Genomic DNA, 57,671 nt, shown 5'->3' with positions numbered 1-57,671 from the left:
TCGAAGACACAACGGATCTGATTGCAGAGTTAGTCCGGAAAGGCTATAGCCGAACGGAAGAAATTCGCTATGTGGAGATTGCAGGAGGCAAACACGATCAGGAAACCTGGAGCCAGATTTTGCCGGATTTCCTGATATGGGCGTTTGGTCAATAGTTGATGACTTTGACTGACTCCGGTAAGGGTACTTGATTAGAAAAAATCACTGATAGCGCTTTTAATGGTATTGGTCGATACAATAAATGGTTTTCGGGTAATTGTAATGGCGATCGGCGTTTGCGAGTCCGATACGGGATCTAAAACCTGATAGGTACCCTCAATGGCACCGATACCCGTCTGGATATGGAAGTTTCCATTAGTTGAATCACCTGTAAATTGACCACCTTTTTCGGAGATGGCCGAGCTGGCTTTCGCGGTAAATTGGTTGGCTGTTCCGGGGAAATCAATCGTGAATGTGCTCATTGTCGCTTTATTTAAACGGGTTCGTGTCCATTATATAGTGTAAGACGAATCGCTTTTGGAAAGTTTTCAAAAAAACGCTAATAAAATTTGCCCCCATTCCACGCAATATCTAGAACGCTGTAAAGTAAACCCTTATCTGATGAAACGTTTGATAATGATAAAAACGCTGGCACTATTGGCTATAGTTGCCTGCAAAAGCCCTGAGTTGACCTCACCTCCAACGGCCCGTAAAATGGTCTGGTCTGATGAGTTCGATAAGGCGGGTTTACCCGATTCGACCAAGTGGTCTTACGAAGTGGGGGGCAATGGTTGGGGCAATAACGAATTGCAATTCTACACAGCCAAACGGCTTGAAAATGCTCGTGTCGAAAACGGAAAACTTATTATCGAAGCCAGAAAAGAAGCGTATCAGGGTAAAAATTATACCTCGGCGCGGTTGATGACACAGGGTAAAACAACCTGGACCTATGGTCGAATTGAAGCCAGGGCCAAACTACCCGCCGGCCGTGGAACCTGGCCCGCCGTCTGGATGCTCGGTAAGAATATACAAACAGCAGGCTGGCCAAAATCCGGTGAAATTGACATCATGGAACACGTCGGTTTCGACGAGGGCGTCATTCATGGCACAGTTCACACAGAAGCGTATAACCACGCGAAGAAAACCGAAAAAGGAAAGGCCATCCCCATTAAGGGCGTAGCGACGGATTTCCACCTATACGCAATCGAATGGACTGCCGACAAAATCGATTTTTTCGTCGACGATCAGAACTATTATACCGTTCAGAAATCGACATTGGGCAGCGCGGAGGCCGAGTGGCCATTCGATAAGCCGTTTTATCTGCTTCTAAACGTTGCCGTAGGCGGAAATTGGGGCGGGCAGAAAGGTGTTGATGAAAGCATCTGGCCGCAACGGATGGAAGTCGATTACGTACGGGTTTATCAATAAACAGTAAGAACCTGTAGAAATAAAGCAGTAGCCTACTTGACTGAAAATGGGTATCTAATCGACAAGGCTAGGTACTTTTTTTGTATTCTGGCCTAAACTGATTGTCGGCCATTTGCTACGAGGAATGGATAAATCGTCAGATAGGCCGTTTTCGCAGTTGAATAAGGGGAGTTTTTTGCGGGCGAGAGATTAAAATGGATCCTCTCCATACATACGCCGAATCTTATCGCGGGTGCGCTTCAGTCGCATTTTGACCGCGCTGTTTTTCAAATTCAGCTGTTCAGCTATTTCCTTAATATCAAGATTATCTTCATACTTCATGCGCAACATGAGCAATTCATCTCCCGAAATGGCTCCCATTGCCTTATCCAACTGCTGCAACTGAAATTCTTTGTTATCCTGATCAGTTGAATCAGTCCAGATATAATCCTGATCCTCTTCTAAAGCGACTGTTGAATTTCGATTGGACTGGCGGATCTGGTCCATGCAATAGTTGTACGAAATGGAGTACAACCAGGTTGAAAAAGCCGACTTTTCCTGAAATTTAGTAAGGTTTCCATGTACGCGCAGAAAAATATCATGCGTATAATCTTCTGCCTTAGCTGTATCTTTTGTGAGTGATAAACAACGCCGATAAACTTTGGTTACATAGCGTTTATATAATGTTTCAAAGTAGTCATTTTGATGAGTGTTCAGATGCATTTGTATTAACTCCTCATCTTTTAATAAATGCTTCATGGGTTAGGAGAGTAGTAGGGCAGTTGAGTAAGCCTTTACGGCTGGCTTTTTGTGCTTGTTGTACTTGAGAGAACAATAAACAGATTGGCAAGCACAAGAATTGGAATACTAAAGTGTACTTGGTACGCTTTAAGTAAGAAAATTAGCTCCTTTGCATATAACTTTAATTACGTATATAGGTAATTTTTTTAGATAATATATTAAACGGTATTGAAAAGATCTATTTTTTATATTTATTATATTAGATAGTATACTTAATCTGTTGGATAAAAAAACGAATTGGCTTGCCCTGAAATGATCGACTGATCCTAATAAGGTATTTAGTCCCTATAATATGTGGAGTACTCCTGTTTGCTCCAATGTTCCAAACAAGAGCACGTTCTCCGGTGAGTGGTTTGACAGAGATTAATGGTCTACTTTTTTTCGACTTTGCCCGTCTTTGCGGATACCTAAATAATAACCAACAGTGTTGGGATAAAGCTTGCCCATATCGGTTGCAATCGCCGTATTTACGGTCAAGCCATTAAGCACCGGGAGCATTGTTGAAATAGAGAGAATACCGGAAAACTGCCGAACTGCCTGTGGAAAGGGGACTTCATAGGTCCCAAGATTTTCACTGAAAGAGGCTTTGGCCTGAAAATGGAAAAAACCATGAACATGTCCCGAAAGACCAATGTGCATGACAGCTACGCGGTTGTTGTTGGAGAATCCATAGCGTGGCAGATCGTTGCGGCTGTTATCGGAAGGTGTAATAAAAGGCGTTCCGAGTGTCATTCCGTAGCGCGACCAGCCATCCTGATACTGGGAGTGATTGAAGTAATTGTCGCGGCCACGTTGTTGCTCGCTGTTGTCTATAAAAAGTGATCCGCCCTGATTCTCCGTATAGAGGTACTCGAAAAGAACCGATTCGATCTGTAGCCCACGAGGCTTTAATGGTCTCAGATTACGAATGCGGACCCCATTTAAGCCATCGCGCAGGTTCGTGAGGTGAAACAGGGAACCATCTTCATAAATGCTCTGACGATAAGCAAAGATCGAATAGGAGTGGGCAACATACTCAAAGCCCAGATCGACCGTGCCAAGGTGATTGCCTATCCGATTCTCCCGGTCGAACTGGCTAATCCGATTGGTATCGACGTTAGAACGATTGCCGAGTGAACTGGCCGAAACCACGTCAAGATAGTCGCGGAAGGTGGAAGGCAAGAGGTTATTTTTAATGCGCGTATTGGGTAGTTGTGTGGTCGTGCCCCCCCACATGACCTGGTGATTGATACCGCCGTATAGTTTCAATCGCCAATGAGGTTTGCCCAACCGCATGTAAATTGCCTTTTGATGCAGACGTGTATTTTTAACGAACCTGTCTATTTCAAACCAGCCATGGGCATAAAATCCCTTTATGGCAAACAGCCCTTTTCGGGGCGTGTACTCCGGAATCGATATCTGAAACTTAAGCATGGGAAGCGCATTGCCAGACATGCTATAGGATCCTGACGTAAGTGTCGTGTCAACCAGACCAATCACTTCACGTCGACGCCCCGCCCAGATTTCTACGGACCCCAGCCGTACCTTCGCGTAGGCTTCCGGAATAAGTAATCGTACACTATAGCCAGCATTCAGAACAGCTTCTGCCCGCCATCCCCAGTCCACCCGACGGTTAAGAGCCTGTAAACTATCCCGTTTACTTTTTGGCGCATCGTGATAATCAACATGCATCGCGTGTCGTAAAGTCAGCGTGGAATGATCCATTGGAACGATGCCGTATTGATTTGTCCTGAGCCAGAACGGATTCTGACCCGATGACGATAAATAACTACCTACCTCCGTTTGATAGCGTAAAGGTTTCAGGGTTTGACTAAAGCAACTGGACACCAGGAACAGACAGGGTAAAAGTAAACGCATAGGCTACCGAAATTCATTTTGCCGGAACTACCAATTAGATCATAAAACCTGGTATTCCGTCACTGTCTACACCAGAATACTTAATGTAAGCAGATACATAAAATATGCCATTCTTTCCAAAAAAGGTTTTGTAAGTATATTTATTATTTTTAATAATACACTTAATTGGTCGTTTATATAATGCCTATAGGAATAAAAAGAGGGGCAGAATAGAATTCTTATTCAGCAGAAAAGGCCACTGAAAATCAGAATATAACAGCTTCCAGCCTGGCCAATACACTAATGGCATATAAATTGATCGGTATGTTTTTTTCGAAACGCCGTCAATATTGACGTACCTTTGTAAAAGATTTAGAAATCCGGTTCGATAGAACCGAAACTGTTGTTAAAACAACAGTTTTGTTCTTCATCAACTTTTTATAGATATGTTTCTGTTATTGAGATGATTACCGATATTCTGAACAAATACCCGTCAGGGGAGTATTAAAAAAATAGCCAATATCACTTACTATTAAGTTGTCAGCCTATATTATTACCGAATGGTTGTTGATCCCGTCCAGCAACCACCTAAAGCTATAAGTCGGCAGCTTTACTTTTTGCTTGAATAACCTATGGTTCCCAACGACGAACTCATTCGAATCATTGACCTCCTCAATACAACGTATGAAAGCGAGGAAGCCTGGCACGGCCCTTCGGTAGTTGAAGCCCTTCGGGGCGTAACCCCTGAAATGTCGGGTCGACGAATCACGCCCAATACGCATTCCATTGCCGAACTGGTCTTTCACATGACGAGCTGGCGGATCTTTTGCGTCAAAAAGATGCAGGGCGATGCCACCTTCGATATTACTACCCCTGAAAAAAACTTTGGGGCTCTGCCCGATAAAATTGATGATTTCGAATGGGAAGCCCTCGAAATGGAATTGAGTTTAAGCCAGGAAGAACTGATCAACGAGCTGGATAAGCGTGACGACGATGAATTCCTTGAGGATATCGTGCCGGGTCGCGATTATACCTATTATGACATGCTGCACGGAATCGTTAACCACGATTTGTATCATACCGGTCAGATCATGATCCTCAAGAAAGCACTGACGTTCAAAGGGGCAGGTTCACAATTTGCCGATGATGATGAGGATGAATATGGATCGCCTTATGGTAGTAGTCAGGAGCATGATGATTATTATTGAATGCCGTATACATCCTGCGTTTTTATTTCATGGCTCTCCGGAGCCATTTTAATAGGCTCATTGACCAACCCGCTGCTTGAATTACTGGCTTGTTAAATCCGAACCCGACACATACGGGTGGCATCATTTCACGAAACAGGGCCGTGCCGTATGGGACGGTGTTCGTAACTATCAGGCGCGTAATAACCTGAGGCTGATGCAACTGGGCGATCAGGTACTATTCTACCATAGTATACTGAATCCGGGTGTAGTGGGTCTGGCTACGGTCGTGCGGGAAAGCTACCCCGACCCAACCTTCCCCGATGCGTCGGCTCCGGCGCGCTGGTTCGTGGTCGAACTCGAACCAGTCATGGCATTGGCGAAACCGGTTACGCTGGCTCAGATAAAAGCCGAACCGATGCTCGCAGCGATTGGCCTCATTAAACAGTCGCGTTTATCAGTCATGCCAATCAGGCCTGATGAGTTTGAACTGATCCTGAAAATGGGAATGACGGGTGAAGCCGGAAGCGTGTAAACTCTTTTCCTCCATCCTCCTTCACGAAATTAATATGCCCGACATTCATCTCATTACCCCCGCTCCCTGGCCTGACTATGAACTAATCGACTCGGGCGATTTTCAGAAACTCGAACGCTTCGGTGATTTTGTACTGGCTCGCCCTGAACCACAGGCTATCTGGGATAAATCATTGTCTGATCGTAATTGGGACGAGCAGGCCCATGCGATATTTCGACGCGACAGGCAGTCGCCCGAGCGGGGAGACTGGCAAACAACCCCCGACATGCGCGATCCCTGGTTTGTTTCCTTCCGACAGGGGGGGCTGAATCTGAAATTCAAGCTTGCCTTAACGACTTTTAAACACGTTGGTCTGTTTCCGGAGCAATCCGATAACTGGGCCTATATCCACGATACGATTAAAAAACTGTCGTCGGGCGTATCCCGCCCTAAGGTACTCAACCTGTTTGCCTATACCGGGGGCGCTTCGCTGGCAGCCCGGCAGGCAGGAGCCGACGTAACCCATGTAGACGCCGTGAAACCCGTAATCAGCTGGGCTCGCGAAAACATGGATCATAGTGAGCTTGACAACATTCGATGGGTGGTTGAGGATGCGGTAAAGTTTGTTCGTCGGGAGGTCCGTCGGGGTAATCACTATAATGGCATCATTCTGGACCCACCCGCCTACGGTCGTGGCCCTGATGGTGAAAAATGGGTGCTCGAGGAGCACCTCAATGAGTTGCTTAAATCCTGTGCTGATCTGCTCGACCGCGACGACTTCTTTTTCATTATCAACCTTTACTCGTTGGGTTTCTCGTCGATTCTGCTGGATAACCTCATGCGGCAGGTATTCGGAATGGTACCCAATTCCGAATGGGGTGAGTTAGTTGTCGAGGATAATTATCATAAACGTCTGCCGCTGGGTGTTTTCTATCGGTTCGCATCCGTTTGAATTGCCTAACTTTGTTGAAAATGATTGATAGATCGACTAGTGTACGGATTGATTCCTGATCATACGAACGGGACATACATCCGCCACAGCCAAATCCATCAACTCCAGTCATGCGTCTGAATTTGCTCCTAGTTCCCCTTATTGCTACACTCCTGGCCTGTGGCAACGATGATCGGCAAACGGCCAGGATACCGGATTTTCCGAAACCCGGCGACAGTAGCCGTACGGAGGGGGCTCTGCGAGCCCTGACGCGAGCCATTAATCAATCCTCTCCCGCGTCGGCCTATGCCAAACGGGCTGTTATTCTGCTGGCTATGGGTCGAATCAATCTGGCTTTGAGTGATATAGATGAAGCCATCAGCCGAAACGACAACGCCGGATCGTATTACCTGACACGTGCCCAGATTTTGCGGGCGCTGCAGCAACCCGAAAAAGCGCTCGTTAATGCGCAACGTGCTGAAATTCTGGGCATTGATACACCTGAACTATATACGTTGATGGGCGATCTCTTTCAGCAACAAAATCAGTTTCCCCGGGCACAGCTTTACGTAACGAAAGCCCTGCAAATGGCTCCCTACGATGGTGAAGCTTATTATTTTAAAGGGCTGATGACAGCCCGGCTGGGTGATACGACCCAGGCATTGGCCTTATATCACCAATCACTTCGTTTAAAGCCACGCTATCTGGATACTTACAACCAGCTGGCGTCGGTATATCGGTCGCAGGGCGATCGTAATTCTGCGTTGGCTTATAATAGCCAGGCATTGCGTTATTTTCCCAACAACCCCAAATTATATTACGGACGGGGCCTGATCTACCACATGGCGGGTGAACTTGATAGCGCCATGACCTGTTATCAACAGACACTGAAGGTGCAGCCGAACTACTATCAGGCGTATTTTCAAATCGGATTGATTAACCAGAAATACCGGAATTATTACGTTGCATTGGCCAATTACGAGCGAGTTCAGCAGCTTCGCCCGCAGTTCCCACGCATCGATACATACCTGGGTTATTGTCATGAGCAGATGGGTCAGTATGATTTGGCGATTGCTGCCTATACGAAAGCTACCCGGCTAAATGCAGCCGATCAGCAGGCAGCCGCTGGCTTATGGCGATCACAACGGCGACAATATTCGCAAAACTCATATAACTCGTTATTTTTGCCGAATACACCGGATGAAGCACTGACACCGACGCAGAATCGCGCCACACTCGACACAACCCGTGTCCGTGTATCGACCATTCAGCCCAAGTCGCAGGTACCGGCTGGTTCCGGTGATTCGCTCCGGCGAACCATCAAGCCGATTGGCCAGAATTAATGTTTACCAATTCATGCATTAAAAGTAAGTAGCTTACAGTTGTAGGTAGGCTGCGGGTACCCACAAATAAATTAGTACACAAATGATTGCGCAGGACGAACAAATCCGCGTAACGCTACCCGACGGGAGCGTTCGGCAGTATCCAAAAGGAAGTACCGGGCTGGATATTGCCACCCAAATCAGTGAAGGATTGGCCCGCAATGTGCTGGCTGCCAAAGTCAATGGGGTTGTTCAGGACGCTACGCGGCCCATTGAAGAAGATGCGACCATCCAACTCCTGACCTGGAACGACCCTGAAGGGAAAGCAACCTTCTGGCATTCGTCGGCTCACTTGCTGGCCGAAGCGCTTGAAGCCTTGTATCCGGGCGTCAAGTTCGGTATTGGACCCGCTGTTGAAACAGGATTCTACTACGATGTTGATCTGAATGGTCAGCCTTTTTCGCAGGAGGATTTTAAAAAGGTTGAGGATAAAATGCTCGAACTGGCCCGCCAGAAACAGCAGTATATCCGCAAGCCGATGAGCAAAGCCGATGCGATTGCCTATTTTACAGAAAAGGGTGATCCGTATAAGCTGGACCTGCTCGACGGACTCGAAGATGGCACCATTACGTTCTATAGTCAGGGTGATTTTACAGACCTTTGCCGGGGGCCGCATATTCCGAATACGGGCTTTATCAAAGCCGCCAAACTCATGAACGTAGCCGGAGCTTACTGGCGCGGGAATGAGAAAAATAAGCAGCTGACCCGGATTTACGCCGTTACGTACCCCAAGCAAAAAGAACTCGACGATTACCTGTATCTGCTCGAAGAGGCCAAAAAACGGGATCACCGTAAACTGGGTAAAGAGCTGGAATTATTTGCCTTTTCTGAAAAAGTAGGGCAGGGGTTACCACTCTGGCTGCCGAAAGGAACCATGCTGCGCGAACGGCTGGAGAACTTCCTGCGGAAAGCCCAGATACGGGCGGGTTACTCGCCGGTTGTGACCCCTCACATTGGCAGCAAGCAACTCTATGTAACGTCGGGACACTGGGAAAAATATGGCGAAGACTCGTTCCAGCCAATCAGAACTCCTGATCCGAACGAGGAGTTTCTGCTGAAACCGATGAACTGCCCGCACCATTGCGAGATCTATAAAACCAAACCGCGTTCCTACCGCGATCTGCCCCTTCGACTGGCTGAATTTGGTACTGTTTATCGGTATGAGCAATCGGGAGAGCTGCACGGACTGACCCGCGTACGGGGTTTTACCCAGGATGACGCGCATATCTTCTGCCGCCCCGACCAGGTGAAGGAAGAGTTCATGAAAGTGATCGATCTGGTCATGTACGTCTTTAAATCGCTTGGATTTGACGACTATAGTGCTCAGATTTCACTCCGTGACCCGGAAAATAAAACGAAATACATCGGTTCTGACGATCTTTGGGAAAAAGCAGAAGCGGCTATTATCGAGTCGGCAGCCGAAAAGGGTTTATCGACGGTTACGGAATTGGGTGAAGCGGCCTTCTACGGTCCCAAGCTTGATTTCATGGTCCGCGACGCGCTCGGTCGGAAATGGCAACTCGGTACGATTCAGGTCGATTATAACCTGCCCAATCGTTTCGAACTGGAATATATTGGGGCTGATAACCAGAAACACCGGCCCGTCATGATTCACCGGGCGCCATTTGGTTCGCTGGAGCGGTTTATTGCGATCCTGATCGAAAATTCAGGTGGAAATTTCCCGCTCTGGCTATCGCCGGATCAGATTGCGATTCTACCGATTTCTGAAAAATATGAAGACTACGCGAACGATTTGTTTTTCAACTTGCAGGAACACGACATTCGTGGCTTTGTCGACCTGCGTGATGAGAAAATCGGGCGTAAAATTCGGGATGCGGAAGTAAATAAAGTGCCGTTCATGCTTATCGTTGGCGAAAAAGAAGCCGCCGATGGTAAAGTATCGGTCCGCCGTAAAGGGCAGGGCGATCTGGGCAGTATGGGTATCGACGAGTTTGTCAAGGCATTCCAGTCAGAGGTTAAACTATGAGTGGGCAGTCTTCAGTGGGCAGTTTGTAAGGTCTATAGTTGGTTACTTACTGCAAACTGAAGACTGCATGTTGTTTAAATCTTGCGTAGAATCAGTATTTTCGATAGTTTCCCGAACTTTTTGGAACAACGAACGTTATCCAAGCGATTTTAAAAATTAGTTACACTAAACACAATCTATGGCATTACCCCAGCGCAGACCACCTCGTCGTGTGGTTGAAGAACCGTACAAAGTTAATGAGCGCATTTTGGCCCGCGAGGTGCGGGTGGTCGGTGAAAATGTAGAGCAGGGAATCTACGACATAAATAAGGCGCAGGCTATGGCCAAAGCGCAGAACCTCGATCTAGTCGAGGTGTCGCCCAACGCTGTGCCGCCCGTCTGCCGTATAGTTGACTACTCCAAGTTCAAATACGAGCAGAAGAAAAAGCAGAAAGAAATCAAAGCCAACGCTACCAAGGTCGTAATCAAGGAGATCCGATTCGGTCCCAATACCGACGATCACGATTTCGAGTTTAAGCTCAAACATGCCATCAACTTCCTGAAAGAAGGCGCAAAAGTGAAAGCCTACGTTCAATTCGTTGGGCGGGCCATTGTTTTTAAAGACCGTGGTTTCCAGCTATTGGAGCGTTTTTCTAAGGGACTTGAAGATTATGGCAAGGTAGAGGCAGAGCCCAAACTCGAAGGAAAACGGATGAGTATGTTCCTGGCCCCCAAAGTAGTTGTTCCTAAAAAATGATCGCGGATGGACTAATGAGGGCTTAGGCCGATTGACGCAAACACAGGTTCGAGCGACTCAGTAACTATCCTCCTTCTTTTCCGCTGGTCACATAATCATTCTGTTGCAAAAAACTAGTCAGGTTGACTTTAAGAGTAAAGTCAACCTGACTAGTTTTTTGCATTCATTCAGAATTAACGGCTGGTGCTGCACTTAGCGAAGGCAGTATTCATTTTTTTTGTATCTTTGCGGCCTGTTTACTTAATTTCCCATACAAAGCGGTTTACTGCAATGCCTAAAGTAAAAACCAATTCGGCCGCCAAGAAGCGTTTCAAGCTGACTGGCACCGGAAAAATCAAGCGGAAGCACGCCTTCCACAGTCATATTCTGACGAAAAAGACGACCAAGCAGAAGCGTAATCTGGTACACGACACGCTGGTATTCCCAGCCGATGAGCGTCGTATCAAAGCGCTGTTAAACGTCTAAGTTAAAGAAAAGACGCAGTTGCGTCTTGGTTTCACGTTTCACCCGATGCCAGGCCTTAAAGAGTAGGCTGCATGCAGTACGCAACAGGCATTCTGAAAACTGCCCGCTGACACCTGCTGACTAGCTTTCCGCCCGTCGTCAAAAAACACAATTTATTATGCCACGTTCCGTCAATCACGTTGCCTCACGGGCGCGTCGGAAAAAAGTAATGAAGCTGGCCAAAGGTTATTTCGGTCGGCGTAAAAATGTTTGGACGGTTGCTAAAAACGCCGTTGAAAAAGGTTTAGGTTACGCTTATCGCGACCGTAAAGCCAAAAAACGGGATTTCCGCGGCCTCTGGATTCAGCGGATCAATGCCGGTGCCCGGATCAATGGTCTGTCATATTCGGCTCTGATGGGTGCACTGAACAAATCAGGCATCGAACTCAACCGTAAAGTATTGGCCGATCTGGCCATGAACCACCCGGAAGCATTTGCCGCCGTTGTGGAACAAGTGAAGTAAACAGAACATAAAAGGAGCGGGGAGTGAGTAATAGGATTGACACATGCGTCAGTACTCCTACTACTTACTCCCCGTTCCTTTTACTGTAATTACGTCTGCACCAGTTTCGTTTTGATGCCAGCTCGTTCGCCATCCGCCTGTCGACCAAGGAGAAAAACATCAATTTCGGTTTCTCCTGCGTGAAAAACCTGCCGCCCGGTCAACTCAGTTTCCAGTAGTTGTTTCAATTGCCGGAATATTTCAGTCCGCGCTTTTTCTTCGTCTCCGTACCAGTCCTGTTCGGTAATGACCGGTTCCCAAAAGTCATTTTCGGGCACTTCTTCCACATACACTTCGGGTGGCAGCATCTGCCAGTCTTTAATCTGACTAACAGTTAGGGGTTCCTGCTGGTTAAGATAACACTGGACGAACTCAATGGGCTCGTCTGATTCGCTGGGATAGAGCAAATCGGGTAGCATCCCATTAATTCTATCGCTTAATTCTATTTTTTCGGATGCCTGACCGCTACTTTTTGGGTCTTCGTTCGTCATAGGGTGTATACTAGTTCACGGCAAAATAACGGATTCAATTCCAAGTGTCTGTCGGAATCTATCTAATTTTAGCGCGGGGTGTAATCGAACCTATTCCCGTTAATCCTAAAACAGTAAAAATCATGTTAGAAACATTAATGAATCTGGTTCAGCAGCATTCGGGTCAGGCTGTTATCAATAATCCGGCTATCCCGAACAGCCAGAACGACAGCGTTATGCAAACAGTCGCCAGTAGCATTTTGAGCGGACTGGGGCAGCAGGCGCAGGGTGGTGGACTGGGTAGCCTGCTCGGCATGGTTGTTAACGGCGGAAACGTTCAGCAAAGCCCCGTAACACAGGGAGTTCAGGATCACGTTGAGCAGAATCTGATGGAAAAGCTGGGTATTTCGCCCCAGGTAGCCATGTCGGTAGCGGCTGCTGTTGTGCCTATGGTATTGAGCAAACTGATGCACAAAGCATCTGATCCGAACGATTCGAGTGTGGATGGTAATACCATTCTGGGAGCCGCAACGGGTCAGCAGGGCGTTGATTGGATGGGTATGGCCGGTTCGGCAATGGCGGATGGCAAACTCGATATGAACGATCTGTTACGGGTAGCTGGTCAACAGGGTGGCGGTGGGCTTGGTGGAATGCTGGGCGGCCTTTTTGGTAAGTAATTAATTTTTAGCGTATAGAGTCCCGTAGTCAAAATCCAGTTTACAATGGCTATGACTACGGGATTTTTTACGATCGTTGAGAGAAAGATACCGTGTTGTCAGAACTGGAGAATCCGACTTACCAGAAGCAAATGAGTACTGGTCCGCCAACATCGACATATCTCTGCCGGTCTGCCACATTTTTTTGGTGTGGGTAACTTTTGCGCGACATTCTGGCCCAGTTAACTACTTTATTCTGCCAATCTGACAGCAAATCAAACATTTTTCCCGGCTGGCATTTGTATTGATAGATAGGATATGTCTGTCAGATTATACACAGCCAACTAAAGAAACTAAACCAGTTATGGGAAAGATTATTGGTATTGACTTAGGCACCACAAACTCGTGTGTGGCCGTGATGGAAGGCAACGAGCCGGTCGTGATCCCGAATTCAGAAGGAGCACGCACGACACCGTCAGTCGTCGCGTTTATGGACAACGGCAACGGCGAGCGGAAAGTCGGCGCACCGGCCAAACGCCAGGCCATCACCAACCCGAAGAATACGATTTCCTCGATCAAGCGTTTCATGGGTAAACGTTATGCTGAGGTAACCAACGAAATTAAAAACGTCGCCTACGACGTTGAAAACGGCCCCAACGCAACACCACGTGTCCGTATTGGCGACCGCCTATATACACCACAGGAAATTTCGGCACTGATCCTTCAGAAAATGAAGCAGACCGCCGAAGATTACCTTGGCCAAACAGTGACCGAAGCCGTTATCACGGTACCGGCTTACTTTAACGATGCTGAGCGTCAGGCCACTAAAGAAGCTGGACAGATCGCCGGTCTCGATGTAAAACGGATCATCAATGAACCGACTGCAGCTGCACTAGCCTACGGTCTGGATAAAACGAATCACGATCAGAAAATTGCCGTATTTGACCTGGGTGGTGGTACGTTCGATATCTCGATCCTCGAACTTGGCGATGGTGTATTTGAAGTGAAATCGACCGATGGTGATACCCACCTCGGTGGTGATGACTTCGACCAGGTTATCATCGACTGGCTCGCTGATGAGTTCAAGAAAGATGAAGCGATCGATCTGCGTCAGGACCCAATGGCTCTGCAACGCCTGAAAGAAGCTGCCGAAAAAGCAAAGGTTGAACTGTCGAGTTCGAATTCGACCGAAATCAACTTGCCATACATCATGCCGGTGAACGGTATTCCGAAACACCTGGTGCGGACATTGAGCCGGGCTAAATTTGAGCAATTGTCTGATTCATTGATTCAGCGGAGCCTGGAACCTTGCCGTCGCGCCCTGAAAAATGCGTCGTTATCGGCTAGTCAGATTGACGAAGTCATTCTGGTGGGTGGTTCGACCCGGATTCCGAAAGTACAGGAAGAAGTAGAAAAATTGTTCGGACGCAAGCCATCGAAAGCCGTTAACCCCGACGAAGCCGTAGCCATTGGTGCTGCTATTCAGGGCGGTGTATTGACCGGTGAAGTGAAAGACGTGTTGCTGCTCGACGTTATCCCGCTCTCGCTGGGTATCGAAACAATGGGCGGTGTATTTACCAAAATGGTCGATGCCAACACGACCATTCCGAGCAAGAAAGTAGAAGTTTACTCGACGGCTTCGGATAACCAGCCGAGCGTAGAGATCAACGTGTTGCAGGGTGAGCGGCCAATGGCGGCTCAGAACCGTCAGTTAGGTCGGTTTATCCTGTCCGATATTCCACCGGCACCACGGGGCGTCCCTCAGATTGAAGTAACCTTCGATGTCGATGCGAACGGTATTCTACATGTGACGGCTAAAGACAAAGGTACTGGCAAAGAACAGAAAATCCGGATTGAAGCCTCGAGCGGTCTGACCGATGCTGAAATCAACCGGATGCGTGAAGAAGCCAAAGCCAATGAAGCCGCCGATAAACTGGAGCGTGAAACGATCGAGAAAGTCAATCAGGCCGATTCGATGGTGTTCCAGACCGAGAAACAGCTGAAAGAGTATGGCGATAAGCTGACTCCACCGAATAAAACGGCCATTGAAGAAGCGTTGGCCCAACTCCGGACGGCCCACGGTTCCCGCGACTTATCGGCTATCGATGCGGCTCTGGAGAAGCTGAACGCAGCCTGGTCTACCGCTTCGACCGATCTCTACAACGCCACCAACGGCGCCGGAGGTCCAACAGATGGTGCTGGTTTCGACGGCGGAAATGCCAATCCTGGTAATCAGGGACAGCCAACCGGCGACAACGTTTCGGATGTTCCATACGAAGAAGTGAAGTAAGAAAGCATAAAGTAGCTAGCCCCGCCAAGTTTCCTCGGCGGGGCTTTTTTTTTACAATCCAGACTCAAGATATAGACGGGGTTATCGCTATTCAATGCATTCCTGATGGGTGGTGAAATTCATTGAATAGACAGGTATTTGCTTAACGATAAGACGGTAGTTGCCAACAAAAAACGGTCAGCTTCGAATGAACTGACCGTTTTTTGTCGTACTTAACTGATCCGGTTATTTGAAGGGCACGTTGAACTTGCCTTCGGTAAGGGTACGTTTTACGCCTTTGTCACTGTAGGCTGTGAAGGAGAATGTACCTTCGACATCAGTCGTGGTCATTTTGGTGATCGTAACGGTGCCGTCACCGGGTTGTACGCGAGTCGAGAAAGAATCCGAGCCATTGCCCAGAGAAAGCGCACCGAAATTTACGTAGCTTAATTTATGGGTGCCGACCAGAGCTGAATAGGGCAGGGCAATCATAACCACATCGCTGGTTTTGCTGTCGAGGCCATAAATCGCATAATAACCATCGTTGCCGGGGGCAACTACTTTGGCATAAACTAAATCAGGAATAAAATCCTTGCCGTCGACTTTCGTAGAAAAACCAGATGTAGTCTGAGTAGTCGACTGGCCCGGTGTCGTGGTGGTTGAGGGAGGGGTCGAAGTTGTCGGGGTGGTTTGCGTTGGAGCAGGCACTACATCGTCACCTTTTTTGCTGCATGACGTTAAACCGAAGATACCAGAAATAGCCAGGATTGCTACTACGCGTAAAGTTTTCATGATTGATTGCTAAATTATTGGGTCAGTGAACAAGTGAAAAGTTGGATTCTGTTTTACGATGTTTGAGTCGTCCGAGTCAGTGAGCGAGGAAGATTTTCGGTGTCTATTTCCCGTTGACGAATCAAAACTAATGCACCTGAAATGCGACTATCAGAGCGACTATACGGAAGGTGGTCCTGGCTTTACATGCGGTGGAAATAATCCGAAAACTGGCGGCTTTGCCCGGCAACCGAACCAGGTCTCAGATATGGGTGAATTGGACCCGTAAAATATGTCTGATAAGGTGTCTGGGGTGAACTAAACTCTTAATTTCGCCCAATGTCTTCTAAACCCTTCCTGCTCGTCGGGATAACCGACGATAGCCCTCAAAGCCAGAACATTCATACGCTTTCGGCACTATTTGACAAAGGCCTTGACTTGTTATACTGGCGAACGTCCCCGTATGCAGAAGCCATGAATTATTTGTTTCCAGCGGATTGGCAGTCTATGGTATTGCTCGCGGGCGATAATGCTATGGCTGTTCCTGCGCCGTTTAGATGGCATCTGAAAGAATCGAATCGACAGTTATTGCCGCCAGACGAATATAGCACATATGCACGGCGGCCACAGTCCTTTTCGACCAGTATTCACGACCTGCGTGATTGGCTCTTGCTGGCCGGACAGGTAGAACTGGTATTTTATAGCCCCATCTTTCCCAGCATCAGCAAGCCCGGTTATGGACCATCAGCCAGGCTGGACACGGTAGCTCAACAGCTAAAAACAATCCGGGAGAAATACGATAAACTGCCGCTGTTAATCGGTCTGGGCGGGATTGACGAAAATAACGTAGCCATGGTAAAGCAGGCCGGCTTCGACGGAGCCGCCTTGATGGGAGCCCTGTGGCAACAAACCGATCCAATCGCTGGATTCGAACGCATCCGGGCAGCTTTGCTTTCCTAACGCGGCTCTTTTCGCGTTAGGAAAGCAAAGCTGGGGGAAACTTGCTGTTAGTCAATGGTTTACTTTACTGGCTTTCGGTCGGGCGACTCAGGATTAGCTGGCTAAACGAATTTAGTCCACCCGTCAGGTTGTACACATTCTGAAAACCCTTTTGCTGGAGAAACGCAACGGCTTTTCGGCTCCTTCCGCCCGATTGGCAATGAATGACAACAGGCCGGTCAGTGGGCACGCATTCAGGATGTTGTAGCAACGTCGATAAAGGGAATAATATCCCTCCCAGATTTTTTCGTTCGTATTCATGCGGTTCCCGAACATCCAGCAAAAGTGGCTTATCCACTCGTTCAAGCCAGTCCATTAGTGCTGCTACTGATAGTTCGGGGATGGAATCGGCACAGAACGGAGCCGACTCTGGCAGGGTGCGAATGGCTTTGTTGAGCGGATTAGCCGTAAATGAGAACGTCTCGAACGAGAGGTTCAGCGCATTGACTATCAATAATTTGCCGCTAAGCATATCGCCAATGCCCGTAATGAGTTTAATTACTTCATTTGCCATCAGGCAACCCATTATGCCCGGCAGAACACCCAGTACACCAACATCGGTGCAGGCTTCCAGCTCGCTGGGTTCTGGGTACAGACAGCGATAAGTCGGTCCTCCTTGGTGATTGAAGACGCTAACCTGCCCCTCAAATTTGTAAATAGAACCGAAAATCAGGGGCTTATTGAGCAGCACGCAGGCGTCATTGACCAGATAGCGGGTTGCAAAGTTATCCGAGCCATCGACAATAATATCATAGGCTTCCAAAATCGATAAGGCATTGGCTGCATCCAGAAAAACCGGATGAGCCATCACCTGAATGTATGGATTCTGACGGGCCAGAAGTGCGGCTGCGACCTCGGCTTTGGGCTGGCCGATGTGTTCCGGCGAAAAAAGCACTTGCCGTTGCAGGTTGCTTTCTTCGACAATGTCGCCATCGATTAGGCCCAGCGTCCCAACTCCGGCCGCCGTAAGATACTGACCTACCGGGCAGCCGAGTCCACCGGCGCCAATAACGGCAACGCGGGCCTGCCTGAGGTTATTCTGGCCAGCCAGCCCGATTTCAGGTAATCGAATATGACGGTTATAACGGTTTAACTCCTGATCAGTCATCGGCTTGTCAATAGTTTATCCCAATCTTTCCAAACGGGTTCATACCCCTGTCGTCGAATCACATCGACCATGTCGGCCGGGCTACGCTCATCGGAAATCGTAAACTGTTCCAGCGATTCCGGCTCGACGGCATACCCGCCCGGATTTGTCTTTGATCCTGCGCTTAGGCTTGTGATACCCAGTTTTAGCACATGATCGCGGAAGCGGGGCGTTTCGCGGGTCGACAGCGACAGCTCCACCTCTTCGTTAACGAGTCGGTACGCACAGATCAGTTGAACCAGATCGCGGTCGGTCATGCACCGCTCGAATGATCTGGACGTAATGGTGTCGTTTTGCAGCAGGTCGATGGGGCGAAGACGCGGGAAAGAGAGGCTATACCGGGTTTGCCAGTAAGTCCGTTCGAGATAATGCAAATGAGCCCCTGTAAAAAAGCTATCGGTTCGCCAGTCTTCCAGGCCAAGTAAAGCGCCTAGCCCAATTTTATGCATACCCGCTTTCCCCAGCCGGTCGGGGGTATCGAGCCGGTACTGAAAGTTTGATTTTTTGCCTTTCGGATGATGATTTCTGTACGTATCGCGGTGGTAGGTTTCCTGATAAACCAGCACCGTATGTAGCCCTTCGGCTATCAATTCTTCATAATCCGGTTGGTCGAGTGGTTGTACTTCCATCGAAATATGGGCGAAGTAGGGTTGCAGCAGGCGAATCGCGTTTTTCAGGTATGGCACCCCGACGGTCTGATTGGCCTCGCCGGTTACCAGCAGAACGTGGTCGTAGCCTAATTGCTTCAATGCCTGTGCTTCCTGAGTTATTTCGCTATCGGTCAGTGTTTTACGCCGGATTTTATTGTCCAGGCTAAAGGCGCAGTACGTACAAATGTTTTGGCACTCGTTCGAGAGGTACAGCGGAGCATACAACTGAATCGTTTTGCCGAAACGTTTCTGTGTCAGCTGATGGCTGAGCTGGGCCATCGGTTCCAGATAAGCCTGGGCTGCTGGTGATAGCAATGCTTTTAGATCGTCAAGCGACCGACGGGAGCTTCCCAGCGCCTGTTCTACCTGTCGGGCTGTCGTGGTGTAAATGTCGCGCTGGACACGATCCCAGTCGTGCGCGTCGAACCAGTTTTTGGATCTCGTCATTCGTCCAGAAAAGCAGTTAAGGGGCTACTCGCATGTGCGGTCAGGGATGGGCGGGCCAGTCGGGCTTCAAAGGCCATTCGGCCTGCTTCAACGGCCAGTTTAAAGGCCATAGCCATCCGAACGGGCTCATCAGAAACCGCAATGGCTGTATTGACCAGCACCGCATCCGCGCCCAGTTCCATCGCAGCGGCTGCATGCGATGGCGCACCCAGTCCCGCATCGACCACAACCGGAACCTGGCTTTGATCGATAATGATTTCCAGAAAATCGATCGTCCGTAAGCCCTTGTTGGTGCCAATGGGTGCTCCTAAAGGCATAACAGCCGCTACGCCGACGGCTTCCAGTCGCTTGCACAAAACCGGGTCGGCATGGCAGTACGGCAACACCACAAACCCCAGTCTGACCAGTTCTTCGGCGGCTTTGAGGGTTTCAATAGGGTCGGGGAGGAGGTACTTTGGGTCAGGATGAATTTCCAGCTTGAGCCAGTTTGTTTCCAGCGCTTCGCGGGCCATCTGAGCGGCAAAAACGGCCTCTTTCGCCGTCCGGACCCCAGATGTATTCGGCAACAGATTCAACCGGGGGTGCGTCACATGAATCAGCATATCATCCTGGCTGTTCTGGGTCTCGACCCGTTTCAGGGCGACTGTTACCAACTCCGAGCCTGAAGCCAGCAAGGCGTCTTCCATCAGTTGAGCCGAGCCGAATTTCCCCGTTCCTGTAAACAGCCGGGAGGTGAATGTTTTGTCGGCAATCGTTAGCGGTTGTCTATCCATAGTATCGTGTGTTAACGCCTGCCAGTATCCGGAGTAAGGGCGATGGTACGGTCTGTCAAGTTGGCAAGCGTCTGAATGAAAAGGCGTGTTTCGGCGGCTGGATCGGCGGATTGGCTGATCGCCGACGATACAGCAACCCCGGAAAAACCGACTGATAAGAGCGTGAGCACGTCGGCACTAGTAATGCCGCCAATCGCCACAACCGGCACAGAAACACCTCGCTGTTGCAGCGATGAGAGAATTTGCTGATAGCCTGCCAACCCAAGTATCGGGCTTAGTTTCTCCTTGGTCAGCGTAAACCGAAAGGGGCCCAACCCGACATAGTCAACGCCGGTCTGGTCAAGATCGAGCAACGTTTCCAGTGTATTGGCGGTGCCACCAATAATGAACCCGTCCCCCAGCAAGGCACGTGCTTTGGGCACCGGCATATCGTCTGCTCCCAGGTGAACGCCATCCGCCCCGATCTCACCGGCCAGCTCGGGATTGTCATTGATGATCAGCCGGGCATTGTATTGCCGACAGACGGCCAGCGTTTCCAGGGCTACTGCTTTCCAGGCCTGATAGGGCTGGTTTTTGAGTCGCAACTGAATCCAGTCCGCACCACCCGAACAGGCAAGTTCGGCCTGTTCGGGGCTGGTCGTAATGTAGTGTAACGGGCTTATTTTTAAGCTGATCATAGGTAAAGCTGATTGCCCTGTTCGGCAAATTCCTTGGCTTTTGCCTGCATTGCTTTATCGAATACTTCGTCGTGGCCCAGCGCATGCTGCTCGGCGTAATCGCGTACATCCTGGGTGATTTTCATCGAACAGAAATTGGGGCCGCACATCGAGCAGAAATGGGCAATCTTGGCTCCTTCGGCCGGTAAGGTTTCGTCATGAAAAGCCCGTGCCGTGTCCGGATCGAGCGAGAGATTAAACTGATCCTCCCAGCGGAATTCAAAGCGTGCCTTACTCAATGCGTTATCGCGGTACTGCGCTCCCGGATGTCCTTTCGCCAGATCGGCTGCGTGAGCCGCAATCTTATAGGTGATCACGCCGTCTTTTACGTCCTTTTTATTCGGCAGACCGAGGTGTTCTTTAGGGGTCACGTAACAAAGCATGGCCGTACCGAACCAGCCGATCATGGCCGCACCGATGCCCGACGTAATGTGGTCATAACCAGGGGCAATGTCGGTTGTCAGCGGGCCGAGGGTGTAAAAAGGTGCTTCCTCGCAGCACTGCAACTGTTTATCCATGTTCTCTTTGATGAGGTGCATCGGCACATGACCGGGGCCTTCGATCATCACCTGCACATCGTGCTTCCAGGCGATTTTAGTCAGTTCGCCCAGGGTTTCCAGCTCGGCGAACTGGGCCGCGTCGTTGGCATCGGCAATGGAGCCCGGCCTCAGGCCGTCGCCCAGCGAAAACGATACATCATACGCTTTCATGATGGCGCAGATATCCTCAAAATGCGTATACAGGAAATTCTCCTGATGATGGGCCAGGCACCATTTGGCCATGATGCTCCCCCCGCGCGACACAATTCCCGTAACCCGGCGGGCCGTCAGGGGAATATACCGAAGCAGAACGCCCGCATGAATCGTGAAATAATCGACGCCCTGTTCGGCCTGCTCAATGAGCGTATCACGGAATAACTCCCACGTTAGGGCTTCTGCCTTGCCATTCACTTTTTCGAGGGCCTGGTAAATCGGAACCGTACCGACCGGTACCGGGCAGTTGCGAATGATCCACTCGCGGGTTTCGTGAATATTCTTTCCCGTCGATAGATCCATCAGAGTATCGCCACCCCAACGGCAGCTCCATACCGCTTTTTCGACCTCCTCTTCAATACTTGACGAGACAACGGAGTTGCCGATATTGGTGTTGATCTTAACCAGAAAATTTCGCCCGATAATCATGGGTTCGCTTTCCGGATGATTGATGTTGGCCGGAATGATGGCACGACCGGCCGCAACTTCCTGTCGGACAAACTCCGGAGTGATGACCTGTTTGGGCGTATTCGCCCCGAAACTCATGCCCGGATGTTGCTGCCAGAGGGCTGATTGATCATTGCGGCTGTCGATGCGCTGGTTCTCCCGAATAGCGATGTACTCCATTTCGGGGGTGATAATCCCCTTTCGGGCATAGTGCAGCTGCGTCACGTTTTGACCGGCTTTGGCTCGATAGGGGTGACGGATGTGGGCAAAGCGCAGGAAGTCAAGTGTTGGGTTGCCCAACCGCTGATTACTGTACGTCGATGAGAAGGCCGCCAATGGCTCCACATCCTCCCGACTGGTAATCCAGGGTTCACGCAGTCGGGGGAGGCCCCGTTGCAGATCGATCACCGCGTCGGGATCGGTATAGGGGCCACTGGTATCATAGACGGTTACGGGGGCGTTGGGCTGGCGGCTCAGTTTAGTGCCCGAATGTACATGCGCTATCGTATCTGAGAGGGTAATCTCCCGCATGGATACGCGGATGTCGTGCAATTGACCCGGCACGTAAATTTTACGGGAGCCGGTCAGTGGCTGACGGGTAATGGCAGGTTGTGCTGGGTGTTCGGTTTTCTGGCTCATGTTATCCTCCCTGTGTAGCTTGTAGAATGGTGACTTTATCGTTTCCCGATAAGATATACTGCGACCAGTCCATGCGGGAAACAATGGTGTTGTTAACGGCTACGGCAATGCCTTTCTGGTCGGCAAGAGCTAATTGGTTCAGCAGACTGCCTAGTGAGGCTGCCGAGGGCATTTCAACGGATTGATTGTTGACTGAAACGAGCATAGTTGTGCATCATGCGCAGAAAAGCACAAACGATAGGGGTAAACCGGGCAGTCTGACAGGGAGGATAAACTGAAGAAGGACGGGAAACAATGCATGCGGCTAACCAGGCCTGCAATCGTCCAGAAAAAACCTTCTCGCTTTTCCCTCCGCAGGTATTATCCTGTTCAGGTTCAAAGGGTAGTATCTCAGCCCGGTCTGGGCACCCCTAAAGCTTCGCTTTTCAGCGAGACAAATGTAGAAACGTTTTCGGGATTATCGAGAATCTGTTTCGGATAAATACCCTGTAGTCAGTAAAAACAAACTAATTTAGCCTTACGAATACTGAATAGCCATAAAATTTACCCGTAAGTATTAATGACGACACGACGATCGTTTCTAAAAAGTGCCGGAGGCAGTGCTGCACTAGCCACGATGAGTCCGGCTGCTATAGCCTCGGTGAATAGGGTTGAAGCCAATAAAGCCCCCGGCGAGGATTTATTTAAACTGGGCATGGCCGGGTACACCTTTGTTAATTTCAACCTGGATCAGTCGCTTGAAATGATGAAGAAAACGGATGTACACTATTTGTGCATCAAGGATTTTCATCTGCCCTTAACGAGCACACCCGAACAAATCACGGCTTTTCACGAAAAGCTGGCCAAGTCAGGGGTTACGGGTTATGCCGTTGGTCCAATCTACATGATAACGACCCAGGAGGTCGACAATGCGTTTGCGTACGCCAAACGGGTTGGGGTAAAACTCATCATCGGCGTTCCGAATACAGAGTTATTGCCCTATGTCGACAAGAAAGTGAAGGAGTATGATTTCCGGTACGCCATTCACAACCACGGGCCTGATATCGCACTGTATCCCAATGCGGTGTCTATTTACAGTGCCATTAAGGACCTGGACCCCCGAATCGGTTTCTGTTTTGATATGGGCCACGACCGGCGCAATGGCGACGACCCCGTTGCCGATCTGCAAACATACGCCAAGCGCATTTTTGATATCCATCTCAAAAACGTAACGGCGGCTTCCAAAGAAGGAAAAACCTGCGAACTGGGCCGGGGCGTCATTGACATACCGGCTTTTGTTGAGATGCTGCGGAAGGTGAAATACGAGGGCAGCTGTAGTCTGGAATACGAAAAAGATATGAAAGACCCGTTGGCCGGGATTGCCGAATCGGTCGGTTATTTCAAAGGCGTTTGTGATGCCTCCCGCAAACGGAAGTCGTAGCCAGTTTGCCCAATGACTAACAACCTGTAATTAATGGAAAATTCAAGACGAGAGTTTATCAAGAAAGCGGCCCTGAGTACGGCTGGGCTAACCGTTGGCGGACTGGCAACCGGCATGTCGGCCAAGAGCTATGCTAAAATAATTGGTGCCAACGAGCGGCTGAACGTTGCCATTGCCGGATTGGGACGTCGGCTGGAGGCCTATTACGAACCGATCTCCAAAAAGAACAGTAATGTCGAGCTGGTGTACCTCTGCGATGTGATGAAGAAACAGCGGGAGTCGGCACTTCAGAAGTTTTCGAAGCATATCGACTACAAACCGAAGCTGGAAAACGATATCCGGAAGGTCATCGCCGATAAAAATGTGGATGTGCTCATCAATGCAACGCCTGATCACTGGCATGCCCCCGGCACCTGGCTGGCCATCCAGGGCGGAAAGCACGTGTACGTCGAAAAGCCGTGCAGTCAGAATCCCCGCGAAGGTGAACTGCTAGTCGAGTTTCAGAAAAAATACAATAAAGTCGTTCAGATGGGCAACCAGCAACGCTCGGCGCTGGAATCCATCGACATCGTCAACCAGATTCACAACGGGGTGATTGGCAAGGCCTATAAAGCCGTGGCATTCTATGCCAATAACCGGGGTGAAGTCCCCATTCCAAAGAAAGCACCCGTTCCGGATGGCCTCGACTGGGATTTATTTCAGGGGCCAGCTCCCCGCACTGACTACACGCACGATACCTGGGATTACAACTGGCACTGGTATGGCTGGCTCTACGGAACGGCCGAAAGTGGTAATAACGCCACCCACGAACTCGACGTGGCCCGCTGGGCGTTGCAGGTAGAATTTCCGGAATATGTGACCGTTGAGGCTGCCAAGCGGTATTTCCCGGAAGATGGCTGGGCTGTTTATGACACGATGGATGCGACGTTCCGTTTCCCCGGCGACAAAATCATCAAGTGGGATGGCAAGAGCCGGAACGGACACAAAACATACGGCAGCGACCGGGGAACCATTATTTATGGAACCAACGGCACGGTGTATGTCGATCGGGGCGGGTATAAACTGTTTAACCGCGACGGCAAAATGATCAAGGATAGTAAGGCGACCGGCTCAGAAGCGGGAACAGCCCTGGGCGGTGGTGGCGATATGACCACCCGGCATATCCAGAATTTCTTCGAGGCAATCCGGGGGAAAGAGAAGCAGAACTCGACGATTGAAGAAGGAGCCCGGAGTACGCTGCTCTGCCACCTGGCAAACATTGCTTTCCGGACCAATAAATCATTCGCAATTGACTCGAAAAATGGCCATATTCAGGATAAGGACGCCATGAAACTGTGGAGTCGTGAGTATGAAAAAGGCTGGGAACCCAAATTATAAGTGCCGTTTACCGGCATGAACTGAGATTGGTTTATACACACAGAAACCGGGCAGCCGCCCGGTTTCTGTGTGATGGACTCTATTGAACAAAAAACAGAGTAAAGAAGGAGTTAACCGGTCATTGGCGGCTCGTTTTTTGCCGATTCTGAATTGCTTTATCGATTACCTGCATGGTCGAGGCTTGCCGCTGGTGCACAAAATCCATCGAGGTCGCCACTTTTTTCTTCGCTCCTGCATAATCCTGATGGATTAACCGCAGTTGCTTCGTCCAGTCGTTGGCTGACGATTCGTCAACCTGAACGAGCCAGTCGGGTAAGCCAATGTCGCGGAACATCCATGCCTTTCGCCCGTGTGAGGGTGGCCAGGCGTGTAGAATGGGTACGCCCAGGGTTAGTCCCATGATGAGCGAATGGGGTTCCATCCCAAAAATAGTGTGCGCACGGGCGTAAACGGACATGGCCTCGTCGACATTCCAGAACGTATCCCGCCAGACGACATTCGCTTTTACATCATCGGGTAACTGATCGTAGAGGAAGCTTTTGGCGGTTTCGATTTCTTTGATTACCTCGGGAGCCAGCAGCACCTTCAGCCCCGTATCGCGCACCCAGTTGGTGATCATCGCCCGAATTTTAGCCATCCGCTCGTTGTCCTGCTCCTGTAGCTCAGCAACCGATTTGACGAGGTCGATGGCATTGGATCGTCGGTTGGCGTAGGGCGTGTTGGTCAGGATCACAACGGCCAGAAATTTCTGCGTTTCGAGCCCCGACTTTTTCAGATACACCAGTCCCTTTTCTTCATCGCGTACATTGATCCCAAAACAACCATCCGGCCCGAACTCAAGGACGGGCGTCCGGAACTTGTTTTCTTTCAGGAATTTAAGCGATTCACCATCCCGACAATAAACAAAAGCAGCCTGACTCAGTACATTTCGATAGGCATACATGGACGGGAAATCGAACCGATCGAATGACTGGCCGTAAATGCCAAACGGGATATTATTTTCGGCAGTAGATATACGGTGTCAGGCTCGACATATTCCCCGCCCAGTCTTTGCCATACAGCCCAAAATTCATGGCCATCCCCGAATTGAACAGGAACAGATCGGCTCGCTCAAAGGCTTCCCGAATCTCACCGTCGAACGGTTTTCCCGGTTCGTAAAACTTCCCCCGGATGATTGTCACCTTCGGGAAGTTTTTATGGATAAGCTTTTCGGTTTCTGGGCGCGGGTCGGTATGCCACAGGAGAATTTCGGCGTTGGGAATCGATTGCGTCAGCAGCCGGATGGTGCCGGGCGTATGGCCCTGATCGCCAATATTACCATCGCCCCACGAGGAGCGTAGGATAATGACCGGGTTCTCCTTTTGGGTAACACGCGGCTTCACCGAAGGGAGCAAGGGGTTCTCGTTGGGCCATAACGTTACTGCGGTGGACAGGGCCGATTGCTTGATAAAATCCCGTCTTGATGGCATAGGCTTAGAGTGGCGTCACGTTTTTCTTGAGGAGACCCATTGTTTCCCGCTGTCGCTGTTCCACGAATTTTCGTCCTTTGGCCGCTTTCGATTTGGCGGCTTTCGGATCTTTGGCCATGGCCAGTACAGTCGGAACGTATCGGGCCACATCCTGCTCGTTGTCCATATCGAACAGCCAGTCACCGAGGCCAATATCCCGCCACATGGCCCCCTTGCTGGTTTGCTCGGCAAATCGGCCGACAATAGCCGGAATGCCATTGCCGATGCACATAATGGGCGAATGCATTTCCAGCCCGAACAGGCCCGCCGAGCGGATGTACGTGCTGACCGCTTCATCGGTAATCCAGTACCGGTCGCGCCAGACGACTCTGGGTTTAACATCGTCGGGCAGTTTGTCCAGCAGAATTTCTTTTCCCAGTTTAACCTGGGTTTCGTCTTCCGGGCAAATCAGAATTTTCATCGGTGTTTGCCGGACAATGGCAATGATGGCTTCCCGAAGCGGAGCGTTGTCATGTTCTTTCATCGCCTGATTTCGGGCATTTCTGGTTTCATCGAAGGGTGTTTTTTTGCTGGGGATCTCCCAGTACGGCGTAAAACGGGTGCGGGGTATAACGCACAGAAACTTGCCTTCTTCCAGCCCGTGTTCTTTCATAAAGGCAGTTGCCGCCTGGTCATTGCGCAAATCCACGGCAAAAGCCCCATCGGGACAAAATTCCATGATGGCATTGTTTACCCCATTGGCTTTGGCAAAATCCAGGGAAATCGAGTCCCGGAAAAGGGCGAAGCTGGCTTTGTTCAGTAGGTCAACATCCAGCGGATTAGCCGTGACGACCGCTTTGGGGTCAGGGCTGTAGACACCTGGGAACGTAATGCCATAAACACCAAAGGGTTTGCCTGTTTCCTTGTGCCAGCGCTCGACATCCTTACGGGCTACCAGCGATGGCCCGGACCCATGCAGCAGAAAGACACATTCCCTGAAGGCTAGGGCAATCTCATCGGGTGTTTTGATGATCGGTACGTTCGGAAACCGCCGGCTTAATAACGCATCAACCCCATTGTCGACGCTGGATGGCCATAACCGTACCTGCACATCCGGCAGGTATTTTTCAAGCAGCGTCAATACACCGGGCGTATGTCCAATATCGCCGATATTGACCGTTTGCCAGGACGAGCGAAGAATGATGGATTTTTTAGCGGCCAGTCCGGCTGCGGTTGGTTGGGCCAGTGCCGGAATGCCCGTCAGGAGTCCGATCAGGGCAGGCGTTTGTTTAAGAAACTCTCGACGGTTTGTCATAAAGGAGCGTGGTGAAAACGATTGGTCGTAAACGTCGGAATGTTATTTACCTATTGAGGTCTTTCGCTCAGAGCAGAGCCGTGCCACGGTTTGCTTGACATAATTAGTAACCGTGGCACGGCTCTGCTCTGAGCGAAAGACCTACCATTAATACCCTGGATTTTGTTTCAGATTCGGGTTGGCATCCATATCCGTCTGCGGAATGGGCATCAGCACGTGAAAGGGTTGAATGGTCGCATTGCGGGCGAAACTGTTCTCAGCCTTCACGGCATCGAGCAACCGTCCCGTTCGGATTAAATCGAAGCGTCGGCTGTTTTCAAAGGTCAGTTCCAGCCGTCGTTCGAGCCAGACCGCTTCTTTGAATTGCGGGTACGTCAGCCCCGAGAGTGCCGTCAGCCCCGCCCGGGTCCGGACCTTGTTTAGCGCTGCGTAGGCATCCGTCGTCGGGCCATTACTGGCTTCATTTGTGGCTTCCGCAAACATTAGCAGCACGTCCGAATAGCGAAGAATGGGATTGCTGGTCCCTTCGAGGGTTTTAGCCGGTTTATCCCACAGCTTCTGAAAGGCGATGGCTTTGGTGAAATCGGGGTCGGTACTGGACAGCGTCGTGGTCACACCATTGTAGATGTAGGATGTCAGGAACGTGACGGCCTTCCGGGTGTCTTTATCCGAATACAGGTTGAACAGACTCGGGGAGGGGCGGGCAATGCCGGAACCCGTTCCCGGATAAATGGGAGCAGAGCGCACGCCATACCCCCGGCCTAAAGTGTGCCCTTTTACATCCGTCAGATTCTGGATCTCGAAAATGTTCTCTTTCCCACCCCGCGCCGAGATGGCAAAGGCATCGCCGAAATTGGTATAGAGCTCATATACGCCCAATTCCATGACTTCTTTGGCTTTGGCAGCCGCCTGTGCCCAATAGGGCGAACCCACCGTGGTACCCGCTCGGGTCAGATAGACGCGGGCCAGAATCCCTTTGGCCGCTCCCTGCGTAGCCCGCCCCGACTCACTGGCCGGGTAGGTTTTCGGCAAAACGCTTTCAGCTTCTTTCAGGTCCGCTTCAATCAGATCATACACCTTTTCTGCCGGATCACGCGAAACGGCCAGACCATCGAGCGAGGTTGTTTCAGTCGTCACGATGGGTACATCGCCGTAAAGCCGGACGAGGTTAAAGTAATGAAGCGCCCGCAGAAATTTTGCCTCGGCGATGTACCGTTTTTTCAGGCTCTCGTCCATCGAAATGCCCGGCAACCGGCCAAGCACAATGTTTGATCGGTTGATCCCCGAATAAGCTCCGGCATAATTCGAAATGAAGGTGTTCGACGGGGTGATGTTGTAACGCCACAGCAGTGGCCGGTCGGCCGAACCGGTCAGGAACGGGACGCCATCATCGCTGGTTGCGAGGTCCAGAAATGGATCGGTGCCGCCAATCTGCGAATAACAGGCCCCCAGAGCCGCTTTGGCGTCGTCGGCTGTTTTGTAATAGGTGACATTGGTGAGGTTGGTTACCGGCGACAGATCCAGCTGCTTTTCACAAGCCGCCAGAACGAGCACCATCAGCGGAGCTATATGCTTGAATTTCATGGCTTTGATGGGGTTAGAACTTTAAGTTTAAGCCAACCAGTAAGGTCTTGGCTGCCGGATAGCCGCCATAGTCGAGCCCCTGACTCAGGGATGTGCTACCGTAGCGATTTACCTCGGGATCATAGCCGGTGTAGTTGGTAAACGTAAGCCAGTTTTGAGCCGTTACGTAAATCTTGGCCGAACTGATCGCCAGCCGGGTCAGAACGGCTTTGGGAAGATTATAACCGAGTGAGATGTTCTTGACCCGCAGGTAAGCGCCATCTTCCACCTGAAAACTCGACAGAATTCGTGAACCACCGGCACTGTTCGCCCGCGGAATCGTATTGCTTGGATTCGTGGGCGTCCAGCGATCCAGCGCCCTGGCCGACTGGTTATTGCCCCCCGTCAGGTTCAGCAGATCGAAGGTGCCGTAATTCAGGATCTGGTTGCCCGAATTGCCCTGTACGAAGATATTCAGGTCGAAGCCCTTAAACGAAAAGGTATTGTTGAACCCACCAAAGAGCTTGGGGTTCGCATTACCAATGATGTCGCGGTCATTATCGTTAATGACACCGTCGCCATTGAGATCCTTGTAGCGAAGGTCACCGGGCCGGGCTGTTTTCTGCGCGGATGCGTCGATTTCGGCCTGGCTCTGAAAAATACCGTCGGCCACACGGCCGTAAAAATTACCCAGCGGACTGCCGACCTTGAGCAGAATCGGGTTGATACTGGTGGCGAAAATAACCGCATCGGTCCCCGTTGTGAATTGCTGGCGCCCATCCAGGGTCAGTATTTTATTCCGGTTGAAGGTGATGTTGAACTCCGACGTCCAGCGAAAACCCCCTTTATCGATGTTGATCGTATTCAGGGACAATTCAAGCCCCCTGTTTTCCACACTGCCAATGTTTTTAAGGGTATTGGTAAAGCCGGACGAGGTGGGAATGCCGACGTTGAAGAGCAGATCCGACGTGGTTTTGATGTAATAATCAGCCGTCAGCTGAACACGGTTGTTGAACAGGCCGACATCTAAACCCGCGTCAAATTGCGCATTGCGTTCCCAGCGCAGATCCGGATTCGCCACGCCGGAGGTTGTCGCACCGGAGTTCAGGGCTCCGCCCAGAATATAGGAGGTTGAGCTGATATTGGCCAGGTAGCGATAATTGCCAATTTCCTGGTTGCCCGACAGCCCGTAGCTGAGCCGCAGCTTGGCATCCGAAACGACCGCCAGATTCTTCATCCATTTCTCATTGGCCAGTTTCCAGGCCAGTGCGCCCGATGGAAAGAAACCGAATTTCTGATTCGGCCCGAACCGGCTTGACCCATCGCGTCGACCGGTCAGCGTCAGCAGAAACCGATCATCGAAGCCATAATTGATCCGGGCGAGGTAGGAAATCAACCGCCAGTCGTTGGCTGACGATGTTGGGGCTACCAGGGTCGACCCGGCTCCGAGGTTGTTGAACAGGGCAAAATCATCGTTGAATGTGTTGGCTCTGGTGATTACCCCTTCCGTTGTCAGCCCCTGGATCGTGTAGCCCAGTAAGGCGTTCAGGCTATGCCTGGGCGTCAGTTGCCGGGTGTAATTCAGCGTATTCTCATTCAACCAGCCGATGCTTTGAGCCGTTTCGATACTGGCCCCACCGCCCAGGCTGGAACCTGCCAGGGACAGCCGGGTCTGGTAACTGTTGGATTTGGTATTCTGAAGGTCAGCTCCGAAACTGGTGCGGAAGTTCAGGCCGTCGATGATCGTATAATCCAGGTAGGAATTGGCCAGCAAACGCATGGTCGAGCTCGGGTTCGTGATCTCATTGGCGACGGCCAGCGGGTTATCGACTCCATAGCCGTTGAGGGCGCCCGTATTTTTGTAATAGCTGCCGTCGGGATTGTAGGTTGGAAACGTGGGTGCATAACTCAGGGCCGAACTCGTTACACCACCACCGCCGTTGCCGTCGACATCTGTTTTGGCGTTGTTGCCGGTGGTATAGGCTCCCTGCGTGGTCAGCCCGACTTTTAGCCTGGAGGTCAGGTTGTTGTCGAGGTTGGCGCGAAGGGTATAGCGTTTAAAGTTCGAGTTGAGGATAATACCCTGTTGGTTATAATACCCAAACGAAACGGCATAACGCGATTTGTCGGAACCCCCGGAGGCCGAAAGCTGGTGATTCTGGATGGGGGCCGATTGGAAAATCTGCTGTTGCCAGTCGGTACCTTCCCCAAGCGCCGAAGGCAGGGGCTGATCGGGAGTGGACCCGTCGAAAAAAGGTTTGGCACCCCCATTGACACGGGCTTCGTTCACGAAGTCGGCAAATTGCCGGGCATTGAGCAGGGGAATCGTATGCCGAACAGTTTGAATACCGTAGTAGCCATCGTAGCTGATAACGGCTTTCCCGGCCCTGCCCCGTTTTGTGGTGACCAGGACCACCCCGTTCGACCCTCGGGAGCCGTAGATGGCGGTTGCCGAGGCATCTTTCAACACTTCAATCGATTCAATATCGTCGGAATTGATCGAATTCAGGTTGCCGGTTGGAAACCCGTCGATCACATACAGTGGGTCGTTGCTGGCATTGACTGACCCTGACCCCCGGATCCGGATCGTTGCGCTCCCACCGGGCCGGGCCGAGTTGGTCACGACCTGTACACCCGCGGCCCTGCCCTGCATGGCCCGGTCGAGGGAGGGAATGGGGGTGGCTTTGATATTCGCTTCGCCGACTTTGGCAACCGCACCGGTCAAGTCCGACTTTTTTACGGTGCCATAGCCAACGACGACCACCTCATCGAGATTTTTATTGTCGGTCTTGAGGGAAACGTTCAGCGTTGCCCGCTTACCCACCTCGATTTCCTGCGGCTGAAAACCGACAAAGCTAAAAACCAGCACAGCCGCTTCGTTCGGAACGGCAATCTGATAGTTTCCATTCGTGTTCGTGGACGTACCCCGCTGCGTTCCTTTGACCAGCACACTGACGCCCGGCAAGCCTTCCCCCTTTTCGTCCGTAACCTTCCCGTTGATGGTCAGATCAGCCAGCATCGGCAGGGGAAAGACCAGATCGGGGATTGTTTTCGTGTCCGTTTCATCTTTTCGAAACAGCATGATTTGTTTCCCTGAGACTTCGTACTGAATGTGCAGGGGTGTCAGCAATTCCGTAAGGGCCTCTTTCAGCGTCGCATAGCGAGCGTCAAGAGTTACTTTTTGATTGATCTGAATTTCGCGGGGGTTGTAGACAAACAGCACATGGGTTGTTCGTTCGAGCGTCACCAGGGCTCGCTTGAGGTTGGTCGTCTCCGTTTTGAGGGTTATACGCTGATCAAGAATTTCCTGCCCATGTGCATGATGCGCATAGGTCGCACCCACAAACAGGATGGTCATCAGGAGCTGAATAACCGATAGTTTCATGAGCGTCCGGCAGGAAAAACGGTTCGTATCGTGTTTATCCATGAGAAAGTAGGGGTTTGCTCATGGATAGCGGCAAGCGTACGCAGATACTGTATTTATTTGTAATTTTTTTGAGAATAATTTTTAGTGTACCGATAATGATTACCAGATATACCTATTTATTGTCACATCCCTGGCTATGAATAACGATTTGCCCGTCGACCAGTTCATATGATGAGCGGGTAATTTTGCAGATCAGGTTCAATTTGTCAAACAGCGATTCGTTGGCCAGATTCGCCGTCAGATAGCATTCTTTCAGGCTGGGGGCATCGTAAATGAACGTTAACCCATAATTTCGTTCGAGCAACTCAAATACCTGACTGATAGGCGTTTCGTCGAAAATGTAGTCATTCGATGGCGATTCATGCAGCGTAACCGGCTGTTCGACGATTGATTTGACCAGGCGTTTGTCGATGCTCGAAAAAGCAACCTGCTGGTTTGGGGTCAGCACCATGCCTGCGGATTCATTTTTTCCGGCCAGCCGGTCCCGGCGAACATCAGTTCGCATGTAGACCGACACCCGACCCGTTCGTACTTCGACTTTCGCGTCGCTGGCCGTGCTGTTCACCAGAAAACTCGTTCCCAATACCTGGGTCGAAATCTGATCGGTAAAGACCCAGAAAGGTTTTTTTGGGTTTTTAGTGATGGAAAAGAACGCTTTGCCGCTCAGGTACACTTCCCGCCGGTCGGGAGCGATCTGTTTCGAATAGCGTAGCATAGCTTTGGGGTACAGCAGTACGGTACTGCTGTCCTGGAGCCGGATCGTCTGGGGGCGACTGGTGGTATTAACGGTCTCAATGGAAGCGCTGGCCAGTGCCGGGCTGAGTTCTGCCAGAGAGGCACCCAGTGGATCGGTCTGTCTGCTGACGTATCTGAATGCGATAAAACCCAGGCCGAGCAGAAGCAGTACCGAGGCCGCCAGCCGGAATGCCGCCCTGCGCCAGAGCGGAACCAGCGTCGGCTGGCCTGCCTGGAGGATGTTCGCCACGATCTGGCCGAGTTCCGATGGAGCCAGTGCGGTATCTTTTTCGGCCAGTGCCTGCAAAAACGCCCTGGCCAGCTGCACTTTGTCGGCACAGTCGGGGTTTTGATCCAGCCACTCCAGCCAGAATGCCTCACTCTGTCGGTTGTGATCGATTACCCAATGCCGGAAGTAGTCGTCCCGCGTTAGCTCATCAACACTATAGTCACGATAATCGGTATGCTTCATCTGCGTTTGGCGTGAGTGCTACCCATAGATAGCCAATATGTCGTCAAATACCCGTTTTGGTGTCAGTTTTTTAGAACGTGATGCGATCGAGCAGTTGCGTGAGCAGCAGAAAGCCAACCCAGTTTTCCCGGAATGTCTTAAAGGCGGCCTGCAACAGGTTGGAAACCGACTGCGGATTTACCCCCATGATGTCGGCAATTTCGTCGCGTTCCAGGTTCTGGTAATAACGGAGGTAAATGACTTCCCGCTGGCGTTTGGGCAACTGGTTGAGCGAGGCCGAAATGCGTTGGGTCGTTTCAACCAGGCTTTCCTGCTCGATGAGCGACCATTCGGGCGAAAACTCGACAAAACTCAGGTCATTTTCCAGATCGGCCGGTTCATCATCCCGATTGATCCGTTGCCGATACCCCTCCCGGAGCACCCGTTTGCGGACGGAGCTCAGGAGGTAAGCCCGAACGCTGTCTGGCGTACTGATTCGATCCCGGCGGCTCCAGATGTCGATAAACACTTCCTGAACGCAGTCTTTCACGAAGTCCTCGTCCCGCACAAATTTATAGCCGTAGTTCTGTAAGGCATTGAAATACTTCTCAATGAGTTTCCGCAAGCCTGACTCGTTGCTGTTTTTTATCTGTTGCCAGAGCAGCAGGTCCGATACAGCCGGAACGGGTCCATTCGTTTTCATAAAAAAACATCGGCATAAGAACGCCAATGGTTACCTAAACCAATCGGTGTCTTAATTCTACTATTCCACTAGGAAACCTCCATGCTCTTTAACGTTCGTTTTATAGTCGTTTCCACGCATAGTCGTGTCCACCCTGACGAACGACGACCTGGGCTACCTGGCCTGTTTCGTTTTTGCGGAAAGTCAGCTGGGCATCCACGACCTTCAGAAAGAACTCGGTGTCACTCTCTGCATAAACCTCAAAGCGGGGCTGGCCCGTGATCTGGAGAAAAAGCTGACCCGATTCCATCGTTATCGCCATAATTCGGTCGTCGGAGTGCCGGTAGCGACCGATATACTGCGTGAGTACGGGTTGAGCGACGGACACGATTTTTCGGTTTTTGGGGAGTTGATAGGGGAGATCGTAAACGATATTGATGAGGTCTCTGACGGTTGGTTCCGGTGAGGTTATATCGGAGGCATCGTCGACGTTGCTGAGGAGAATAAGGGTGATATCATCCTGAGGAAATTGAATGTAATAGGTGGCAAAACCGGGCAGATTCCCATTCTGGAAAATCAGCTTCTTGTCGTTCTGGAACGTAGATACGCCCCAGCCATACCCCCAGTTTCCGTTGTTGGGGGGCGACAATGCCGACTCCCAGGTATCGGGTTTGAGCAACCGCCGGTTCTGGACCACGCGCGACCAGCGGTATAAATCGCCCACGGTACTATACATACCACCAGCTGCATAGGCCACGGTCGAGTCGATGATCGGCGTAGGCACCAGCACCGAATCGTTCTGGAAGGTGTAGCCCGTTGTTTTGCCCCCGGTTTTCAGATTAATGAAATCAAACCCGGTATGGGTAAGTTGAAGGGGACGGAGAAACCGCTCCCGAACGACGGTTTCAAAGGATAGTCCGGTTATTTTCTCGACAACCAGGCCCAGCAGATAATAGCCCGAGTTGGTGTAATTCACGGCGGCCCCTGGTTTTCCGGTCATGGGCTTCTGGCTGAACTGCCGGACCAGCCATTCTTTCGGGACGGGGCGGGTCAGGCGGGCGCGTTCGGTGCTGTCGGGACTGTACAGCAGGTTTTTAAAATCGTAAATGCCCGATGTATGGATGAATAATTGCTCCAGGCTAATCTGATCCGCCCTGGGATAATCGGGTAGGTATTTGCTCAGCTTATCCGTCACGGCTAGTTTCCCTTCATCCTGTAAGAGCAGTATCGCGGCCCCCGTAAAGGTTTTGGTGATCGACCCCAGTTGATAGATACTATTGGTATCGTTCGGGATTTTTGTGGACACATTGTTCCAGCCATAGCCTTTCTGAAGGAGAATTTTTCCTTTTTTTGCAACGAGTGCTGTCCCGTTGAATCGGTGCTGCAGACTGGCTGCCGTCAGGTATTCATCCAGCTTGTCGGCTATAGATGGGGAAGAAGCTGTAGCCTGCTGTGCGTTGAGCGTTGCCGTCGACCTGATCAGGATCAGGAGTAGCCAGAAACATTTTTTCATGGTTCGTTCCGTGTTTTTGCCCCAAATCAGCCAGAAAAATCCCTATAAATCGTCTCAAATCCGGATTTGAGCGTAACAATAGCACGCAGCCGTCACGGAATCACAGTTGTTATCGAACGATGCATCAACATCTGTTGCCTTTTTCTGAACGATAAAAAAAAGTTTTTTCGAAACTATAGTTGTTTTTTTTAATACCGATCGGTATATTTGTGCCATGTTTACACCACGATCCGAAACAACCCGTCAGTTTATTATTGAAACGACCGCCGGTATATTCAATCGGAAAGGTTATGCCGGTACGTCATTGTCTGATCTGACTGAAGCCACCAGACTGACGAAGGGGAGTATCTACGGTAATTTTGACAATAAAGAAGACGTAGCTCTAGCCGCGTTTGATTACAATATCGCGTGCCGAACCGGCATTATTCAGGATGCGCTCAGAAACTATTCAAGCAGTCGGGATAAGCTTCTGGCGTTTATTACGATCTTCGGGAGTGCAGCAAGCAGTGCTTTTCCGGAGGGCGGATGTCCCTTACTCAATGCCGGAACCGAAGCCGATGACACCCATGAGCCGTTACGTGAACGGGTGGCGGAGCAGTTGATCCTTTGGAAGAATGAGCTGGTTGGTATCATTCAACAGGGCATTGCGGCCAATGAGTTTCGGGCGGATGCGAATGCCAACAAACTGGCCTTATCGATCATTGCTCTGGTTGAGGGTGGCATTCTGATTGGGCGATCAACCCGGAATCCACTTTATCTGGATACCATACTCGATACGATCCGGGACCTGGTTAAATCGATCGAATTGACCAGTTGATTTTTTTTGTTTACTTATATACCGATTGGTATATAGGAAATCTTAAGGCAATGAAGTACAAACTATTTGGCCGGAAAACAGGACTGCGTGTCTCGGAGCTGGCATTAGGAACGGGCAATTTCGGCACCCGCTGGGGGCATGGTACCGATCCCACGGAATCGCGTCGGGTATTTGAACGCTACGTTGATGCCGGGGGGAATTTTATCGATACCGCAGATAGCTATCAGTTTGGTCAGTCCGAAGAGTTTGTCGGGGAGCTGATCGCCAGCGATCGGGACCAACTCGTGCTGTCCTCGAAATTTACGTTGGGTGCTGAGCAAAAGGCGGGGATTTCGACGACGGGAAACAGTCGGAAGAATATGATCCGTTCGGTCGAAGCCAGCCTGAAGCGACTCAAGACGGATCGTATCGATGTCTATTGGGCGCACTTTGCAGATGGGCAGACACCCCTGGAGGAACTGGTTCGCGGGTTCGATGATTTGGTGCGGTCGGGCAAGATTCTTTATCCCGGCTTCTCAAATTTTCCGGCCTGGCGGATTGCCAGCGCGGTCACGATGGCCGATCTGCGCGGCTGGGCGCCCATTACCGGCATTCAGATCGAATATAGCCTGGTCGAACGGACACCTGATCGGGAGTTGTTGCCAATGGCCGAAGCCCTCGGACTTGGCGTTGCCCTCTGGTCTCCGCTTGGCGGTGGCTTACTGACGGGTAAATACCGGGCCGAAACCGTCGATGCCGATTCCCGACTCCTGAAACTGGGCCGCGTAATCCGGAGCGAAAAAAGCGACCGGGATACGGCCGTGCTGGACACGCTGGCGTCGATTGCCCACGAAACGGGCGTTCAGACGCTACACATAGCCCTTGCCTGGCTGCGGCATAAAGCCGATGCATCGGCTACCGATATCATTACCATACTGGGGCCTCGTACCCTCAATCAACTGAATGATAACCTGGCTTCCTTAGCGGTCACCCTGACCGATATCCAGATTCAGCGACTCGACGAGGTAAGTGCGGTGCCATTGGGTTACCCGCATGAACTACTGGCGAGTACGGCTACCCGCTTAAACGGCGGTAGCTCCGAACTGGCAAGGCACGGAAAATCAGTGTATTGAACAGCATTTCTCGCCTATTTTTTTTATTAGATAATATACCGTTTGGTATTTAATTAAAACAACCATGAAACGAATCATTCTTACCGGAAGTAGCAGTGGGTTTGGGTGGCTGACGGCCAAAACGCTGGCGAAACAGGGCCACATTGTTTACGCTACAATGCGTAATGTTACCACCACGAACGCTGCCGTCGCGCAAACCATTCGCCAGTGGGCCATTGACCAGGACGTGGCTATCCGGGTCGTTGAACTCGATGTGACCAGTGACGCGTCCGTTCAGCAGGCGATGGCCGAAATCGCTGATGATGCGAATGGACAGATCGACGTGCTGATTAACAATGCCGGGATCGTTATCACCGGACTGAACGAGTCCCTGAGCGCTGAACAGGCCAATCAGATTTTCCAGGTGAATGTACTGGGCGCCGACCGGATGATTAAAGCCGTGCTGCCGTACATGCATGCGCAGAAGAGTGGCCTGCTGATGCACCTGTCGAGTGGTCTTGCCCGGCTTCATCTGCCCTTACTGGGGGTTTATAGTGCCTCTAAAGCGGCTATCGACGCCCTGGCCGAAACGTACCACTATGAACTCCGTGCTTTGGGTATCGATTCCGTGATTGTGCAGCCGGGGGCTTATCCAACCACCGATCTAATGGCCAAGCAGATAAATCCGGCGAATCCGGACGTGGAGGAGGTGTACGGCGAGACGATCCTGCCCATCAAACGGGGTATTGCGCATATGTTTACCCCCACTGAAAAAAGCCCCGATCCGCAGGAAGTGGCTGACCTGATTGCCAGACTGGTCGAAACCCCCGCAGGTCAGCGGCCTCTCTGGAATGCGATTGGCATTTCAGGTATTCAGCCCTATGTTGAGCAGCTGAATCAGACTACCCAGCAGTTGGCCGCTACGGTATTCAATGCCATCGGGGTAACCCTACCGGCCTGATCGTTTCGGTGGCGGGTGGGAGAGGAGAAAGCATTCCGCCACCCGAAACAAAAAAGCGGACACGGGTAAGGGCCGGTTTATAGTAGAACGTGCTGGAGACCAACTTTGGTCAGGTGAACGGATTTGATTTCGGTGATCTGATTAACGCATGGTACTACTCCAACACGTTCTTTATCCATGTCTGGCAGCAACGTTTTGGCTTTGGCAGTTTCTGGGCCGATTACACCCATTGATCGTCCATTTTCCGGTTGCCCTCCTTTGTATAGCGCTGCTGCTGGAAGTAGTCGGATGGTATCGCCGGTCGGCCGACTGGCGCGCGGGCATTACCGCCCTGGTCTGGATAGGCACCCTAAGCTCCGTTCTGGCCGCTGGGTTGGGCCTGCTGCTAGTGAATCAGGAAGCGTATAGCGGAGCGACGGTCACCAGTCATCAGTGGCTGGGTCTGGCAACGGTCTTTCTGGCGGTTTGTACGGTACTGGCGCTGCGTTCGGGCCGAATGCAGCTGTACCGGGGTTTGTTGGGGGGGACGGTAATCGGCGTTGGACTGGCGGGTCATTATGGCGCGTTGCTGACGCACGGTGACGATTATCTGACTAGTGTACTCCCCCTGCACAACGAGAAAGCCCCCGGAACCAGCGACGCCAGTTTTGCCTTTGTCAGCAGCAATCAGCCGCTGACGGTCAAACAAATCGAAGACCTGAACCTGGAAGTCCGGTCGATACTCGCGCATACGTGTTACAGCTGTCATAGTGCTACCAAAACAAAAGGAGAGCTTCGGCTTGATAAAAAGGACCTTGTGCTGAAAGGCGGGAAACACGGGGTCATTCTGAAGCCCGGTCATCCGGAAGACAGCGAACTCATCCGGCGGGTGAGCCTGCCTGCCGGTGATAAAGAAGCTATGCCGACCAAAGGAAAGCGGCTCAGCGAAAAAGAAGTCGCCCTGTTGTCCTTCTGGATCAAACAGGGTGCCCCCTGGCCGGATGGTCCCGAAAAGAGCCTGTATCGGGTAGCCGCCCTGGCCCCCCGTTTACCCGCGATTCCCCTGGCTACCGTCGATATTACCCAACCCATCGATCGATTCGTGAGTGCGTATTTTCAGGCGAATAAACTGGCCTGGAAAGGCGTGGTCGACGATCGAACCTATATCCGCCGGGTGTATCTGGACGTTGTTGGTCTGCTGCCTTCACCCGTGGACGTTCAACAATTCATGGTCGATACGAGCCCGGATAAACGGAACGTTCTGGTCAGGAAGCTACTGGCCCGGAACGAAGCCTACGCCCAGCACTGGCTCACCTTCTGGAACGATGCCCTCCGGAATGATTATACCGGTACGGGCTACGTAACCGGCGGGCGTTCTGATATCACCACCTGGTTGTATCAATCGCTCAAAAAGAATAAGCCCTACAACTGGTTTGTGCGGGAACTGATCAGCCCGACGAAGCAATCGGCCGGGTTTATCAAGGGCATTCAATGGCGTGGCACCATTAACGCGAGCCAGCGAACCGAGATGCAGGCGGCCCAGAATGTGGCCCAGGTATTACTCGGGCTCAATCTGAAATGTGCTTCCTGCCACGATAGCTTCATCAGCGACTGGAAACTGGCCGATGCCTATGCGTTCGCGAACGTATTCGCCGATAGCACCCTGGAAATAAACCGATGCGATAAGCCGACGGGTAAGCTGGCCGGACGCCGTATCCTCTTTAACGAACTGGGTACAATCAGCGTCGATGCGCCAACCGAACAGCGCCTTCGGGAACTGGCTGATTTTCTGGTTCAGCCGAAGGACGGTCGACTCTACCGAACGGTCGTCAACCGGATCTGGGCGCAGCTGATGGGGCGGGGTATTGTCGAACCCGTTGATGCCATGGACAACCAGCCCTGGAGCCAGGACCTGCTGGATTGGCTGGCTTATGATTTCGTGCAGAATGGGTACGATCTGAAGAAGCTGATGTACGCCATACTGACCTCAAAAACGTACCAGTTGCCGTCCGTAGGGGTAAAAGATGCCGGTTTACTGACCGCGCCTACCTATGCGTTTGAGGGCATGGTTCGTCGGCGCCTGACCGCCGAACAGTTTGCCGATGCGGTCAGTCTATCGTTCAATCCCATCTACCAGGATACGGCTATTGTGAAGCGATTACCCCAAACGATTCATCGGGAGATTCCGTTTGTGCGTGCATCCCTGGTGAAGAACGATGCCTTTCTGACGGCTTTGGGCCGACCAAACCGCGAAACAGTCAGTACCAGCCGCCTGTCGCAGGCCAATCTGTTACAGGCACTGGAGTTAACCAATGGCCTGACGTTTAATGAAGCCTTGAAACGGGGCGCCGAGATCTGGAAAGTGAATTACCCATCGTCGGATGCTCTGGTGAAGAAATTATACTGGCAGGCATTAGGGCGGGAGCCAGCGCCCAGAGAACTTGCGGTTGCCCGGCAGCTGCTGGGTAAAACGCCCAGTATAGACGGCATTCAGGATCTGGTGTGGGCCATTGCCCTGCACCCCGAATTTCAATTAATTTATTAGCGTTCAGGTCAATACGGTTACGATCAGCAGGTGATGAAGAACAGGTGGAATAGACGGGAATTTCTGCAGAAAACGAGTGCGGCTACGCTGGCGGCACTGGCGGCCGGCGCGCCCATGCCGAGTCTGCTGTCGGGTTGTACGTCTGGATCAACTGCCGTGCAGGGAACTGCCGATACGGTGATTCTGCTCTGGATGGCCGGGGGCATGGCGCATACCGAGACGTTTGACCCCAAAAAATACACGCCCTTCGAGAAAGGCATGGCCGGGAATCGGGTATTGAGTACGTTCAAATCAGTCCCGACCGTTCTGGATGGCATTCATTTTTCGGATGGTCTCCAGAGCATCGGTCGCGTTATGGATAAGGGTACCCTGATTCGCTCGTATGTGGCGGCCGATATGGGGCATATTCTTCATTCGCGGCATCAATACCACTGGCATACCTGTTACGAGCCTCCGCAAACCGTGGCCGCTCCGCACATCGGTGCCTGGATTGCCAAGGAACTGGGGCCGAAAAATCCGGTGATTCCGGCCTTCGTCGATATAGGTCAGCGCTTTACCGTTGGTGAAGGCGAAGAACTGAAAGCCTTCCATACAGCTGGTTTTCTGGGGAATGAATTCGGTCCGTTTTTTATTCCCGATCCCAGCCAGGGCCTTGAGAGCGTTCGGCCTCCAATCGGCATGGACGCCCGGCGGTTCGAGCGACGGAACCAGTTGTATAATGAACTCATCAGCAACAGCCCCGTTGGCGAGTTTGGGAGCGATTACCAGAAAGAATCCCTCCGGCGATCGATGGAACAGGCCTACCGGTTGCTGAACTCCCCCGAAGCGAAGGCTTTTGATCTGAGTACGGAACCCAAAGCCAGTTATGACCGGTACAATACCGGTCGGTTTGGGCTGGGTTGTCTGCTGGCCCGTCGGCTGACCGAGCAGGGTGCCCGTTTCATCAGCGTCACGACCGAATACGAGCCGTTCAAGGGGTGGGACACGCACGAGAACGGCCATACGCGCCTGGAAGAAATGAAGAAGCAGATCGATGGGCCGATTGCCCAGTTGATTACCGATCTGGCTAAAACGGGGCACCTGGATCGTACCCTGGTCGTTGTGGCCAGTGAATTTAGCCGGGATATGATGGTTGAAGGGCGGCCGGGGGCTAAGGTGCTGGAACAGGTTAACCAGCCCGATGTGCTGTCTGACCTGAAATTTTACGGCATGCATCGGCACTTTACCGATGGTTGCTCGGTGCTCCTGTTTGGGGGCGGAATCAAGAAAGGGTTTGTGTACGGCAAAACTGCCGATGAACGGCCCTGCAAAACCATCGAAAACCCGGTTCGTATCGATGGAATCCATCAGACCATCTACCACGCGCTGGGTATTCCGCCCGATACCCAGTATGAGATTGAGAAGCGCCCGTTTTATACAACGCCGGATGGGAAGGGAAAGCCGGTCCTGGAACTGCTGGCTTAATTAAGCGTCCGCTTTTTTTGGTTTATAGGGCCTGCACTGTCGGGAGTTGGCTGTTTCGTGGCCGACTGGCCCGGTTTAGTCCGTCCTGTAGAACCACCAGAGCCGTCGGGTGAGGCCGATCGGTTTTTGGCTGCGGTGGGCGGAACGTACATATAGGCGCGGGAAGCGCCTTCGTCGTCGATCGTCATGCTGTTTGGGTCGCTGGTCGTGGGGCGTTTCCCCTCGGTGAGGTAGCCGGTTCCGGTTGAGGCCGTCGACCCGCCACTCTTAGCGCCCGTGGTTGACTGAGCCTGACTAGCCTGGGCAAGGCCAAGGGCCAGACAAAAGGGGAAGACTGCAAGGCTGATTTTCATGGGTATTGCTCGTTTTCGATTGGCTGTATTGCATTGTCATCAGTAAACGATTCGCGGGTGCTTAAGTTTTCAGAATAAATCCCCGTGAACTATCAGACAAATTTCTGTGTTTCACAGACAAATTTCTTATGTTTGTCGCATGATCGTTCAAGACCGCACCGCCCTCGTTTTTTCCGCCCTTAAAGGTGTTCCAGCCACTCGTTTCTTCGAGATTGCCGACCTGACAGGCTATAAACGCGAACAACTGGCGGAGGTATTCGATACCTCCCTCAAGACGTTTCAGCGGTACGAGCGGGAGCATAAGAAGCTGAATCCGCAGGATAGTGAGAAAGTCCTGAAAATCATGGCCCTCTTTCAAACCGGTGAATCCGTTTTTGGTGCCGCCGATTCATTCCGGCGGTGGATGGATAAGCCGGCTTATGGCCTGGGTAATCAGGTGCCGTTCGATCTGTTGCATACCTCGGGAGGCATCGATCTGGTGCTGGACGAAGTAATCCGTATCGAATACGGCGATCTGGCCTAGGCATACGGTCGGCCTGTTTTTCGGTCAGCTTTCCGGCTGATCAATATCAATGATCAGTTTCCCCTGGGCGGTTCGTTGCGTGAGTGCTGCATACGCATCGGCTATCGTTTCACGCGTATACCGGTTTTTATCGACCAAGGGTCTTAGCTTTCCAGCCTCAACTAAAGCGGTTGCTTCCCGGAGAATCTGACCATGATGAGCCCGGCCTTTTCCCGAGATCAGCGGATATAAGGTAAAGACGCCGGAATAGGTGGCCCCGCGAAAGGACAATGGTGCCAGACTATGCGTACCCCAGCCCAACATACTGATCACGTGCCCGGTATAGCGTTTGACTGCTTTAAAGGAATCATCTAGGATGTGGCCGCCAAGGGTATCCAGGATGCAGTCAAAGCCTTCACCAGCGGTAAATTCCTGTACGTACGCATCGACCGGGAGCCGTGTATAATCGATAGGCGTAGCCCCGTACGTTTTCATCAGGTCGTGCCGGGCCGGATCAACCGTTGCAAACACCTGTGCTCCCCTGGCAATGGCTAGCTGCACCGCAATATGGCCTACGCCACCTGCTCCGCCCTGAATCAATACTGTTTGTCCGGTGTGTACATGAGCCCTGTCTACCAATCCTTCCCAGGCGGTTATGACGGATAAGGGCAAGGCCGCGGCTTCCCGACTGGTTAGATTGGCGGGCTTCGGGGCCAGCAGATCAGCATCGACCGCTGCATAGTCGGCCAGTGAGCCCGGCACACCCGCAATACCACCGATCATACCATACACCTCGTCGCCTGGTTTAAAAGCGGTTACGCCTGCACCCACGTCTTCCACCACGCCAGCCATATCAATGCCTAATATGGCCGGTAACCGGGTTTGCGCATGGGCGGCCTGCCCCGCTTTAATTTTCAGATCCAATGGATTGACCCCACTGGCGCTGATTTTGACCAGTACCTGTCCCGGACCAGCTACCGGCATGGCTATATCGCTTAGGTGGAAGGGAGCGTCGTACGCTTCCAGAATGAGTGCTTTCATCGTGCAGTTGCTTTTTTGATCGGTTATCCCGACCGATTGAACACCACAAAGATCCGGCGTGTATACCCGTTTTATGTTGTATTTTTACATACTTTTGGGGTATATTTGTGCTATGGTAAAAGACCATCTGCGTGAGCCTTTCGAACTGATCCTGAAAGAATTTATGGATGTATGCCCCCGTGGGAAACACGCGCATACCTTTTTTGAGGTGATTTATATCGTGGCGGGTACCGGTCGGCAGTGCATTCATGACACCGAGGTTCGTTACGGGCCGGGTAACCTGTTTCTGGTGGCACCGAATGACACGCATACCTTTAAGATCGAAACAACCTCGCGGTTTTTCTTTATCCGGTTTAACAACGGTTACATTCAGGCATCCAAACAGGATAACGGGCTGGTTCAGCGACTGGAGCTGATTTTACAGAACGCACGCCATGAACCCGGTTGTTTACTCCGGAATGAAGCCGACGAACGGGCGGTCGCGCAGCTGATGGAGATCATTCTGCACGAGCATCTGCGTAAGGATCTGTATCATAAAGAACTGATCGGGCAGTTGGTGAATACCCTGCTGGTGATCATCGCCCGGAACATTTCGCAGGCGTTTCCGGCGGTTATCGATGAAACCAGCGAAGAAAAAGCGATTGACATCCTGCAGTACATTCAATCCAATATTTACTATCCTGAGAAATTGCGGGTGGAGGCAATCAGTGCACACCTGGGCTTATCGGAAACGTATCTGGGTCGTTATTTTAAGAAACATGCGCATGAAACCCTACAGCAGTATATCCTGAACTATAAGCTGAAACTGGTTGAGAACCGCCTGGTGCACAGTCAGATGCGCATTAAGGAAATCGCCGATGAGTTCGGCTTTACCGATAAGAGTCACCTGAACCGGATCTTTAAGAAATACAGGGGCGTTAATCCCACCAGCTTCAGGCAGTCAGCCAAAGCCGTTGTTTAGTCTAATCCGCCCGAAATCCTGCAGCACGATCCTGATGCTTGTCTACCGAATTACAAAAGCTATTTATGCCGACCGGCTGGTTGCCTCCGGAGGAGCGGCCCGCTGGAACAGCCGGGGCCAGTTCGTGCTGTATACAGCTGCCACGCGCGCGCTTGCCTGTCTGGAGAACGTAGTGCACCGCAGTGGCGAAGGCTTACAGGATACCTTTCGGGTGATGGTTATTGCTATTCCCGACACGGTGTTGATCACGGAACTGCTCCCGGAAACGCTGCCCGCCGACTGGTTTGACTTCGGGCAGTACGATGCCTGTCAGCGGATAGGAGGGGAGTGGCTGATGAGCGGCCGATCGGCGGTTTTGCGGGTTCCGTCAGCGATCATCGCCAACGAATGGAATTACCTGCTCAATCCGGCTCATCCCGAATTTAGCCGCATTACCCTACAGCGTACGGAGCCGTTTCTGTTTGATCCGCGTATCAAATCCTGACGGGGAATCAACGCATTTCAACCGCAAGCGCTTTACGGACAAATACTTGAACGCACTCCGGGAAATCGTTTCGTACAGGGGTATGTTTTAGATGAAATAGAATTGTATTTCGTTTAGATAATAACCGGTCCGATCAGCGTTGATCCGGTGATTTAGGAATGGGATTATTTTAGTTGTTTTATGTCAGTATAGCCAGTTTCTACGGCATTATTTCGCTTTTCTTGTAAAAATTTTGTATATTTGTCTACAAAGCGGCCTGCACATCGTATGCGAGCCGGAATAGTAATTTTCTGCGAAACTCCAACTTGAACATGGCGGAAGAAAATCCCGACCTCGAATCTCCCAGTAACATCATTCCCATTAACATTGAGGACGAAATGCGTGGGGCCTACATTGATTATTCAATGTCGGTTATCATCTCGCGTGCCCTTCCAGACGTTCGTGACGGTTTGAAGCCGGTTCACCGTCGGGTGTTATTTGGCATGGCCGAACTGGGCGTTAACTACAATAAGCCCCATAAGAAATCGGCCCGTATTGTGGGGGAAGTATTGGGTAAATACCACCCGCACGGTGACTCATCCGTTTACGACACCATGGTCCGTATGGCCCAGGACTGGTCGTTGCGGTATCCACTCGTGGACGGTCAGGGTAACTTTGGGTCCATTGACGGCGACTCACCAGCGGCAATGCGGTATACCGAAGCCCGGTTAAAGCGGATTGCTGAAGAGTTGCTGACCGATATTTATAAGGAAACGGTTGATTTTCAACCCAACTTCGACGATTCGCTTCAGGAGCCGTCGGTGATGCCGGCTAAGTTGCCCAACCTGCTGCTCAACGGCTCGTCGGGTATCGCGGTCGGGATGGCGACCAACATGGCTCCCCACAACCTGACCGAAGTTGTCGATGGCATCATTGCCTATCTCGACAATAACGAGATCACGATTGAAGAACTGATGCAGTTCGTCAAAGCACCCGATTTTCCGACGGGGGCAACCATTTATGGCATGGAGGGCGTTAAGTCGGCCTTTAAGACCGGTCGCGGTCGGGTGGTCATGCGTGCCAACGCAACCATCGAAGAAAATCGCGGTAAAACCCAGATCATTGTCACGGATGTGCCGTACATGGTCAATAAAGCGGTGATGCTCGAGAAAACGGCTGAGCTGATCAATGATAAAAAGATCGAAGGCATTATGGCCTTCCGGGATGAGTCGGACCGGGATGGCCTTCGGGTCGTATATGACCTCCGTAAAGATGCCATACCGAACGTTGTTCTGAACAACCTCTATAAACATACTGCGCTGCAATCGTCCTTCAGCATCAACAATGTCGCGCTCGTGAAAGGGCGGCCGATGTTGCTCAACCTGAAGGATATGATGAAGTATTACGTCGAGCATCGGTTCGAGGTAGTTACCCGACGGACGCAGTACGAACTTCGTGAGGCTGAGAAACGGGCGCATATCCTGGAAGGGTTACTGATTGCCCTGGACAATATCGATGCGGTTATTAACCTGATCCGTTCATCGCGTGATCCGGAAGTAGCCCGCACCGGTCTGATGCAGCAGTTCTCCCTGAGCGATCTTCAGGCGAAAGCGATCCTGGAAATGCGTCTGCAACGGCTGACTGGTCTGGAACGCGACAAGCTACAGGCGGAATACGACGAGCTGATGAGCGTGATTGCCGATCTGAAAGCGATTCTGGCGAATGAAGAACGGAAACGGCAGGTTATCAAAGATGAACTGATCGATATTCGGGCCCGCTACGGGGACGAACGCCGGACGCAGATCAACCCCCTCGGTGATGGGAATATCAGTGACCTGTCGCTGATTGCCGATGAGGACATGATCATTACGATCTCGCACGAAGGGTATATCAAGCGGACGCCAACCACCGAATACCGGTCGCAGGGACGGGGTGGAGTAGGAGCGAAGGCTGCGGCTACCAAAGAGGAAGACTTTACGGAACACCTCTTTACGGCTACCATGCATAACACACTGCTGGCTTTTACACAGAAGGGTCGGTTGTACTGGCTGCCCGTTTACGAACTGCCGGAGGGGTCCCGCCTGTCGAAGGGTCGGCCACTGGCTAACTTTATCAATATCGAATCCGACGATAAGGTACGGGCCGTTATCAACGTAACGGATCTGAAAAACGAGGACTACATCAACAATAATTACCTTGTGATGTGTACGCGGAAGGGCACCATCAAGAAGACCATGCTGGAGGCCTACTCCCGGCCGCGTCAGAATGGTATCATTGCCATCACGATCGATGAGGACGATCAACTGCTGGGTGTGTGTCTGACAAACGGCGACAACGATATTGTTATCGCATCGAGTGCCGGGAAGGCGGTCCGTTTCCACGAAAGCCGTGTTCGCCCGATGGGCCGTACGGCGGCTGGTGTCCGGGGTATTTCGCTGGATGACGAAGACAAAACGGATCACGTGATCGGCATGGTTTGCATTGCGTCGGCGGATGCCCAGTTGCTGGTCGTTTCGGAGAAAGGCTACGGCAAACGCTCGGCGATCGATGGATACCGGGTGACAAACCGGGGTGCCAAAGGAGTTGGCACGTTAAAAGTGACCGAAAAGGTTGGGCGGTTAGTGGCCGTACTCGATGTGGCAGATAACGATGACCTGATGATTATCAATCGATCGGGAATTGCCATCCGGACACCGGTTAATGAGATCAGCGTGATTGGGCGAAATACCCAGGGTGTTCGTTTGATCAGTCTTCGTGATGGCGACGAAATATCGTCCGTAACGAAAATCAAGCAGGAAGAAGTTGAAGACGTGGCTTCGGCCGATACGGAAGAAATAACAGAATAAATCGGTATAAATCGCTTACGTTGAGCGGTATGAGCCGTCGGTGCTGACACTCGAATCAGCCCGGCGGCTCAAACAATTTACGGGTGGTCATGCTTATACAGACAGATTCCGTAATTTCGTTCCTGAAAAATAAACACAACCCCATTTTACACATGAAATCAGTTTTTGTAGTTCTTATAGCCTGTTGCCTGTCTGCAGGAGTACATGCTCAGAACCAGGGTGGGGCAGCTGCTACGTTGGATGCTGCCGCGATGGATGCCGTCAAGAAAGATAAGGAGAAAAGCGACAAGGATATTGCCGATGCGAAAAGTGCGGCCAAAGCCAGCACCTGGATGGATCGGGCCAAAACCTACCAGAACATCGCTGGTCAGTATATCCGCATCGACTCCAGTGCCGCCACAACGGCTTACGAAGCATTCAAGAAGGTAATCGAACTGGATAAAGACAAGAAAGGTGGTCCGGGTAAATTGGCAAAAGAGGCAGAAGAAGCGTTAAAGGGGCAGGCTTTATACGGTGCCTTCATGCAGCAGGGGGTCGCTAAATTCCAGGCGAAGAGTTATCCGGATGCCATCAAGGCAATGACGATGGCGGGTGATATCAATCCGAAAGATACGCTGGCTCCCTTGTATACAGCCATTGCCGCCCAGCAGGTGAAAGACAACGCAACGGCTAAAACCCAACTGGAGAAATACATTGCCGGTGGGGGGAAAGATGCGTCAATCTATGGTTCGCTGGCCATGCTGTACCGGAGCGACAATGAAATTGACAAAGCTCTGGCTACGCTGGACAAAGCCATTGCCATGGCCCCCAACAACAAGGATCTGGGGAACGAGAAGATCAATATTATGCTGACCACAAACCGGATGGATGAAGCCATTACGGGTATGAAGCAAATGGTTGAGAAAGATCCCAGCAATGTTCAGAATCTGGTGAACTTATCGATTGTCTATCATAATGTTGCCGATAAAACAAACGAAGAGGTTCGTAAGCTGGAGGGTGAAACAAAAAAGGGAAGTAATGCCGGTAAGCAACTGGCCGATGCGAAAGCACTGCTTGATACTTATAACGGCGAGGTAACCCGGTTGAGTGGTTTAATTAAAAAGCAACCGAAAAACGCCGATCTGAAACGCCAGCTGGCCGATGTTCAGAAAAAGTCGACGGATCAGAAAGCAACCATTGCCCAGCTGGAAACGGAAGCTAAAGCAGCCGCAGCCAATGCGTCGGCAGCGTCCGAGGGTGAGAAGAAGCTGACGGATTTGAAGCAAAAACTGGCCGAAGAAAAGAAACTGGAGAAAGATTACCTGAATAAAGCGATGGCCGTCGATGCGAATAATTACGATGCCAACTTTAACCTGGGTGTTTTTTACTTTAACGAAGCGGTCGAAATGAAGCGGTCGGTCGATAAGATGGACATGGCAGAATACAGCAAAAACGGAAAAGAGCTGGACGGTAAAGTCTGTGGTAAATTCAAGCAAGCTTTACCATACTTTACAAAAGCCAAGTCAATAAAAGACGAAGCAGATCTGAACGAAAACCTGACGAATCTTCAGAACATTCTGAAGCAGTACGAAGAGAAGAAAGTCGCCTGCATCGAAACGAAAGAATAGGGAATAAGGTCGGTATCGACAGGTGCCGACCTTATTTAATAAAAACTTTACTTAACATAATATAAATTATACAACAAATAAATGAGAGTAATCCACAGGCTTATCAACAACTTATCCACGTGGAACACTAAAGTATTGCTTTACAAGGAGTTAGGTTAAATATGGGCTTGTGAGCCTCTCAATGCGGTTTTTTTACGCGCCTGTTGGCAAAATTTGATGATAATTCACCGAAAAACCAATCGATTATTGATTCGTCATCGGCTAAATCTGGATGAAGAATATAGTATCTGTTTCGGTAAAATTTGGTAAAAATGGAATTAGTCATCTTACTTACTTCTTTACGCGATGCGCTTCTTTTCCCGTAACTGATTTCAGAGAGTGTCATCCCAACCTGGTGCAATAATCAACAAGTTGATTGGATTCTAAACGCAGACAGCAACCCGATTGTACCGCACTAAAAATGGGCGGAATTTCCTTAACATGAATACGTAGTATGCCACACGATAAGACAAAAAAACGGTGTTGAACGAGAGCACCAGCGACGAATCAAGACCTGTCATTTTTCGGCATTCAATGCTTCATAACGTATAAAATCGGGAGTAAAAAATACGGTTGTGATCATGCACAACTATTTTTTAACACATGAATGCGTGCGCAACGTGGCCGACAGTTGAAACGAAAGTATACAAAGTAGAAAGCTTATGGGTTTACCTGGCTGGCTTCATCGAAAAGACGCATCGCCATAAGTCCATTGCCCACCGCACCGCCAGCCCGTATCGCGGCCGCAATAAAAACGGTTTCGGCAATCTCTTCGCGAGTAGCACCTGCCTGAACCGCATTGGTGATGTGGGCTTCAATGCAATAGGCGCATTGAGTTGTCAGGGCAACCGCCACTGACATCAGTTCCCGATACTTGATGGGAATAACACCATCCTTTCGCTCGGCTGTATGTTTTAGGTTTAAGAAAGCTGCAGCTTCTTTTTTAGCTGAATTAATGAGAGTATCCGTATAAGCACGGTCTTTAGGCGTCTGGTATTCGGTCATAGGAGTTAGGATGAACGAGTTAAACAGGAACAGGATCGACGAGGAGTTGATGGATTGATCAACAAAAAAAATAATACGTTTCGTCCCAGACAAGGTGGGAGACTTATTATTTATGATCCTGAAGGGGTGTATTCCCGAAACGAGCCGTCGGTATAAAAAATTAATATTCGTTCTACTTTCTTGTCTGTCGTGGCGGGAACTGGGGCGTAATCTCCACCATCAGGGGTTAGAACGGGTGCTGGTATACTGGGCGGAATCTCGTTCCGCTGGCTGCGAATCGTGATGGGGGGTGGTGTCGAATAAGGCGTATTTGTACTGAATCGTTCAGACCGATCCTGATTCGAGGGCCGTGGTATGCCCCTATCTGAATAGCCAGAAGGAACTGACTGATTCAGGTGGTTCTGATTATCTTCTTCCATAATCCACTCATACCCTAGCTCAGGGAAACGGCGAATTATTTTCTGAATAATATCGAAGCTAGGGCGATTACGACCCGAAAGAATATGAGAAATACTGGAACGCTGTACACCAATTTCATCCGCGAAGTAAGACGGCGATAGATTCTTGTCAATTAGGATCTGTTTAATTTTGTCATTAATTGTCATGAGCTTTCGAAGAACCATAGTATATACAAATATAAAAGTAAATATAGGGATAAATAATTTAAATGTAAATTTACAATACCACAATTAACATAAGTAATTGTGGTATTGTTGTAAATGGTTAATGTAAATAGTAATCTGATATAATGTAAACTAGTGAAATGTTAAACTGACACATTATTCTCGCGGAGTGCATCATTCAACGACGTTTTCAAATCAGTGGATTCTTTTCGCTGTCCAATGATGATGGCACAGGGAACATGAAATTCACCTGCCGGGAATTGTTTAGCATAACTTCCTGGGATAACGACAGAGTTAGCAGGAACGTATCCTCTGTATTCGACTGGTTTAGTACCCGTCACGTCAATTATTTTTGACGAACCCGTGATGGTAACGCCGGCTCCTAAGACAGCCCGCTTCCCAATGCGTGCACCTTCTACCACAATACAACGTGAGCCGACAAATGCGCCATCCTCAATAATAACCGGAGCTGCCTGGGGTGGCTCCAGTACGCCCCCTATACCGACTCCGCCACTGAGGTGAACATCTTTCCCGATCTGGGCGCAGCTTCCTACTGTTGCCCAGGTATCGACCATGGTTCGTTCATCGACGTAAGCGCCAATATTAACATAGGATGGCATAAGGATTACGCCGGGTGCCTGATAGGATCCGTATCGTGCTACCGCTGGCGGAACGACACGTACTTTAGCGTCGGCGAAATTACTTTTTAATGGGATCTTGTCATGAAATGAAAAAATACCGACCTCCTCGGCTTTCATCTGCTGACTGATAAAATAGAGCAGTATGGCTTTTTTTACCCATTCGTTCACCGTCCAGTCTTCATTTTCATGGGCGGGGGGATTTGCTACACGGAGGTCTCCCCTATCTAATTGATTAATTACGTTTTTGATCGTCTGGATAGAATTAGGATCTGCTAAAAGATCTCTGTTTGCCCAGATAGCCTCGATTTCGGTATTCATTTAAGTAAAGAAAAAGTTTATATATAAGCTCATAAGTATCTGATAATCAATATTATAATTTTTTGCACAGAATTTAATTTTGTATTTGATAAATATTATACTACCCCTTTTTTCTTTTGGTTCAAAGATAAGGATTCAACGCGTATAGTTTAAATATAGGCAATTATTTTTTCAAAAGCGATGCAGAACGTGCGTAAGCATTGAGCTATTAACAAGACCGTCCTGTGTAACTTAAGAGCATAAATGATGCCAGATGCATAGGAAAGTTGTTTGTGTAATTATGGGTGTAAAGGAGCAAAGTAAAAATAGTTGACAGCCAGATCCAGGCTGATACATCAACGAAGGATACTCATTGGCTCCTGACCTATGCTATAAGCAGATTTAATAAATCATCGATAAACCAGATTGAGTCAGACCCACCCATAGAAAATAGTTATAAGGGGAAGAGTGGGTTTAGTCACGACGATAGTCAGGATGATCAAATTTGAGAAAGGCGTTTTCGTAAAGGGACTATGTGGTCGAAAGCCCTCACTCGATCCTCATTTGGGGCTGATGAAAAAAGTTGAGAATAAGGGAATATCGCACGGATGAGTTAGACATAAACATCTTATGGAATACGATCAATGCTAATTTAATCAAGAGTTGTAAAACAATTAAACTACCAATAATAGTGATTAGATGCAAGTAAATGGGTAAGGGATGTACTAAAAAAGAATGCTTTAATGAATAGTAGTTACAGCAATAAAGATAATGTTAGTATTACTAGTCTAATGTCTTGGTTAATAGCTAATGGGTCAATTAACTCGTTTATACGAAGGAAATAATGTAGTTGGGTGAAAATATTTGTATTATAACTGAACTGATATCAATTGAAAAAAAAAGAGGCTAAGGGTATGATCCTCTGATTGAAAAGGCTAGTAAGTAGAAGATTCTATTGGATATAACTAAAGAATTAAAAAGAAATAAATCCTTATGAAAAAGAGAATAAATTTTAAGATTTTAGCAAACACATTACCCCTACCCTATTTAGTAATTTCAATAGTAAAAACTTTAGTAAATACTAAATAAAATACTAATTATATTAGCAAAATCTATTTAAATGCTAACATATTTTTAGTAAATTCATAGTTTTATGCTAAAAATCCTCTTTAAATACTAATATTAGTTCTAATTTTTGCTAATATACTTCCTATATACTAAAAATAGGTTTTTTTATAGCGTCCTTTTTAATACGTATATTTGAGCCGAAAACAAACCTATTTTTAGTTCATGGAAAAAATACGCGTTGCCATCAATGGCTTCGGTCGAATCGGTCGTCTTTCGTTCAGACAATTACTTGCCAAGGAAAACATTGAGGTTATTGCTATCAATGACCTGACAGATAACGAAACATTAGCACACCTGTTAAAATATGATTCCGTTCACGGTAGGTTTTCAGGAACTGTACAATCCGATAAAGATAGTATTACCGTCAATGGAACACGCATTCATGCCTATGCAGAGCGTGATCCTAAAAATCTTCCCTGGAAAGAACTAAACATTGATGTCGTTCTTGAATCAACCGGGCGTTTTGTCGATGAAGCCGGGGCTGGTCAACACCTGACAGCAGGCGCTAAGAAAGTAGTTATTTCGGCACCTGCTAAAGGTAATATTCCTACTGTCGTATTAGGCGTTAATGACGATACACTAACTGGCGAAGAAACGATCGTTTCGAACGCTTCCTGCACGACCAATTGCCTGGCTCCAATGGCAAAAGTTCTGGATGATGTTTTTGGTATCGAAAAAGGGTACATGACAACCATCCACGCTTACACGGCAGATCAGAATCTTCAGGACGCTCCTCACTCCGATCTGCGCCGGGCACGGGCAGCGGCCTTATCGATCGTTCCAACCTCAACGGGTGCCGCCAAAGCGGTAGGTCTGGTTTTGCCTCAATTAAAAGGGAAATTAGATGGTAACGCCCTGCGTGTACCAACACCAGATGGTTCGCTCACCGATCTAACGGTCATTCTGAAGCGTGACGTCACTGTAGAAGAAATCAATAACGCAATCAAAGAAGCATCAGAAACAACCCTGAAAGGCTATCTGGAATACAATGTGGATGAAATCGTATCGATTGACATCGTAGGCAATCCACATTCCTGCATCTTCGATTCGAAACTGACAGCCACCAATGGAAATCTGGCCAAAGTTGTTGGCTGGTACGACAATGAGTTTGGTTACTCAAGCCGTGTGGCTGACTTAATTACAAAGTTGTTTAAGTAGTAGTACAAATGTTAATTAAATTGAATACTATTTACAATCGTAGAATTAAATTCATTAATTAACAATATTAAATCTAATTTACAAATGGGTGTGATTTACAAAATTACACCCATTTTACATTGTAAATAGTTAATTGTAAATCCTTTATCAAAAAACAATTGTTCGTACTTAGTCTTTATTCCCAGGTGTATTTTGTTTAAGGGTGACTGGTACAAGTCAGTTGTCAATTGTAAATCATTGCATCCAAATTGTTTAATCTGCTCAACACTGTAAGCAAATAAATCAGGGCTATCTGTTTTTAAATGCATCGTCCCACCCCTGATAAGTAGCTGTTTATAGATCGCTAAAAAACGAGGATGAGTCAGTCGATGTTTGTCCTGTTTTGGCCGGGGCTGGGGGTCCGGAAAGGTGATCCAGATTTCATTGACCTCCCCTTCTTCGAAAAATTCCTGAAGGTAATTTATATCCGTTCGCAGAAAAGCCACGTTCGTTAAACCAAGCGTCTGTGCTATTTTGGAGCCTCTGGCAATGCGATCCCCTTTTATATCGACACCGATAAAATTGGTATCCGGGAACGCCTGGGCTAATCCAATTGTATACTCCCCTTTCCCACAGGCCAACTCCAGTACAATTGGCCTGTCATTTATAAAATAGTCCTGTCGCCAGCGCCCTTTGATCGTTTTATAGAGGGGTTTACCAACTTCAATAACGTTTTCGCTTTCTGCATTTTGCAGAAAGAAATGATGTTTACGACGAGTCACTGTTATAATTTGATTAATTCAGCAATGTGATAATTACTACCCGTAACGAGGATCAGGTCGTCGGGTGTTGCTTGTTGTAAAGCGGCTGCCAGCGCCCTGTTTACATCCGGGTAAGTGGTACCCATGCGCCCCAGCGAAGCCGCTTCGGCCTGAAGAGTAGCAGCTGGTAAGGAACGGGGTGAATCCGCCTGACAAAAGTAATAGATGGCCGATTCGGGCAGACTAAGCAGAACAGCGGTGCGGTCTTTATCGGCAACCAGCCCGATGACAAGCCGCAACGAGGCAAACGGAATCGATTGTATCGTTGTAAACAATGCCTCCAGACCGGGTTTATTATGGGCCGTATCGACAATAACCCGTGGCTGTTGATGAAGGGTTTGAAAGCGACCATTCAGACCGGTTAACGGCACAACCGCTTGTAGACCGGTTTGAATGGACTCCGTGGATACGGGTAGAATCGATTGTAGGGCCTGAACTGTCGCCAGAGCCGTCGCTACATTAAGCAGCTGATAACCGCCCGTTAAATCCAGCGTATAGGACAGAGTTTCTCCGTCGCCGGATTGGACCCGGATATTCCTCACCCCGTCCGACAGGCCAGCATCGGCAACCGTATACAGCTGATCGGCAAAGACAATAGGTGCCTTTAGTTGATTAGCAATTTCGGTAAATACAGGTGTCGTTTCTGACTGGGTCTCTCCGATGATCAACGGTATACCCGCTTTAGTAATACCGGCTTTTTCACGGGCAATTTTTGGGAGTGTATCCCCCAGAATGTCTGTATGATCAAGGCCAATGTTCGTAATGACGGATGCTAAGGGAGTAATCACGTTCGTCGAATCCAGACGACCGCCCAGTCCTACCTCAATAATGGCAACGTCGGGCTGCTGACGCGCGAAGTAGTCGAAGGCCATGGCAACCGTCACCTCAAAAAACGATGGCTCGATGGATTCGATTAA

53 protein-coding genes and 1 riboswitch (2 of these 54 cut by a window edge) are annotated in these 57,671 nt (G+C 50.1%); of the genes, 27 read left to right on the top strand and 26 right to left on the bottom strand.

The features are described from left to right. Positions 1–155 carry the 3' portion of an alpha/beta hydrolase gene (locus G8759_RS19410; RefSeq protein ID WP_167211053.1) on the top strand. It extends 682 nt beyond the left edge of the window, so only the last 155 of its 837 coding nucleotides appear in the window; its start codon lies off the left edge, out of view; it ends in the stop codon at positions 153–155. A gap of 36 nt (positions 156–191) precedes the next feature. Here G8759_RS19410 and G8759_RS19405 read toward each other — a convergent pair whose 3' ends face one another. Further along, positions 192–461 (bottom strand): hypothetical protein, encoded by a 270-nt coding sequence (locus tag G8759_RS19405; protein WP_167211050.1) that lies wholly within the window; start codon positions 459–461, stop codon positions 192–194. A gap of 139 nt (positions 462–600) precedes the next feature. On the opposite strand from G8759_RS19405, the gene G8759_RS19400 reads away from it, so the two are divergent. Continuing rightward, positions 601–1,407 carry a glycoside hydrolase family 16 protein gene (locus G8759_RS19400; RefSeq protein ID WP_167211047.1) on the top strand — a complete coding sequence of 269 codons (807 nt, stop codon included), beginning with the start codon at positions 601–603 and terminating at the stop codon, positions 1,405–1,407. Between the two features lie 189 nt (positions 1,408–1,596). Here the strand turns inward: G8759_RS19400 and G8759_RS19395 are convergent, their stop codons facing one another. Together G8759_RS19395 and G8759_RS36560 are read right to left on the bottom strand one after the other, a co-directional pair. Beyond that, complete coding sequence (locus tag G8759_RS19395) at positions 1,597–2,145, bottom strand: RNA polymerase sigma factor (protein ID WP_167211044.1); 549 nt, start codon at positions 2,143–2,145, stop codon at positions 1,597–1,599. Positions 2,146–2,550: 405 nt separating this feature from the next. Then, complete coding sequence (locus G8759_RS36560; RefSeq protein ID WP_167211041.1) at positions 2,551–4,044, bottom strand: capsule assembly Wzi family protein; 1,494 nt, start codon at positions 4,042–4,044, stop codon at positions 2,551–2,553. A gap of 611 nt (positions 4,045–4,655) precedes the next feature. Between G8759_RS36560 and G8759_RS19385 the strand changes: the two genes are divergently transcribed. The 8 genes from G8759_RS19385 to rplT all read left to right on the top strand — a co-directional run bounded on the left by G8759_RS19385 (position 4,656) and on the right by rplT (position 11,727). Then, positions 4,656–5,231 (top strand): DinB family protein, encoded by a 576-nt coding sequence (locus G8759_RS19385; protein WP_167211038.1) that lies wholly within the window; start codon positions 4,656–4,658, stop codon positions 5,229–5,231. Positions 5,232–5,307: 76 nt separating this feature from the next. Continuing rightward, entirely contained in the window at positions 5,308–5,745 is a 438-nt protein-coding gene (locus G8759_RS19380; RefSeq protein ID WP_167211034.1) for an EVE domain-containing protein, read from the top strand. Positions 5,746–5,779: 34 nt separating this feature from the next. Further along, a complete protein-coding gene (locus G8759_RS19375) occupies positions 5,780–6,676 on the top strand; it encodes a class I SAM-dependent methyltransferase (RefSeq protein WP_167211031.1) in 897 nt (298 codons plus the stop codon). A gap of 110 nt (positions 6,677–6,786) precedes the next feature. After that, the gene (locus G8759_RS19370; RefSeq protein ID WP_197933031.1) at positions 6,787–7,998 is read left to right on the top strand and encodes a tetratricopeptide repeat protein; all 1,212 of its coding nucleotides are present in this window, start codon (positions 6,787–6,789) and stop codon (positions 7,996–7,998) included. 82 nt (positions 7,999–8,080) lie between these two features. Continuing rightward, the gene (gene thrS / locus G8759_RS19365; RefSeq protein ID WP_167211028.1) at positions 8,081–10,024 is read left to right on the top strand and encodes a threonine--tRNA ligase; all 1,944 of its coding nucleotides are present in this window, start codon (positions 8,081–8,083) and stop codon (positions 10,022–10,024) included. Positions 10,025–10,202: 178 nt separating this feature from the next. After that, positions 10,203–10,760: a translation initiation factor IF-3 gene (gene infC, locus G8759_RS19360; protein WP_162384347.1), complete on the top strand. Its 558-nt coding sequence runs from the start codon at positions 10,203–10,205 to the stop codon at positions 10,758–10,760. Positions 10,761–11,030: 270 nt separating this feature from the next. Beyond that, on the top strand, positions 11,031–11,225 hold the full coding sequence (gene rpmI, locus G8759_RS19355; RefSeq protein WP_162384346.1) for a 50S ribosomal protein L35: 195 nt from the start codon (positions 11,031–11,033) through the stop codon (positions 11,223–11,225). A 157-nt stretch (positions 11,226–11,382) separates the two neighbouring features. After that, the gene (rplT, locus tag G8759_RS19350) at positions 11,383–11,727 is read left to right on the top strand and encodes a 50S ribosomal protein L20 (RefSeq protein WP_111340765.1); all 345 of its coding nucleotides are present in this window, start codon (positions 11,383–11,385) and stop codon (positions 11,725–11,727) included. Between the two features lie 89 nt (positions 11,728–11,816). Here the strand turns inward: rplT and G8759_RS19345 are convergent, their stop codons facing one another. Then, positions 11,817–12,257: a nuclease A inhibitor family protein gene (locus G8759_RS19345; RefSeq protein WP_167211025.1), complete on the bottom strand. Its 441-nt coding sequence runs from the start codon at positions 12,255–12,257 to the stop codon at positions 11,817–11,819. A gap of 122 nt (positions 12,258–12,379) precedes the next feature. Here G8759_RS19345 and G8759_RS19340 point away from each other — a divergent pair, with 122 nt between their 5' ends. Together G8759_RS19340 and dnaK are read left to right on the top strand one after the other, a co-directional pair. Then, entirely contained in the window at positions 12,380–12,913 is a 534-nt protein-coding gene (locus G8759_RS19340) for a hypothetical protein (RefSeq protein WP_167211022.1), read from the top strand. 343 nt (positions 12,914–13,256) lie between these two features. Continuing rightward, positions 13,257–15,182 (top strand): molecular chaperone DnaK, encoded by a 1,926-nt coding sequence (gene dnaK / locus G8759_RS19335; protein WP_167211019.1) that lies wholly within the window; start codon positions 13,257–13,259, stop codon positions 15,180–15,182. Between the two features lie 225 nt (positions 15,183–15,407). Here the strand turns inward: dnaK and G8759_RS19330 are convergent, their stop codons facing one another. Further along, positions 15,408–15,953, bottom strand: coding sequence for a DUF6252 family protein (locus G8759_RS19330; RefSeq protein ID WP_167211016.1), 546 nt, complete (start codon positions 15,951–15,953; stop codon positions 15,408–15,410). A 58-nt stretch (positions 15,954–16,011) separates the two neighbouring features. Between G8759_RS19330 and G8759_RS19325 the strand changes: the two genes are divergently transcribed. Next, positions 16,012–16,221 carry a hypothetical protein gene (locus tag G8759_RS19325; RefSeq protein ID WP_167211013.1) on the top strand — a complete coding sequence of 70 codons (210 nt, stop codon included), beginning with the start codon at positions 16,012–16,014 and terminating at the stop codon, positions 16,219–16,221. A gap of 50 nt (positions 16,222–16,271) precedes the next feature. After that, on the top strand, positions 16,272–16,892 hold the full coding sequence (locus G8759_RS19320) for a thiamine phosphate synthase (protein WP_167211010.1): 621 nt from the start codon (positions 16,272–16,274) through the stop codon (positions 16,890–16,892). A gap of 64 nt (positions 16,893–16,956) precedes the next feature. On the opposite strand, the gene moeB is transcribed toward G8759_RS19320, so the two are convergent. The 6 genes from moeB to thiS are packed head-to-tail and all read right to left on the bottom strand — an operon-like array spanning position 16,957 to position 22,707. Further along, a complete protein-coding gene (gene moeB / locus G8759_RS19315) occupies positions 16,957–18,039 on the bottom strand; it encodes a molybdopterin-synthase adenylyltransferase MoeB (protein ID WP_167211007.1) in 1,083 nt (360 codons plus the stop codon). Next, complete coding sequence (gene thiH / locus G8759_RS19310) at positions 18,036–19,175, bottom strand: 2-iminoacetate synthase ThiH (RefSeq protein ID WP_167211004.1); 1,140 nt, start codon at positions 19,173–19,175, stop codon at positions 18,036–18,038. The genes moeB and thiH overlap by 4 nt, the downstream gene beginning before the upstream one ends. After that, entirely contained in the window at positions 19,172–19,948 is a 777-nt protein-coding gene (locus G8759_RS19305; RefSeq protein WP_167211001.1) for a thiazole synthase, read from the bottom strand. The genes thiH and G8759_RS19305 overlap by 4 nt, the downstream gene beginning before the upstream one ends. Before the next feature lie 11 nt (positions 19,949–19,959). Continuing rightward, positions 19,960–20,625 carry a thiamine phosphate synthase gene (locus G8759_RS19300; protein ID WP_167210998.1) on the bottom strand — a complete coding sequence of 222 codons (666 nt, stop codon included), beginning with the start codon at positions 20,623–20,625 and terminating at the stop codon, positions 19,960–19,962. After that, positions 20,622–22,502 (bottom strand): phosphomethylpyrimidine synthase ThiC, encoded by a 1,881-nt coding sequence (gene thiC, locus G8759_RS19295; protein ID WP_167210995.1) that lies wholly within the window; start codon positions 22,500–22,502, stop codon positions 20,622–20,624. The genes G8759_RS19300 and thiC overlap by 4 nt, the downstream gene beginning before the upstream one ends. Position 22,503: 1 nt before the next feature. Further along, positions 22,504–22,707, bottom strand: coding sequence for a sulfur carrier protein ThiS (thiS, locus tag G8759_RS19290; RefSeq protein WP_167210992.1), 204 nt, complete (start codon positions 22,705–22,707; stop codon positions 22,504–22,506). A gap of 124 nt (positions 22,708–22,831) precedes the next feature. Continuing rightward, a riboswitch (TPP riboswitch) is annotated at positions 22,832–22,924 on the bottom strand. 137 nt (positions 22,925–23,061) lie between these two features. Between thiS and G8759_RS19285 the strand changes: the two genes are divergently transcribed. Beyond that, a complete protein-coding gene (locus G8759_RS19285; protein WP_167210989.1) occupies positions 23,062–23,922 on the top strand; it encodes a TIM barrel protein in 861 nt (286 codons plus the stop codon). A gap of 33 nt (positions 23,923–23,955) precedes the next feature. Continuing rightward, the gene (locus tag G8759_RS19280; RefSeq protein ID WP_167210986.1) at positions 23,956–25,299 is read left to right on the top strand and encodes a Gfo/Idh/MocA family protein; all 1,344 of its coding nucleotides are present in this window, start codon (positions 23,956–23,958) and stop codon (positions 25,297–25,299) included. A gap of 118 nt (positions 25,300–25,417) precedes the next feature. On the opposite strand, the gene G8759_RS19275 is transcribed toward G8759_RS19280, so the two are convergent. The 8 genes from G8759_RS19275 to G8759_RS19240 form a co-directional block, all read right to left on the bottom strand. Continuing rightward, entirely contained in the window at positions 25,418–26,281 is an 864-nt protein-coding gene (locus tag G8759_RS19275; protein WP_394353330.1) for a polysaccharide pyruvyl transferase family protein, read from the bottom strand. A gap of 13 nt (positions 26,282–26,294) precedes the next feature. After that, positions 26,295–26,768 carry a hypothetical protein gene (locus G8759_RS19270; RefSeq protein ID WP_167210983.1) on the bottom strand — a complete coding sequence of 158 codons (474 nt, stop codon included), beginning with the start codon at positions 26,766–26,768 and terminating at the stop codon, positions 26,295–26,297. Between the two features lie 4 nt (positions 26,769–26,772). Next, the gene (locus G8759_RS19265; RefSeq protein WP_167210980.1) at positions 26,773–28,062 is read right to left on the bottom strand and encodes a polysaccharide pyruvyl transferase family protein; all 1,290 of its coding nucleotides are present in this window, start codon (positions 28,060–28,062) and stop codon (positions 26,773–26,775) included. Positions 28,063–28,209: 147 nt separating this feature from the next. Next, complete coding sequence (locus tag G8759_RS19260) at positions 28,210–29,646, bottom strand: RagB/SusD family nutrient uptake outer membrane protein (protein ID WP_167210977.1); 1,437 nt, start codon at positions 29,644–29,646, stop codon at positions 28,210–28,212. Positions 29,647–29,659: 13 nt separating this feature from the next. After that, complete coding sequence (locus G8759_RS19255; RefSeq protein ID WP_232073876.1) at positions 29,660–33,052, bottom strand: TonB-dependent receptor; 3,393 nt, start codon at positions 33,050–33,052, stop codon at positions 29,660–29,662. A gap of 112 nt (positions 33,053–33,164) precedes the next feature. Beyond that, entirely contained in the window at positions 33,165–34,259 is a 1,095-nt protein-coding gene (locus G8759_RS19250) for a FecR family protein (RefSeq protein WP_167210974.1), read from the bottom strand. A 70-nt stretch (positions 34,260–34,329) separates the two neighbouring features. After that, a complete protein-coding gene (locus G8759_RS19245; protein ID WP_167210971.1) occupies positions 34,330–34,941 on the bottom strand; it encodes an RNA polymerase sigma factor in 612 nt (203 codons plus the stop codon). A 100-nt stretch (positions 34,942–35,041) separates the two neighbouring features. Continuing rightward, positions 35,042–36,433 (bottom strand): serine hydrolase, encoded by a 1,392-nt coding sequence (locus G8759_RS19240; protein ID WP_167210968.1) that lies wholly within the window; start codon positions 36,431–36,433, stop codon positions 35,042–35,044. A 214-nt stretch (positions 36,434–36,647) separates the two neighbouring features. Between G8759_RS19240 and G8759_RS19235 the strand changes: the two genes are divergently transcribed. The 5 genes from G8759_RS19235 to G8759_RS19215 all read left to right on the top strand — a co-directional run bounded on the left by G8759_RS19235 (position 36,648) and on the right by G8759_RS19215 (position 43,290). Then, a complete protein-coding gene (locus G8759_RS19235) occupies positions 36,648–37,250 on the top strand; it encodes a TetR/AcrR family transcriptional regulator (protein ID WP_167210965.1) in 603 nt (200 codons plus the stop codon). Positions 37,251–37,300: 50 nt separating this feature from the next. Then, the gene (locus tag G8759_RS19230) at positions 37,301–38,362 is read left to right on the top strand and encodes an aldo/keto reductase (protein WP_167210962.1); all 1,062 of its coding nucleotides are present in this window, start codon (positions 37,301–37,303) and stop codon (positions 38,360–38,362) included. A gap of 64 nt (positions 38,363–38,426) precedes the next feature. After that, positions 38,427–39,302 carry an SDR family NAD(P)-dependent oxidoreductase gene (locus tag G8759_RS19225; protein ID WP_167210959.1) on the top strand — a complete coding sequence of 292 codons (876 nt, stop codon included), beginning with the start codon at positions 38,427–38,429 and terminating at the stop codon, positions 39,300–39,302. Positions 39,303–39,450: 148 nt separating this feature from the next. Continuing rightward, positions 39,451–41,826, top strand: a complete 2,376-nt coding sequence (locus tag G8759_RS19220) for a PSD1 and planctomycete cytochrome C domain-containing protein (protein WP_167210956.1) — start codon at positions 39,451–39,453, stop codon at positions 41,824–41,826. A gap of 33 nt (positions 41,827–41,859) precedes the next feature. Then, complete coding sequence (locus G8759_RS19215; protein ID WP_167210948.1) at positions 41,860–43,290, top strand: DUF1501 domain-containing protein; 1,431 nt, start codon at positions 41,860–41,862, stop codon at positions 43,288–43,290. Here the strand turns inward: G8759_RS19215 and G8759_RS19210 are convergent. Then, positions 43,287–43,643: a hypothetical protein gene (locus G8759_RS19210; protein ID WP_232073875.1), complete on the bottom strand. Its 357-nt coding sequence runs from the start codon at positions 43,641–43,643 to the stop codon at positions 43,287–43,289. The genes G8759_RS19215 and G8759_RS19210 overlap by 4 nt on opposite strands. A 139-nt stretch (positions 43,644–43,782) precedes the next feature. On the opposite strand from G8759_RS19210, the gene parS reads away from it, so the two are divergent. Next, positions 43,783–44,166, top strand: coding sequence for a type II RES/Xre toxin-antitoxin system antitoxin (gene parS / locus G8759_RS19205; protein ID WP_167210945.1), 384 nt, complete (start codon positions 43,783–43,785; stop codon positions 44,164–44,166). 24 nt (positions 44,167–44,190) lie between these two features. On the opposite strand, the gene G8759_RS19200 is transcribed toward parS, so the two are convergent. Beyond that, positions 44,191–45,186, bottom strand: coding sequence for a zinc-dependent alcohol dehydrogenase family protein (locus G8759_RS19200; RefSeq protein WP_167210943.1), 996 nt, complete (start codon positions 45,184–45,186; stop codon positions 44,191–44,193). A 112-nt stretch (positions 45,187–45,298) separates the two neighbouring features. Here G8759_RS19200 and G8759_RS19195 point away from each other — a divergent pair, with 112 nt between their 5' ends. The 4 genes from G8759_RS19195 to G8759_RS19180 all read left to right on the top strand — a co-directional run bounded on the left by G8759_RS19195 (position 45,299) and on the right by G8759_RS19180 (position 51,063). Next, positions 45,299–46,147, top strand: a complete 849-nt coding sequence (locus G8759_RS19195) for an AraC family transcriptional regulator (RefSeq protein WP_167210940.1) — start codon at positions 45,299–45,301, stop codon at positions 46,145–46,147. 34 nt (positions 46,148–46,181) lie between these two features. Next, positions 46,182–46,631: an RES family NAD+ phosphorylase gene (locus G8759_RS19190; RefSeq protein ID WP_167210937.1), complete on the top strand. Its 450-nt coding sequence runs from the start codon at positions 46,182–46,184 to the stop codon at positions 46,629–46,631. Between the two features lie 311 nt (positions 46,632–46,942). Continuing rightward, positions 46,943–49,456 (top strand): DNA gyrase subunit A, encoded by a 2,514-nt coding sequence (gene gyrA / locus G8759_RS19185; RefSeq protein ID WP_167210934.1) that lies wholly within the window; start codon positions 46,943–46,945, stop codon positions 49,454–49,456. A 152-nt stretch (positions 49,457–49,608) separates the two neighbouring features. Beyond that, positions 49,609–51,063, top strand: a complete 1,455-nt coding sequence (locus tag G8759_RS19180) for a tetratricopeptide repeat protein (RefSeq protein WP_167210931.1) — start codon at positions 49,609–49,611, stop codon at positions 51,061–51,063. Between the two features lie 699 nt (positions 51,064–51,762). Here G8759_RS19180 and G8759_RS19175 read toward each other — a convergent pair. From G8759_RS19175 to G8759_RS19165, 3 genes are all read right to left on the bottom strand, one after another. Further along, positions 51,763–52,200 (bottom strand): carboxymuconolactone decarboxylase family protein, encoded by a 438-nt coding sequence (locus G8759_RS19175; protein ID WP_232073874.1) that lies wholly within the window; start codon positions 52,198–52,200, stop codon positions 51,763–51,765. A gap of 17 nt (positions 52,201–52,217) precedes the next feature. Beyond that, complete coding sequence (locus G8759_RS19170; protein WP_232073873.1) at positions 52,218–52,730, bottom strand: helix-turn-helix transcriptional regulator; 513 nt, start codon at positions 52,728–52,730, stop codon at positions 52,218–52,220. Positions 52,731–52,873: 143 nt separating this feature from the next. Further along, the gene (locus tag G8759_RS19165; protein ID WP_167210928.1) at positions 52,874–53,689 is read right to left on the bottom strand and encodes a 2,3,4,5-tetrahydropyridine-2,6-dicarboxylate N-succinyltransferase; all 816 of its coding nucleotides are present in this window, start codon (positions 53,687–53,689) and stop codon (positions 52,874–52,876) included. A 1,269-nt stretch (positions 53,690–54,958) separates the two neighbouring features. Between G8759_RS19165 and gap the strand changes: the two genes are divergently transcribed. Then, positions 54,959–55,954 carry a type I glyceraldehyde-3-phosphate dehydrogenase gene (gene gap / locus G8759_RS19160; protein WP_167210902.1) on the top strand — a complete coding sequence of 332 codons (996 nt, stop codon included), beginning with the start codon at positions 54,959–54,961 and terminating at the stop codon, positions 55,952–55,954. 95 nt (positions 55,955–56,049) lie between these two features. Here the strand turns inward: gap and trmB are convergent, their stop codons facing one another. Both trmB and G8759_RS19150 read right to left on the bottom strand, forming a co-directional pair. Beyond that, positions 56,050–56,715 (bottom strand): tRNA (guanosine(46)-N7)-methyltransferase TrmB, encoded by a 666-nt coding sequence (gene trmB, locus G8759_RS19155; protein ID WP_167210899.1) that lies wholly within the window; start codon positions 56,713–56,715, stop codon positions 56,050–56,052. 2 nt (positions 56,716–56,717) lie between these two features. Continuing rightward, positions 56,718–57,671 carry the 3' portion of a bifunctional folylpolyglutamate synthase/dihydrofolate synthase gene (locus tag G8759_RS19150; protein ID WP_167210896.1) on the bottom strand. Its footprint extends 333 nt past the window's final position, so only the last 954 of its 1,287 coding nucleotides appear in the window; its start codon lies beyond the right edge, outside the window — the gene reads right to left on this strand; its stop codon occupies positions 56,718–56,720.

The organism is Spirosoma aureum, from assembly GCF_011604685.1.
GTDB lineage: Bacteria > Bacteroidota > Bacteroidia > Cytophagales > Spirosomataceae > Spirosoma > Spirosoma aureum.
The sequence above is the reverse complement of the archived record's forward strand: the minus strand, read 5'-3'. Positions and strand labels throughout refer to the sequence as shown.

Coding starts and splice junctions, on each gene's coding strand:
- rplT (WP_111340765.1), top strand. CDS start 11,383: ATGCCACGTTCCGTCAATCACGTTGCCTCACGGGCGCGTCGGAAAAAA.
- G8759_RS19245 (WP_167210971.1), bottom strand. CDS start 34,941: ATGAAAACGAATGGACCCGTTCCGGCTGTATCGGACCTGCTGCTCTGG.
- moeB (WP_167211007.1), bottom strand. CDS start 18,039: ATGACTGATCAGGAGTTAAACCGTTATAACCGTCATATTCGATTACCT.
- G8759_RS19200 (WP_167210943.1), bottom strand. CDS start 45,186: ATGAAAGCACTCATTCTGGAAGCGTACGACGCTCCCTTCCACCTAAGC.
- parS (WP_167210945.1), top strand. CDS start 43,783: ATGATCGTTCAAGACCGCACCGCCCTCGTTTTTTCCGCCCTTAAAGGT.
- G8759_RS19215 (WP_167210948.1), top strand. CDS start 41,860: ATGAAGAACAGGTGGAATAGACGGGAATTTCTGCAGAAAACGAGTGCG.
- G8759_RS19285 (WP_167210989.1), top strand. CDS start 23,062: ATGACGACACGACGATCGTTTCTAAAAAGTGCCGGAGGCAGTGCTGCA.
- G8759_RS19260 (WP_167210977.1), bottom strand. CDS start 29,646: ATGAAATTCAAGCATATAGCTCCGCTGATGGTGCTCGTTCTGGCGGCT.
- G8759_RS19340 (WP_167211022.1), top strand. CDS start 12,380: ATGTTAGAAACATTAATGAATCTGGTTCAGCAGCATTCGGGTCAGGCT.
- dnaK (WP_167211019.1), top strand. CDS start 13,257: ATGGGAAAGATTATTGGTATTGACTTAGGCACCACAAACTCGTGTGTG.
- G8759_RS19240 (WP_167210968.1), bottom strand. CDS start 36,433: ATGAAAAAATGTTTCTGGCTACTCCTGATCCTGATCAGGTCGACGGCA.
- G8759_RS19170 (WP_232073873.1), bottom strand. CDS start 52,730: ATGGTTCTTCGAAAGCTCATGACAATTAATGACAAAATTAAACAGATC.
- infC (WP_162384347.1), top strand. CDS start 10,203: ATGGCATTACCCCAGCGCAGACCACCTCGTCGTGTGGTTGAAGAACCG.
- gyrA (WP_167210934.1), top strand. CDS start 46,943: ATGGCGGAAGAAAATCCCGACCTCGAATCTCCCAGTAACATCATTCCC.
- G8759_RS19265 (WP_167210980.1), bottom strand. CDS start 28,062: ATGACAAACCGTCGAGAGTTTCTTAAACAAACGCCTGCCCTGATCGGA.
- thiC (WP_167210995.1), bottom strand. CDS start 22,502: ATGAGCCAGAAAACCGAACACCCAGCACAACCTGCCATTACCCGTCAG.
- rpmI (WP_162384346.1), top strand. CDS start 11,031: ATGCCTAAAGTAAAAACCAATTCGGCCGCCAAGAAGCGTTTCAAGCTG.
- G8759_RS19305 (WP_167211001.1), bottom strand. CDS start 19,948: ATGGATAGACAACCGCTAACGATTGCCGACAAAACATTCACCTCCCGG.
- thrS (WP_167211028.1), top strand. CDS start 8,081: ATGATTGCGCAGGACGAACAAATCCGCGTAACGCTACCCGACGGGAGC.
- G8759_RS19180 (WP_167210931.1), top strand. CDS start 49,609: ATGAAATCAGTTTTTGTAGTTCTTATAGCCTGTTGCCTGTCTGCAGGA.
- G8759_RS19235 (WP_167210965.1), top strand. CDS start 36,648: ATGTTTACACCACGATCCGAAACAACCCGTCAGTTTATTATTGAAACG.
- G8759_RS19270 (WP_167210983.1), bottom strand. CDS start 26,768: ATGCCATCAAGACGGGATTTTATCAAGCAATCGGCCCTGTCCACCGCA.
- G8759_RS19230 (WP_167210962.1), top strand. CDS start 37,301: ATGAAGTACAAACTATTTGGCCGGAAAACAGGACTGCGTGTCTCGGAG.
- G8759_RS19395 (WP_167211044.1), bottom strand. CDS start 2,145: ATGAAGCATTTATTAAAAGATGAGGAGTTAATACAAATGCATCTGAAC.
- G8759_RS19325 (WP_167211013.1), top strand. CDS start 16,012: ATGTTTGAGTCGTCCGAGTCAGTGAGCGAGGAAGATTTTCGGTGTCTA.
- G8759_RS19190 (WP_167210937.1), top strand. CDS start 46,182: ATGCTTGTCTACCGAATTACAAAAGCTATTTATGCCGACCGGCTGGTT.
- G8759_RS19165 (WP_167210928.1), bottom strand. CDS start 53,689: ATGAATACCGAAATCGAGGCTATCTGGGCAAACAGAGATCTTTTAGCA.
- G8759_RS19375 (WP_167211031.1), top strand. CDS start 5,780: ATGCCCGACATTCATCTCATTACCCCCGCTCCCTGGCCTGACTATGAA.
- G8759_RS19300 (WP_167210998.1), bottom strand. CDS start 20,625: ATGATCAGCTTAAAAATAAGCCCGTTACACTACATTACGACCAGCCCC.
- G8759_RS19400 (WP_167211047.1), top strand. CDS start 601: ATGAAACGTTTGATAATGATAAAAACGCTGGCACTATTGGCTATAGTT.
- G8759_RS19250 (WP_167210974.1), bottom strand. CDS start 34,259: ATGAAGCATACCGATTATCGTGACTATAGTGTTGATGAGCTAACGCGG.
- G8759_RS19280 (WP_167210986.1), top strand. CDS start 23,956: ATGGAAAATTCAAGACGAGAGTTTATCAAGAAAGCGGCCCTGAGTACG.
- G8759_RS19255 (WP_232073876.1), bottom strand. CDS start 33,052: ATGGATAAACACGATACGAACCGTTTTTCCTGCCGGACGCTCATGAAA.
- G8759_RS19225 (WP_167210959.1), top strand. CDS start 38,427: ATGAAACGAATCATTCTTACCGGAAGTAGCAGTGGGTTTGGGTGGCTG.
- G8759_RS19210 (WP_232073875.1), bottom strand. CDS start 43,643: ATGAAAATCAGCCTTGCAGTCTTCCCCTTTTGTCTGGCCCTTGGCCTT.
- G8759_RS36560 (WP_167211041.1), bottom strand. CDS start 4,044: ATGCGTTTACTTTTACCCTGTCTGTTCCTGGTGTCCAGTTGCTTTAGT.
- G8759_RS19405 (WP_167211050.1), bottom strand. CDS start 461: ATGAGCACATTCACGATTGATTTCCCCGGAACAGCCAACCAATTTACC.
- G8759_RS19345 (WP_167211025.1), bottom strand. CDS start 12,257: ATGACGAACGAAGACCCAAAAAGTAGCGGTCAGGCATCCGAAAAAATA.
- G8759_RS19195 (WP_167210940.1), top strand. CDS start 45,299: ATGGTAAAAGACCATCTGCGTGAGCCTTTCGAACTGATCCTGAAAGAA.
- gap (WP_167210902.1), top strand. CDS start 54,959: ATGGAAAAAATACGCGTTGCCATCAATGGCTTCGGTCGAATCGGTCGT.
- thiH (WP_167211004.1), bottom strand. CDS start 19,175: ATGACGAGATCCAAAAACTGGTTCGACGCGCACGACTGGGATCGTGTC.
- G8759_RS19320 (WP_167211010.1), top strand. CDS start 16,272: ATGTCTTCTAAACCCTTCCTGCTCGTCGGGATAACCGACGATAGCCCT.
- G8759_RS19220 (WP_167210956.1), top strand. CDS start 39,451: ATGGTACTACTCCAACACGTTCTTTATCCATGTCTGGCAGCAACGTTT.
- G8759_RS19385 (WP_167211038.1), top strand. CDS start 4,656: ATGGTTCCCAACGACGAACTCATTCGAATCATTGACCTCCTCAATACA.
- G8759_RS19370 (WP_197933031.1), top strand. CDS start 6,787: ATGCGTCTGAATTTGCTCCTAGTTCCCCTTATTGCTACACTCCTGGCC.
- G8759_RS19330 (WP_167211016.1), bottom strand. CDS start 15,953: ATGAAAACTTTACGCGTAGTAGCAATCCTGGCTATTTCTGGTATCTTC.
- thiS (WP_167210992.1), bottom strand. CDS start 22,707: ATGCTCGTTTCAGTCAACAATCAATCCGTTGAAATGCCCTCGGCAGCC.